Below are 57,671 nucleotides of genomic sequence, written 5' to 3' on the forward strand. Positions count from 1 at the left end.
GATTCTTAGCGATGTCGCAGGCGGACTACTTGGAACTATTGGACTGGACGGCCCGTCAGGCGGCCCCAGGCAAACGTGGCAAGACACCCGCAAGTGTCCCGCCGCTTCTCCAGCGACTCGGTTTGGATCAAGCCTCTTGGTGTGAGTTGGTCAGCGACTTCGGCAAGCTGTTTTGCACCGTTGCTGGTAGCCCCGACAGTGTCGACTCCATGCGGAGTCACGGCACTCATCGACGTTATCATTTGCGTCGCCGGGCACGCGAGCTATTCGCGGTCACGGACTAAGGTCCGGGATCAGCATCTTATTTGCTTCAGCTCATCGGCCCAACAGGCCGATCGTGGATGAGGCATGCACTTTTCTGATCGCAAACGCCGCCAGACCCGGCAAAACCAAAGCCGTCGAGGCTTCGGTGCTGGCGACTCTTGTTGAATCAGGGATGTAGCTCCGTCAAGCTACATGCGGATGAGCTGGCAAAGTGCCGTGTCCCCAGGCACGGCTCCCGTAGCGAAAGTCGTCAAGACTTTCGGTTTTGAAAAGCGGACTTTTCCCCTATCGAAACTCTTGGCGGTTTGTCGATTTAATCAGCCGCAACGCGCCGGCGTCCGGTTCTCAGCCTATAACCGTGTGCTAATGCACTCCGGCTGATTGTTGAAATGCCAGAAACGACTAAATCGACAATCCGTTGGCGTGTTTCGCTACCAACCAAGAGCAATGCGTTGAATCAATACGAAGGCTACTACCATTACCTGCCCGTCAACGACACGGCCATGTCGTGGGGTGTGTATCTGACGGGACTGGGCAGTGGTAACGCGCCGGCTGGCGAAATCTATCCACCGAAAGGCCACCCAGGACTCTACAGTTTTCAATGGTCGCGAGGCCGTGTGCTGCCTGAGTTTCAGATGATTCTCATTAGCCAAGGGCATGGTGTCTTCGAGTCGGAGCCTACTGGCGAAATGTTTGTTGAACCAGGCTCAATCATCACTCTGTTTCCTGGTGTTTGGCATCGCTATCGCCCAGATTCCGACGTCGGCTGGACGGAGAGGTGGATTTCTTTTCATGGGTCGATGACGCACAGGTTGCTGGAATTGCGATTGTTTTTCCCGGAAATGGCCGTTCGGAAAGCGCGGCGTCCAACATCGCTGGCGAGAGCATTTGATCGCGTGCTTCATAGCGTTCGTGAGCATCCGACTCAGAATTCGATCCTGCTCTCTCTGCAAGCGATGGCGCTGATTGGTAGCGTGGTGGAAAGCATTACCGATGCGGATGAACTGCCTGGTGGCCATCGGACGGTCCGCAGAAAAGAGATCGTTGATCCGTTGATCGCGAAAGCCTTGGATCTGATTTGGACGCACAGCCATCAAGCGTTCACGGTACAGCGATTTGCCAATCAGTTGTCGGTCAGTCGGCGAGTGTTGGAACGTCGCTTTCGTGATGAAATCGGACACAGCGTCCTAACAGAGATCACGGCATGTCGACTCAACCGCGCGAAAAGACTACTCCGCGAAACAGACTTGGGTGTTAAGGCGGTGGCCTTCCTCGCAGGTTTTTCGAGTGAAGAGCGAATGCGAGTGACGTTTGTTGAAAACGTACATGTTTCGCCGTCGAGATATCGATCCGACTGGCTGGAGCAACGCAAGCCCAAACTGGGCCGGCCACCGAAGTCTTAGGGACCGTCCACAAATAAGTTGCCGAATCAGCCGGAACGCGTTAGCGTCCGGTTCCCGTGATAACCGTGTGCTAACGCACTTCGGATGATCTTAAATTGGGTAACTTATTTGTGGACGTTCCCTTAGCGGAATTCACAACTGCTTTCTTTGATCGGAGTGTCGGCTGCCGGTAGTTCGACGGCATTGGCGGCGTCACGAGAACCCCACTAAACACGATGACGGGTGCGGCGGATCGTCGCAAAACAAGGGGTGATTTTACTAGGTTTAGTGCGGGCAAACGCTATGATTGTTGGTTTAGCGGTTGACTCTCGACCGCTGCCTCGCCTTTTCCTTCACGGGTTCCTGCCATGATTCAAAGATTCCATCTCGCTGCCATCTTGTTTTTTCTGTGCTGTTGTCTCAACGGTTGCGGTGATTCTAACGGAGTCGTTGCCACTGAAGATGAGATGAAGGCGTACGTGGAAGTCAACGGCGACCAAGCGTTGGATCCGGCTGCCCAGACGGAGATCGCTGAGTAACGATCTCGTGTCACGGGAGTGCCAAGGCACCCCCCTGTCTTTTCTGTTTTTAGTTTAATATTGGAGTAAGAGCTATGCGTCAAACGTCACGAAGCCGAACGGGCTTCACCCTTGTAGAACTGCTGGTGGTCATTGCGATCATCGGTGTGTTGGTAGGGCTACTATTGCCTGCGGTTCAGGCCGCCCGAGAAGCAGCCCGCCGGATGAGCTGCAGTAACAATTTCAAGCAAATTGGCTTGGCAATTCACAACTATCATGCGGCCTACGATCAGTTGCCCGAGCAGGGTACCGGAACGGCGTCGAACACCGGTGGCCACCACACCAACCCGAGAGCCTCAGGCGGCGGCAACAGCTTCAACCGGCTCTCGTTCTTGGTCGGGATAACCCCGTTCATTGAACAACAAGCGTTGTGGGAACAGATCAGTAATCCGTATGTAACCACTACGGGTGTTTATCAGGCGATGGGGCCGTTGCCGAGTTGCTCGGTCGCGAATATGCAAGCCAACCCGTATATTCCATGGATGACCAACATTGCGGCTTACCGCTGCCCGAGTGATCCAGGGCAGGGACTGCCGAGTCTTGGCCGGAGTAATTACGCAGCTTGCATGGGTGATGCCACGCACTCTTGCTCGCGAGAAAATGACGCCTACGAGGATGCCAATGGGAACAGCAATTCGACCCGAGCAAGCTATTCCAATGCGGCCGCACGAGGTGCCTTCGTGTATCGTAAATCATTGAAGTTCCGCGACATCCTTGATGGACTCGCCAATACGATGATGTGCGGCGAGATCATCAGTGATCTGGGTGACAATGACAAACGTTCGCATATCTGGACGCGCGGCGGACGGACGGCCGCGCAGTGGAATACCGGGGGCGTGCTGCGATGCCGTGGCGCGATTGATGCTGCTCGTCCCAATTTCTGGAATCCAGCAGCAACCGGCGTCGGCAATCTTTTCGCTAGTTCCGAAGAGGTTCGCGGTAACAAATGGATGTGCGGGATCGTGCTGTACACCGGTTTCCATTCCATTCTCGCCCCCAACTCCGAATTGTGCATTCATGGCAATCAGCACGAAGAAGCGGTTGTTTCGACGAGCAGTCGGCACCAGGGTGGAACGCACGTGTTGATGGGCGATGGAGCCGTGAAATTTATTACCGATTCGATCGACGCGGGTAACTCCAATTCGGCTCAAGTGACGGTTCACAACTACTTGCCTGCGGGCTCCAAGAGTCCTTTCGGCCTCTGGGGTGAACTGGGCACCCGTGCCGCGAAGGAAGTGCTCAGCGGAGATTTCTAATAACCGTTCACGGGCTTCGCCCGCGAACGGTTATTTTCTGCTGGCAATTCCGAGAATACCCCGCAACTATCGGACGGAATTGCTAGTGTGCAGTAACGGGAGATTTTTTGTAACCGTTCACGGGCTTCGCCCGCGAACGGTTATTGTTTGCTGGTAATGAAGGAGCGTTTTGATACTATCCAGCGATGGACAGCAAAGACCGACACAGCAGAACCTTGGAGCAGAACCTTGGGCGCAGAACCTTGGGGACATAGCACCGCAGAGGCTATTGACTTGGCGCCCTGCAGAGGTAATCATGACGGGGTCGAGTTTGCTGAGTTGGTAGCCACTGAGGTGCGTGATGGCACGGATGAGTCGAGCGGAAGTTTTTGATCCGGGCGAAGTCGCGGTCGGACACGTGTTTAGCCGTACCGTCAGACGGTGCTTTCTCATGGGCGATGATCCTGTCTCTGGGAAGAACTTCGACCATCGCAAACGCTGGATCGAGGAATATTTGCAGCAATTCGCGGCGTATTTCGGGATCGATCTGCTTTGCTATAGTTTGCTTTCAAACCATTTTCATTTGATTCTTAGGTCTCGACCGGACGTCGTTGCGACTTGGAGCGATGAAGAAGTCGCCCGTCGTTGGATGATGCTGTGCCCCAACCATCGCAAGGCGGACGGGTCGCCGATGGAACCGACCCAACCGGAGATCAACTCCATCGCCGGTTGTCCGGTTAAGCGTGAAGAGATTCGCCGTCGTTTGAGTGATCTGAGTTGGTGGATGCGGTTGCTGTGCCAGCGTGTGGCAATGCGAGCCAACCGCGAGGACGAAGAACACGGTCGCTTTTTCCAGGATCGATATAAGGCGACTCGGCTCACCGATGAGGCGTCTGTATTGGCTTGTGCGGCTTATGTGGATCTCAATCCGATTCGGGCAGCGATGTGCGAGCGGATCGAAGACAGCGATTTCACCTCGGCTCAGCGGCGAATCCAAGCCGAGCATGAAGAAGTTCACGAAACGCCACCCGACGAAACGCCACCCGACGAAGCGACACGTCACCAAACGCCACCCGACGAAGCCACGGGCGAGCGATCCGAACCGATCGCGAAATTGCGGCATCGTCGCGATTCGTTTCTGTCGCCTGTTTCGATCGACGAGCTGCTTGATCCGATCGGCCCGTGTTGCAGTGACACGCCGGAGCGTTGCAGTGACAAGGGATTCTTAGCGATGTCGCTGGCGGACTACTTGGAACTATTGGACTGGACGGCCCGTCAGGCTGCCCCAGGCAAACGTGGCAAGACACCCGCAAGTGTCCCGCCCCTTCTCCAGCGACTCGGTTTGGATCAAGCGTCTTGGTGTGAGTTGGTCAGCGACTTCGGCAAGCTGTTTTGCACCGTTGCTGGTAGCCCCGACAGTGTCGACTCCATGCGGAGTCACGGGACTCATCGACGTTATCATTTGCGTCGCCGGGCACGCGAGCTATTCGCGGTCACGGACTAACGTCCGGGATCAGCATCTTATTTACTTCAGCTCATCGGCCCAACAGGCCGATCGTGGATGAGGCATGCGATTTTCTCATCGCAAACGCCGCCAGACCTGGCAAAACCAAAGCCTTCGAGGCTTCGGTGCAGGCGACTGTTGTTGAATCAGGGATGTAGCTCCGTTAAGCTAGATCCGGATGAGCTGGCAAAGTGTCGTGTCCCCAGGCTCTTCGAGAGGTGACACCTTCTATATCGTTTCAGATCCTGAAAAGCTAGGTAGGCAACGGGTTCCTGGACAACCAAATGGTTATTTCACGTGGCTTGAGTTCCAGTATCTGAAGAAGAAAGGCATCCAAGTCATCGAACTTCTGGATTAAGATCGCTATGTCAATGATTGATTTGAGTCTTCCTGGCGGCCGTAGTGTCAGCAGTACGTTCATTTTTGTAAGTGAGACCACTACATTTATTGATCTGCGTGCTGCCACAGAAGAGCTCGCTATCAAATCTTTGGTCGCACGCCTTTATCCCGGTGGACCAATACAAGTAGTCGGTGACCGGTTCGAACCGTACTTCACGCTAATAGGTTTCAATTCCTCTCCATTGGAGGAAGACTTAGGCTACGGTTCGCACCTTGCAGTTCTCTCCTTTGGTTCGGAATTTCCGGTCAATCTTCAACGTGAATTATTACAACTTGAAAGTCGTATCGATTGGGATCGATACGCAAGAGACTTTTATTTCGATTCAGGTCGAAAATAGGTGCTGCCACTCAATCCTCAACTTTAGGAAAAGCCAGGGGAAAGCCAGAGGGACAGAGTACTTTTCCACGAGTTGACTGTGCCGCTCGCAAGAAGAGCATTTTTAGAGAGATTTTCGATCCCGATTGGTCCCCCTATCTTGCTGCATCGCTGCCATGGTTCGTTTGGCCCGCCGTCTAATGATTGTTCCCGACACGGATTTCTCGCCCGTGCTTACCGGATCGATCTGCGCCCTGACGCTCGGAGACCGAACGCAAAACCCGACCCAAGCGGCGGACCATTGGTTCGCCCAGTTGGGCCGATCCGACTATCGGGAAAGCGAGAACAGCGACCAACCCGCCTCATCGGTCGACGCGAACGTGTCGTTGGAGTCGCAGGCTGAGTATCAAGCTGCTACTTCCCATAGCGTGTTCGTGCCGACGGATTCACCCGATCGTTGGAACGAGACTCAACCTCCGGTTGCCAGAATGCCCCGCTCGGTTCGGTTGCTGCCCGCGTTGATTGCCTTGATGCTGTGCATCGCCCTTGGCGTGTGGGGTTGGTGGAGCCAAACACGGCCAGCCGACGCGTTGGTGACGACCGGGGTGCGACAAGTGGAGGCGTCTTCACCTGCGGGGCTTCAGCCCAAACGGATTGAACAGATCGTGGTGGGCGATCATGTTTGGGCGCGTGATCCGGCGACGGGAGAACTTGCCTTGCGGCGGGTCGAAGCGGTTTTTCACCGCAGCAGCGACCACTTGCGGCATCTGACGTTCACCGATGCAACCGGCGGGTCACAAACCCTCTCGACCACCGACGAGCATCCGTTCTTCGTCGTTGACCCGTCCGGCAGCACGCCGGGCATCGAAGTCACCGCTGGTGAACTTGCAATCGGCGACGAAGTGCTCCAACTCGACGGCACCGCATCGATCGTGACTGAAACCCGTCACGAAGTGGTCCCCGGCGGCGTCCCGGTCTACAATTTCCGAGTCGCCGGATTCCACACCTACCACGTCAGCGCCTCCCCAAGAGGCCCGCCGCTGTGGGTGCATAATGCTGGCTGCGAAGGCGATCCTGAAGTCTTCAACATTACGCCACCCGCCCAGGGTAAGGGTCCGATCGTAGGGCTTGGCAAGTCTCGCCACATCGCCGAGCTTGGGGATGTTTCTATTGCAAAGAACCGAGGTTGGACGAAAGACGGGTTGACGAGTTGGGACTCAGACAGCATCGAGGAGTTCGAGGCTGCGTTTCGCGAGACGTTGGCAAATGCAAATGCAATTCACTTCAACCTAAATGGCGTAAGTATTAGGCGAGTATGGCTCGAAGCGGGAGAACTAGCCGGACCACTTTCGGCCAGAAGTAAGGGACTCGTTACGGAGTGGGAGCTTCGCCAGATCATTGACGACCGCAATCTCTTGGAAAAAACTACGTTCTTTATCAACGGCCGTTCTGTACGAGGTAACGACTACGACAATTTTTACGACCTGCTTTTGGAATTGAATAAGTAACATGGCACTGGAAGTTGAACTGATCGACGGCCGTCGTACGGCATACATTCGTGAGGAGTCTGACATTTTTGAAATACAAACGATTCAAGGAATCGAATCGCTCTGGGTTATGTCGGAGTGCCGGGGGTGGCTGCGTGAGCCGTTGAGATTACCTGAGCTGAAGGTTCTTTACGTTTCATCGAGCACTCTTCCAATCATTCAGCTTATCGATTCGGGGTGTATCGCCAGACTCGAATGGATTCTTATAGCCGCTTCTCCTGGATCGCTTACTGGTCTTTCATCGATCGACATACTCAAAAGTCTATCACGCCTTAAAGTAAGGCAACAGCGATTGGAGCAAGATGAGGTTACTTGGATACATCGGCAAACAGATATTAAATTCTTGTCACTTACGGATCTTCCCATTGACGATACCGTGCTTGCGGCGTTGAATTGCAAATCATCGTTGCGTCGTCTCGATGTTTATGGAACGAATGTTCGATTCGAATCGAATGCGATTGAAGCTTGTCGATTCGAGTATGTTCGTTCGTTGGACATCTCAAATACCCATGTTGGCTCAAGTGGTGCATCGCGAATCTGCACTGCTTTTCCGAATATTGAGCGATTGATTGCGACTGGAACTCGACTAACCAGTAGTGACGTTTCCGAGATACGCAGATTGCCAAAGCTTCGCGTTCTCGAAACTGGATACAAAGAGCTTGACTTCGACAATGTTAACGATGCTTTCTGGGATCTTTAGTGACTGACATCCGGTGAGAGGATGTCAACAGACGGTTTTCGTAGCATGCGTCGGCGAACAATGTTGACACAGCACTTTTCCGAGGGTCAACTTTGCCGTACGCACGGAGGATGTGTTTTCATCGATTTCAACTCAGATCTCTGCCTTTTGCTTGCTGCGGTGCTGCGATGGTTCACTTTGCCCGCCGTGTAATGGCTGTTCCAAGCGCGGACGACTCGCCCGTGCTGACCGGCTCGATCTGCGCCCCGACGGTCGGCCACGGAATACAAAACCCGACCCAAGCAGCGGACGATTGGTTCGCCCAGTTGGGTCGATCCGACAGTCGGGAAATCGAGGACAACCAACAACCTGTCTCATCGATCGACGCGAACGTGTCGTTGGAGCCGCAGGCTGAATGTCACGCTGCTACTTCCCATAGCGTGTGCGTGCCAACGGATTCACCCGATCATTGGAACGAGACTCAACAGTCGGTTGCCAAAACGCCCCGCTCGGCTCGGTTCATGCCGGCGTTGATTGCCTTGATGCTTTGCATCGCCTTTGGGGCGTGGGGTTGGTGGAGCCAAACGCCGTCCGCCGACGCGTTGGTGACGACCGAGGTGCGACAAGTGGAGGCGTCGTCGCCTGCGGGGCTTCAGCCCAAACGGATCGAACAGATCGAGGTGGGCGATCATGTTTGGGCGCGTGATCCGGTGACGGGAGAACTTGCCTTGCGGCGGGTCGAAGCGGTTTTTCACCGCAGCAGCGACCACTTGCGGCATCTGACGTTCACCGGCGCTGACGGCGGGGCGCAAGCGCTCTCGACCACCGATGAGCATCCGTTCTTCGTCGTTGACCCGTCCGGCAGCACGCCGGGGATCGAAGTCACCGCTGGTGAACTTGCAATCGGCGACGAGGTGCTCCAACTCGACGGCACCGCATCGGTCGTGACTGAAACGCGCCACGAAGTGGTCCCCGGCGGCGTCCCGGTCTACAATTTCCGCGTCGCCGGATTCCACACCTACCACGTCAGCGCCTCCCCAAGAGGACCGCCGCTGTGGGTGCATAATGCTGGCTGCGAAGGCGATCCTGAAGTCTTCAACATTACGCCATCGGCAACAAAGGCAGAAGTTTTTTATCGAGCGATGTCGAAACGAGAATACGATTCTCTTGTTGAAAACGGCGGACTGACGCTTAAGCAAGGAGGAGTGAACCGCGAATTGTTCGTTACACAGGACTTATCATATGCGCAACGCTTGGCTCACAAGCATCCTTCAAAGTACGAGGTAATTGTTCGCTTCAATGCAGAATCCGGAACAGTGGCTAAGCTACGAGCACACGGCGCAAGTAACAATGTACCCGGTTTTGCCGCGCTCTCGAATGGAAGCAAGAATGTTGTTCATGTAAAACTTGAACGCGGTGTTGAGAACTATGGGCTTCGTGAAGAGACCCTGTCAATTTTCAACAATAGCAATCTTATTTTCGGAGTAGTCGAATGAGCAACATACTGAAAGAGGTTGTTCAGAGTGAGGCGAACAAACTCAATAATTCGGCGTTTATTGAGGAGCAGAAGCAACTCGGCCGAAACCCTTATGGACTTGCGGACTTGGAATCACTTTGGAATAACCAAAGGTTTACTTTTGCAGACATTCTGCATGAGCTGACTGACGCGGCACGCAAACGGTTAATTGGAAGAATTAAAGTAATACTTCTGTTTTTAGTTTCTCGAGATTCTATTCCATCCGATTTCGTGCCGTTACTATGTGAATTGCTGGAATTGCGAGACGGCAATATTGCTAACGAAGACATAATCGAACTGCTTGGAGAGGCTGGTGATAAAAGAGCAATTCCATCGTTAGTAAATGTGGTTTGGGACGATGGGTTCCCAGGGATCGACGAGAACTATTGGGCTGCAAAAAAAGCTATCCAGTCACTTAGTGAGATTGGAGGTGTAGAGGGCAGAACTGCTCTGAGTAATGCAATCGAGCACAACTCCACTGAGATCAAGGAAGAGTGCAGGCAACTACTTCGCATGAGCGGTGATAGAAACGCTTCGCGTGGGATCTGATTCGGGTTTTGGGAACGGGACCTTGGGGAAACGCGACCTTGGGAAATGAATGGTGCCAGCCACCATTGACTGGGCAACGGCCGATGCGTAGGATGACGCGAATCAATGACTCGAACCTTGGAGTTTTCCGATGCCACGCCCGCCGCGAATTGAGCAGTTCTCAGCCGATGAAGTCTGTGTCGTCCACTGTGTGCAGCGATGTATACGTCGGGCCTGGCTGGCGGGGGTCGACCCGGTCTCGGGCGTGGACTACTCGTTCCGAAAGGAATGGATTCGCAGGCGGATGGAAGCGCTTGCGTCTGTGTTCGCTGTGGATGTGCTGTCCTATGCCATTATGAGCAACCATATCCACCAAATCTTGCGCAATCGCCCCGATGTTTGTGCCCACTGGTCCGACGAAGAAGTCGCGATCCGATGGCTGCGTGTCTTTCCAGGCCGGCGGATGGAGGAGCATCTGGCAGAACCCACCGAAAACGATGTGAAAACGCTGGCGCGAGACAAAGAACGCTTGGCGGAAGTCCGCCGGCGGTTGTCCGATGTGTCCTGGTTCATGCGAGCGCTTTCCGAACCGATCGCCCGGATGGCCAATAAACAAGACGAATGCACCGGCCATTTTTGGGAAGGACGCTTCAAGGCACAGCGAATCGTCGATGAAGCCGGGTTACTGGCGTGCAGCATGTACGTTGACCTGAACCCGGTGCGAGCGGCAATCACGGGTGGCCCTGAAGGATGCCAGTTCACCAGTGCTCACGACCGGGCCGAAGGGGAAAAGGGCGCGAAAGTGGATTCAGCCGCGTTCGATTTGAAGCCGATCCCGACGGAGGAGGCGGGGCGAAGGGTTCGCGAGACGCCCGTTGAAAAGCTTCGTGATGAACACAAAGCCAAGCGTCGAAATCCGACCGGGCGGCGAATCTTGCGTGACGCTTGGCTGAGCCCTTTGACGTTGAAACCAAACGTCTTGTCAGCCGACGCGGAGGTTCACGCCGAGGGCGTGCGCAGTAGCGACCGTGGTTTTTTGAACCTGTCGTGGAAGGACTATTGGTCGCTGCTTTGCTGGACCGCTGACCAGGCGATCGAGGTCGCCGAGGCGAAAGTCCCCGAGGCATTGGCAAAGCGATTGTCGCAACTCGGGATTGATGTTTCGATGTGGCGTGATTTGGTTTGGAATTGGCAGCCTTATTTTGGTAAGAGCGTGTGCGTGGGTCGACCGGAGTCGATGAAGCAACACGCCGAGCAGACGGGCCGCCACCATTACCGAGGCCAGGCCTCCGGTGCGGCCTGCTTCGCCTAGCCAGCCGGTCCGATTGCCAGCCATCAAATCGCCTGAGTTTACTGCTGCGCTGATTGCACAATCGGGCCCCCAAAACCGCATCCCGCCGCTTGAATCTTCAGCAAGACACTGCGTGAAAGCGTCCTCGAGGCCCTTCCCAGCCAAAATCGAGCATCCCACGCGGCAGCTAACTCCTCCATGGACCGTGTCTGGCACCATCTTTACGTTACGCTATGGAACGTGGCTGGCACCATCTTGACGCTGGCACCATCCTTATAGCTGTTGGTGTTCGGTGGGGAGGCGTGTGCCGGGCCGGGCTAGATTCTCCTGGAAGAAACTCGCGACGGCGTCAGGTTGGGTTCTTCGGTTTTTGCGAGTGAGTGAGTGATCGCACTGTCGAGACGAAGAAGGACACGAGTTCGATCAACAGAATCGAATGAACCTTAGGCCTGAAACCCGAAAACCAACCTGACTTGTAGCTCGTGAACCTGATTCACCAGACGGGGACAAGCCCGTCGGGGTCTGTTTGTCGTTGGTGGGAGGTTTCAAGGTGTTGGCTTCGTTCTAGCCGGTAACCTGTGGCTCCGATGGGGCAAGCCCATCGGTGGCCCGCCCCCAGTCGGCTCGCCCGACTGGAGCGATGAAGAAGTCGCCCGTCGTTGGATGATGCTGTGCCCGAACCATCGCAAGGCGGACGGTTCGCCGATGAAACCGACCCAGCCGGAGATCAACTCCATCGCCGGTTGTCCGATTAAGCGTGAAGAGATTCGGCGTCGTTTGAGTGATCTGAGTTGGTGGATGCGGTTGCTGTGCCCGCGTGTGGCAATGCGGGCCAACCGCGAGGACGAAGAACACGGTCGCTTTTTCCAAGATCGATACAAGGCGACTTGGTTTGGATCAGCTTCTTATTTGCTTCAGCTCATCGGCCCAACAGGCCGATCGTGGATGAGGCATGTACTTTTCTGATCGCAAACGCCGCCAGACCCGGCAAAACCAAAGCCGTCGAGGCTTCGGTGCAGGCGACTCTTGTTGAATCAGGGATTTAGCTCCGTTAAGCTACAAGCGGATGAGCTGGCAAAGTGTCGTGTCCCCAAGCTCCAGTCTCCTCAATTGAAGCACAGAGTCACAGAGAACACAGAGTCCCCGCGTGGACTTCTCTGTGAACTCTGTGCCTCTGTGATTGAAAAATCGGAGCGTTGCAGGATTGAGCCGGGAAGTAATTCTGAGTGAAGTCTAGCTTATTAAGCCGTCGATCATTCCGGTGCTGTCGGCGAACGATTTTGTAGGCACTCCAAGACGCTCGAGCATCGTCGCGTAGAGGTTTGAAAGCGGCAAGTCCTCACCCTTGGCTTCGTCTTGCCATGGTTCACGTTCACCCAACCACGGACCGCCTTGAAAGTTCAAACCGGCATGATTGAGGTACTGGCCCTGCTGGAATCCCATTTGTCGCCCGCCCGCCAAGATGATCGGGTAGTTCCGAGACAAATGAAACGCACTCGATGCCGAACCAAACAATAGCAAGGTGTTGTCCAACATCGTTCCGGTGCCGGCGGGTTCGGGCGTGGCCTTCAGTTTGCCGATCAAACGTCCGAACTCTTCATTCAGAAAACGGCAATAGATTCCAAAATTCTTCCAACCGTCGGGGTTCTTGGTTTCGTGCGAGAGTTGATGAGCAAGATTGAAACCGACCGCGCGAGCCAAATGATCGCTGCGTCCGACTCCGTTCTCACGCCCGATTTGGTAGGTCGCCACGCGAGTTGAATCGGTCTTGAACGCGAGGAAAATCAAGTCAAACATCGTTTGCAGGTATTCACGCGGCTCGTCGGTGGATAGTTCCAAATTCAACTGATCGCCGTCCACGCTCGGCAGTGGTGCGTCCAACCAACGTTTGGCCTTGGCGACTTTAACTTCAGCTTGGCGAACCGACTCGAGGTACTCCTCGAGACTGCGCTGATCGGCGGTCGACAACGATTGTCGCATGCGATTTGCGTCGTCGAGCATTTCGTCCAGTGCGCTGCGACTGAGTGCCAACCGTCGCGCCGAGTCGACGTCGCTTTTGACAAACAATCGGTCAAAGATTTGTTTGGGGCGATGTTCGGCGGGGATCGGTCGCCCACGATGATCAAAAGAAATCGTGTGCGTGCCCCGTGCCGTTCCGGTTCCGCCGTCGGTTGACATCACCAGCGATGCCAAGCGAGTTTGATCGCCGACATGTTTGGCGTACACCTGGTCTAAGGAGATTGTGTTTTCGTATTCGCGATCGCCTCCACCGGTCAACGCGGCGGTGAGAAATTGGTCCGCATTGTTGTGCCCGTGCACGCTTCGTGATTTTGGATGAGAGAATCCAGACAACACGGTTAGCTCGTTCTTGACCGGTTCGAGCGGTTCCATGCATTTCGAGAACGTGAAATCGCGGCCACTGCCGTGCGGGAACCAAGCCCAATCCTGATAAGCAGGATCCTCCGGCAAGGGCATCGGTACCCCGTCGGGAAAGTAAAAACAGGCGAGGCGTTTCGGGTTCGGTCGAGGTTGTTCACCGCGGGCAAGCGGGCTCACCAAGGAACCGAACAGTGGCACGGCCAATGCCGTGCCGGTACCTCGCAAAAATCGCCGACGATCGATCGTGTTTCGATTCCATGTCATTGTCAGACCCCTTTTCGGATAGGCTCTTGGATTGGTGTTGAACTTACAGAGACCGAAACAGGTCGCTTTGGCAGATGGTTTGAACGACTGTTCGCAACCCGTCGCCTTCTTGTCGAACTTGAGCGGTGATCGCATCGATGTCGGCTTGGTCGGCAAATCTGAGGGAGCGTCCTAACGCATAAGTGGCTAGCTTGGATACCATCGCTCGAACGAACTGATCTTGACGATGCTGCAGCAAAAACCGTTTCAAACCATCCATCCCATCGAGTGTTTGACGATTGAACAATTCGCTCGACGCATCGACCGGTTTGCCTCGGATTTCACTCCGCCACCTCCCTAACGCGTCGTAGTTTTCAAACGCGATACCCCATGGATCGATCTTCACGTGACACGACATGCAAGCGGCATGGTTGCGGTGATCCTCGATTCGTTCCTTCAGTGTCATCTTGGCAATCTCCGGATCGGCCAAGTCGATCTGCGGTACCGCCGGCGGCGGGGGAGGTGGCGGATCCGCCAGGATGCTTTCGAGTAACCAGATCGCGCGCTTGAGTGGGTGCGAGTCGGGCCAGTCCGAGTTCATCGCCAACGTTCCCGCCTGCGTGAGTAGCCCACCACGTCGATAGTCATTGCCGATCGTGACGCGTCGAAAGTGATTTCCTTTCACGTTCGGCCATCCATAGTGACGGGCGAGTCGTTCGTTGATGATGGTGTAGTCGCAATGGACGAAGTCAAGAACACTGGCGTTTGACTTCAGCACTTCGCTAAATAGGCCGACCGGTTCATATAGCATGGCCTCTTTCAACAGTGGATCAAACCCGGGTACGTTTTGCTTGAAATTCTGAAACTCGAGTAATTCCAAGTCCAACCATTGATGGACGAAGTGCTGAGAAAATCGTTCGCTGCGGGGATCGTCGAGCATGCGTTGAACCTGAGCGACCAACGCCTCTGAATCGGCGAGTTGTCCGGATTCGGCCAGGGCCAGCAATTCAGGATCGGGAACGCTGCACCACAGAAAAATCGATAGCCGGTTGGCTAACGCGTGGAGGTTCAATCGCGATTGATCGTCGCGGTTCGATTGGCTATCCGTTGTTTTAGAATCGAAACCAGTTGATGTAGCGGTGAGGTAAAGAAACTGAGGCGACGAGAGCACCGTCGCCAGGACTTCGATCACGGCTTCTTCGAACGTCTCGCACTGCGGTCGCATCGCGGCGAACAGTTTTAATTTCGCGTTGATTTCCTCGTCAGTGACCGGTCGTCGCCAAGCCCGCCTCATGAACTTCGCGATGATCTCACGAGCATAACTTGGCTCGTCATCGGAATCATCGCTTGAAACGAGAATGTTCCGATGCGACTCGGGCGGCCACTGGTCGTAGACCGGTGCCGCGACATGAACGTAGTCGATCTGGATCTCGGACGCTGATACGGAACTGTTGACCAACCGTATGTACTCCGATGGACTCGGTGTCGTGCCCATCAGCGATGTTTTGCGGACCGAATTGCGGGGATAGATCTCGCCGAGCGGGACGTCCCATTGGATCAGTTGAGGTTGGTTGGGGGACGCCGTGACGGGCGTGTCGTCGTCGCTGACCGGCAACAACGCACGGCCTTCGTTACTCGCTTGCCAACCGAATAACAACTGCATGCTAGGGATATCGTCCTCCGTCGTGTTGACTCGCGATGCGCGGACGGTCACTCGCATCGTGCCTTCATCGGGCAATCGATTGCCCAATTCAATGATCAGTCGCGGTCCGCGTCCGTTGGGCAGAATCGCCACGCAGTCGTCGACATCGGGAAACGACGTTGCCTGGTCCGTCGCCGCTTTCTCCGTCGGGGCGAATGCGTATCGAGCCCCCGGATAATCCCATTCCGCTTTAGCGGTTCGATCGGTAGATCGATCGTGGTAGTAGGCCGAGTTACGAGGGCTGGTGAAACTGTTTCGCAGTTTTTCCAATTCGATGGCCAACTTCGTCGGATCGTCTTTCAGCTCCTTTTCGAGCTTGCTAATTTGCTTGTCTTGTTTATCCCACTCGCGTTGAGCGGCGTCTCGGATCGGAATGTTCCAGTGGAGTGTTTCGGGGCGGTCGCCAATGACGATTGCGCGTCGCAATGCCTTGCGAGCGATGCGGTGATAGGTTTCGAATTGCGAAACCGACAGATGCAATAGCTCGGAACTGTTTTGGAAACCATCAGCGGAGTGAGCTTCGGGTGGCAGGTCACCGGCGAAATCCCACGGCAATCCGAGTAAATCTTGCAGCGCATAGTTGTGCTCATATCGTGTCATTCGTCGGAATGAAGAGCGGCCCGCAGTACGTCGACGGACGATCGAGGCGGTGTGCAACTCGGCCGACAACCAATCGACCAACTCTTGACGTTCCTCGTCCGCCAAATCGCCTTCATCCGGTGGCGGCATTTCGCCCTTGGTGATCACCGCGAAGATTTCCGCCCACCAATCGGTATCCTCACCGTTAACCAGATCAGGATTGAGTGTATCGATCCGAATGTTTCCTTCGGTCGTATCAGGGCCATGACAGTCGATGCAGTGACGCTGCAGGAGCGGCTTGACGGTGGTTTCAAACGCCGACAGATCGGCTTGACGGGACTCGGTCACCGACGAACTCAACTGCCCCGCATGGACCTCGTTCGAAGAAGCCTTGAACCTTGATCGTTGCATTCCGGTTGCTTTGAGCTCTGTCAAGCTCGGTAGTTCGGGAGTCGACACGGTTGTCGTCGTCTCACCCCTGAGTTCGCTGGCGAGCGTAGATAGCGTTAAGGTGGTCGCCCAAAGCAACGACAAGAACAATCGATAACGACTGGCTGTTTGTGATCTCATTCACATCGGTGGGGCGCATCGGGTGGGATGACCGGACGTTTCCAGTCAGATGAATGCAGGCGGGATCCAACAGGGGGGAGGTGTTGGGCCCCCAGCCGTGATCGTTGCGATCACATGCCGGTCACCGATTGGACGAGCCCATTATACCACAATGGCACGCAAAAGACAGGAACCCGTCGGTGCTGCACCGAAGGCGTTCGTCGCCGCCAGAGGATGCTTCTTCGGTGATAGTCAGTTTCTCAACTGGTTGTAGTTGTATTCATAATCGTGTTTGCCCAGTCGTACCCGGACGTTACTGGTGGCAGGGGGCGGCTTTCTGCTTCATACAGCTTGACCGTTTCTTCGACGATCTGGCAGAGTTCAGCAAAGACCGATTTTTCATCGTCCCCGTGGCATCCACCGTAAAATAGGCCAGGGCAACTTCCGACGAAGCACTGATCGTCGTCGGACCATTCAACGATCTTTACGTATCTAGCAGCAGCATTCATGATTTGGACTCCTCGATCGCTTTGATAACGGCTCGCTCTTGATATTTCTTCGCATCGTCGCCAGCTTTCCCTGAAATCGTAAGTGGTTTCGCAACTTTCGGATGAACAAAGTTTCGATGGCTACCCTTTCCTCCGCGATCCTCGAAGCCTGCTGCTTCCAAATCAGCAACGAGTTCGCGAATCTTCCTTGGCACAACAAGTTCCTTTCAAAAATCAGGTTCTCTCGCATCTTATCCTCTGCCCGATCGCGATTCCAGTCGCCCTGACGAACGCCGCCACATCGAAGGGAAAACCCGACGAGGCCATCGTCAATCGGCCGACACCGAGTGGCTTAACCACCGGGACACCGGCGGCATGATTCGGCAATTGGCTACCGTTAGAAATCTACTCCACTCTAGTGTATCTGTTGGTTTACTCATCAAAGAGACCTGACCCATTTGGCTGTGGTACTCATCAAAGAGACCTGACCCATTTGGCTGTGGCACATTTGGCTGTGGCATTGGTTTTTCGTAACCCGCTGCGTAAGCGAGGAATGAGTCAATGTCAATTATCCCTCGCTAATGCTTCGGGTTACGATGCAGACAAAATCAACAGCCCGCTAGCTATGTCCTCGCACAAATTGGCCGACGCGTTCGGCCACTTCTTCGGCGAGCAGATAGCGATGATCCATTAGCACGATCTGATCGGCCAACGTGGCCGCGTTGGCCAAACTCAAGGGCTTGTGAACCCGGCGTTGGCTCATCCGATGCGAACTGCGATAGCCTTCGCCTAAGGTGATACCGATGGCTGACATTTGATGTCGCAAGTCGGCGCGTTGAATCGGATCGGATACGGCCATAGCAAGTTTGTAGTACGACGTTCGCAGGTCTGTCCAGTTTTGCTGGACGATTCGCACGCCGATCGATTGCCAATCGAGTTGTATCAATCGCCGCACACTCTCGCGCCGGTGATCATCCATGGTTGCGAGCGTCGGCCACTGCGGAATCAATGCGGCACATTGCAGCGGCGAGAGCCCGAACGTGTCACTGGGCCGCTCGGCATAGGAACGGATTCGAGCCGCGATCCGATCGTCACGGGTCACAACGGCACCACCGCTTCCGCATGTCAACGGTTTGCTGCCGCCAAAACTAAGGGTTGCGACGTCGGAGTAAGTACCAACCGGTCGAAATGCGTCGCCTTCGATCCAACCCGCACCGGGAACCTGGCAGGCATCCTCGATCATCATCCAACCGCGATCCTGGCAGATCTGACGCAGGGATTGGACATCGGCGAGTTGGCCATAAAGGTGCGAGAACAACACCGCCTTGATTCCCGGTCGGTCGAGTTGCCTCAACGATGCCGGGCATATCGTCACGCCATTGCATTCGACATCGACCAACACGGGTGTGGCTTCCAACAATTCGATGCACCGGAGATTTCCGGGGTAGTCATAGGCCGCGACGACGACCTCATCGCCTCGTCCGACGCCGACGCCACGCAACGCCGATTCGACCGCCATCGTGCCGCTGCAACACAATCGCACGTGGCTCACGTCGTATCGGTCTTGGATGATCCGAGTCAGTTCGGCAGCCAGATCGCTGTGATACCGTCCCCACTGGCCCGACCTCCAAGCCTCTTGGATCGACCGCTCGATCGCCGGATCGCAGGGCGGCCAAACCGGCCATCGGGAAGGGTCGGCAGTGATTGGCATCAGCCCTCTAACCGCTCAATCCGCTGCTTTGATTCATGCCGAACATCACGTTCATGTTCTGCACCGCCGCGCCGCTGGCCCCCTTGGTCAGGTTGTCGATCGCACAAACGAGGATCGCTCGTCCGGGGCGGTTAGAGGTTCCTGAAACGCGGACGGTCATTTGCACGTGATTGGTCGTGGCGACGTGCTTGGTCGATGGAAGGTGATCGACGACGTGGATGAACGGTTCACCGAGATAGGTTTGGCGCAGCGTCGCCATCAGTTTTTCGGCGATGGCTTCGGGGGTGGAACCGGCGGCGTCGGTCGGGCGAACATAGATGGTCGATAAGATGCCTCGATCCATCGGCGTTAGATGCGGCGTGAAGAGGACTTCGACTTCGCTGCCGCTGATTCGTTGAATCAGGTCTTGCATTTCCGGGCCGTGGCGGTGCGAGGCGACCGAGTAGGCCGCGATCTGTTCGTTGGCTTCGCAGTACAGCGTGCCAAGTTTTGGCGAACGGCCGGCTCCGCTGACGCCGCTTTTGGAATCGACGATGATATCGGTCGTTTGAATCAATCCGGCCTTCACCAACGGGGCCAACGGCATGATCGCCGACGTCGGATAACAACCGGGATTGGCGACGACGTCGGCCGTCGCGATCTGATCGGCAAAGAATTCCGGCATCCCGTAGACGACGTTGCCGACCCGTTCGGGCCACGGGTGGGTGACACCGTACCAATGTTCGTAAAGTTCGACACTGGAGAGTCGAAAGTCGGCACTAAAGTCGATCACCCGCAATCCGGCGTCGGCCAATTCCTTGACGCTTTGCGCGGACGCGCCGTGCGGCAAACAACACATCGCCACGTCAGCTTGTTTGGCGATCGCATCGGGATCGAACGGTTGCAAAGCGATTTCGCAGCGTCCGGCCAACGACGGATGGATCTCCGACAGCGGTTTGCCTTCGTCGGCGCGGCTCGTCGCGACGGTTAGTTCCGCCTGCGGATGGACGAGCAGCAACCGGGCAACTTCCAGAGCGGTGTACCCGGTCGAACCGATCAAAGCAACGCGAAGTGTGTTGGATTTCATTTCACAAAAACTTAAACTTAAACTTAAACATGAACTTAAACTCAAACATGAGCCGAGAGCAATCACTGTTTGTTAAGCACGTTGGGTGATATTTTTCCGCTTAACTGAATTAGCCGTTTGGGCGCTAGCCCCGGTTAAGTGGGAACCGTGGCTAGCGGCGTGTTGATTTAATCGTAACCCGAAGCGTGAGCGAGGGATTCATCACCATTAAGTCCTTTGTATGTATCCCTCGCTCACGCTTCGGGTTTCGATGAGGACTAAATCAACAGCCCGCAAGCGCCAAATCGACTAACAAACCGAATCACTTCAACAGACATGCTGAATTGAAAACTATTCGACGTACGGCGTCACGCTTCGATTATCGGGAGGCAGAGCCTCCAAGACAGTGCGTTCCCAGGCGGGAGCCTGGGAACGAGTGCCGACCGTTAACCGGGGCTAACGCCCGTCGGCTGATAAACTCTCACAGATTCGGGGTCAATTCGAGCAGGCTGCTAATCAATGGTAACAATTGTTTCTTGCGGCTGACGACGTTATCGAGTTTATAAAGGTTGTCTTCAAGTTGGGGATAATTGATTTCTTCCCAACCTTCCGGCTCGCTACTCATCAATAACAAACTGCCGTTGCTCGAGATGTCCGTAATCAACAGGGCAGAGAACTCCAACTGCAGTTCTTGGCAGAGTCGTTCGAGCGCTTTGGATAGTTCCGTCTTGCGTTGCCAAAACAGGTCGAATCCGATCTCTTCGATTTGAGAGATGGAAAACCGTTTGCCGCCTTCTTCGAACTGCTTGCAATCTTCTCGGACGACCTTATCTGGGGTGCAGGTTCGCAGTGCCGAGCCGACTTGAAAGAAGTCCGTCGCGAACTGTTCGAGATCGACTTTGCAGTAACCTTGCAACCATTGCAAGATATCGCGGTCGACATCGGTCGTCGTCGGCGAGCGTAGGTACAACGTGTCGCTGATGATTCCCGAAGCCATGCACAACGCAATGCCTGGTTCGGGATCGATTTTGGCTTGCCTAAACAAACGTGCGACGAGGGTACAGGTCGAACCGACCGGGTCCATCATGAACCGCATCGGCCCGGTCGATTTTAGCGACCCGCCAAGCCGGTGGTGATCGAGCACTTCGATGATATCGGCCTCGTCGGCACCCTCGACGGCTTGCCCGAGTTCATTGTGATCGACCAGGACTAATTCGGGGCGCGGCGGGTGCACCAGGTCGCTTTTGCTGAGCACGCCGATCAGTTTGTTGTTGTCGGTGACCGGAAAGACAGCCTGGGTGGATCGATAGATCCGTTGCTTGGCCTCGGTCACGGGCATCTTAGCAGGCAAGGATTCGAAGTTCCGTTCGATCGCATCTTCGACGATTTGGGCGGCTTTGATCCGCATCGTCGTCGTTGCCGTGTCTAAGGGACTGGTGATCACGGCGACGCCTCGGTTGCGGGCCAGTTCGATCAGCCCGCTGGATAACTCGAATCCCCCGGTTACGACGAGAGCCCGGACACCCATCTCGAGGGCGGGTAATTGGATCGTTGGACGATCGCCGCTGACGACGAGCAATTGCTCGGGCGGGAATTCTTTCAAGCGATCGGTGAATCCGCCGGCACTCATGGCACCGACGGTGACGATCAAGTTTTCCTGCTCTTCGGCATCGATCTCATACTGAAATTTGCCGCCAAGAACCGAAACGATGCTCTTTAAACTCGATCGAACGCCACGCGACGAGGTGGGGTCGACGTTGCCCACGAAAACCAGTTCGAGCAGGTCCAAAAGCGTGAGCAATCCGAGCAGTCGGTCGTTGTCGTCGAGTACGGGGATCGAACGCAGTCCGTGGGCGTTCATGAGTTGGTAGACGTCATAGAACACGTCGGTGGGCCGAGCGAAAACGACCTCGCGGTTGCAGATGTCCTCGAGCTCAGGACGGACGTCCATGATGATCCGAGGCAACGCGACCTTGGCTTGCCGCAGCGCAAACTCGGTCCGTTCATTGGGGGCACCACAGCACGCGGCGATCGCATCCGGGCGAGTCGTGCGTTTGAGGAAATCGGCATAGGCCAGGGCACTGCAGATCGCATCGGTGTCGGGGTTTCGGTGTCCGAAAACGTGGACGGTCATGTTGTTCGATCAAAGTAAAGAATGAGCAGCCGACGGGCGGCGGGGAAATCCGTTTAGACGATTGCTCGAATCGCTTCGATAATCTTAGTCGGTTCGCTCATCCGTCCGACACCCTGGACACGGCAACTGAGCCATCCTTTTTCGGGGCCGATCATTTGACAACCGTCGTTGATTAAAGTCGTCACGTTTCGTTGCACGCTGGGTTGATGCCACATGGCGTAACTCATCGCCGGAGCGAGCAAAACCGGTGCCGTGTTTTGCAAATACATGGTCCCAAGCAAATCATCGGCCGAACCGTGGGCGAAACTCGACAACACCGAAGCGGTTGCCGGCGCGACGACGAACGCGGCAATGTCGCGAACCAGTTCGATGTGAGCCCCGAGCGGGAAACGCGGATCGAACGACCTCGTCGCGACAGGGCGGCCCGACAGAGCCGCCAAGGTGGACTGGCCGATGAACTCCATCGCCCCGTCGGTCATCACGACTTGAACTTGAAATCCGGCCTGGGCCAGCTTGCTGCACAAATCAGCGGCTTTGTACGCGGCAATTCCGCCGGCAATGCCCAGGACAATCTTGGTGGTCGATGATGACATGAAATCCAGACCGATTGTCTAATTGTCGGATGCTTGTGACACAGGTTGCATCGCATCAATGTCGACTTCGGCGGCGAGTAACATCTTGTAGAGATCGACTTCGTTGTCGATTTCCAGCTTTGTGAAAATGCTAGTGCGATGTTTCGAAGCCGTCTGGACGCTGATGTTGAGCACTTGAGCGATTCCCTTAAGCGGCATGCCGCTAGCAAGCAACCCGATCACTTCGTTCTCACGTGGGCTGACTGTCTTAAGAATTTCCCGAGCTTCCCGTCGAACGCTGTGACGAAATCGATCGCGTTGATTTTTTCGAATCGCTCGTTCGACCGACTCGATGAACTGGATGGAATCGAATCCCTTTTCGATGAAGTCAAAGACGCCTTGCTGGAAGGCCGCTCGACAGTTTTCGGCATCCCCATGACCGGTCACCAAGATGACCGGCATCATCAAATCGCGCCTCGCGATTTCAGCCTGCAGTTCCAAACCACTGATTTGTGGCATTCGCAGATCCGCCACAACACATCCGACCGTTTCGTGATCCAAACGACTCAACAAAACATTGGGGTCATCGAATACTTCCGCATTCAAGCCGGCACGCTGACACCAACGGTACATCAGATCCAATTCCACCTCATGGTCATCGATTAGAAACACGGTCGGTTCCAGATCCTTGTTGTCGGATTCATCGCAAATGCGAGCGAAAGGAACGGTGCTCATGAGACTAACCGATGTGAGAATGGAAGAAGTCGCCTTGAGCTAGAGACGACCGAGAACGACGCAGGCGTTATGACCGCCGAATCCAAAGCTGTTGCTCATCGCAAGATCAACTTGTTGCTCACGAGCGGTCAGGGGAACGTAGTCTAGGTCACATTCAGGATCAGGCGAATCCAAATTAATCGTTGGTGCGATGACACCGGTTTGGATCGTCTTGCACAGGATCACTGCTTCGATCCCGCCGCTCGCACCGAGGGAATGCCCCAAAGCACCCTTCGTGCTACTGATCGAAACCTTCGATGCGTTCTCGCCGAGAACCGCTTTGATCGCGCGGGTTTCGGCTTTGTCACCCAACGGCGTGCTCGTACCGTGTGCATTGATGTAATCGATCGTGTCGGCAGATCGCCCGGAATCGGCGATCGCCAAACGCATCGCTTCGGCCGCCCCGTTCCCATCGGGATCGGGTGCGGTGATGTGGCCGGCATCGCTGGTCGTTCCATAGCCGAGCACCTCGGCGTAGATCCTTGCACCGCGAGCCTGTGCCATTTCCAGTTCTTCGAAAACCAGCAACCCGGCCCCTTCGGCGAGCACGAAACCGTCTCGATCGAGATCAAACGGCCGGCTGGCACGGATCGGATCATCGTTACGGGTCGAAAGCGCTTTCATGTTTTGGAACGCAGCCAAGCCCATCCGAGTGATGGCCGCTTCGCTGCCACCGGTGATCACCAAATCCGTTTCACCGCTGCGGATGCTGCGAACGGCATCGCCCATCGCGTTGGTGGCGCTGGCGCACGCGGTGGCGACGGCGAAGTTGGGGCCTTTGAGGCCATAGCGGATCGAGATGTTGCCACCTGCCGCGTTGACCATCATCTTCGGAACCGTAAAAGGGCTGACCCGGTCGGGGCCCTTGTTAAGCATTCGCTCGATTTGTTCTTCGATCTCGTTCAAGCCGCCGATCCCCGAACCGAGGATCACGCCACATCGTCTCGGGTCAAGCGTCGAAAAGTCGATACCGCTGTCGGAAACCGCTTGGGCTCCGGCATGAACGGCGAATTGGGTGAACCGATCAAGCCGTTTGGCTTCCTTGGGCTCGACATGTTCGGTCACATCGAAATCGGGGATATCGCCACCGAAATGCACTTTGTAGCGGCTGGTGTCCATGATCCGCAGGTCATGAATTCCACTTTCACCGGCCGTTAGTCGTTTCCAAAAAAGCTCCACATCGCATGCCAACGACGTCACGACTCCGATGCCGGTTATCACGACACGTCGAGCCGCTCCTCCGCTAGGAGCCGCTGGTGTGGGGTCAGGAGAAACCGTCATGGGCGAGTCGATCTAAGTTCGCTGCTTGTGCGTGGATAGGAATAGTGAAAACAGTCAACGAGGGATCAAGATGATCCCTCGCTAACGTATTCGAACAATGATGGCTACAACACCGACTAGGCGTCGTCGCCTTTTTCTTTCTCGATGAAGTCAACCGCTTCGCCGACCTTTTGGATTTTTTCAGCGGCATCGTCGGGAATGCTGATGTCGAATTCTTCTTCGAGTTCCATCACCAATTCGACGGTATCGAGCGAGTCCGCCCCGAGGTCGTTAACGAACGAGGTTTCACGGGTAATTTTGTCTTTGTCGACTCCGAGTTGCTCGGAAACAATGTCGACCACGCGTTCTTCAATGGACGCCACGGGCGCTCTCCAGGAATTGGATGTAATGGGAATATCGACGATTCGATCCGTCGACGGGGGAAAGGACTTTCTTCAGTTTGCGACCGGGATGCGGTACCCGTTCTTCTGACGTGGAGAAGATAGGGGAAACGGTTAAAACCCGTCAATATCCCGTTGCGAGCCGATCGCTCGCAATTCCAATGTTTCGTCAGCCGATCATGCCGCCATCGACGACGATGGTTTGGCCGGAGATATAGCTCGCGTCCCCGCTGGCCAGAAACAACACCGCGGCCGCGACGTCTTCGGGCTGACCGACCCGTTTGGCCGGGATTCGTTTTTTCACTTCTTCCATCACGACTTCGCCGAGTTCGGCCGTCATCTCGCTGGCGATGAAACCGGGCGCGACGGCGTTGACGGTTACGCCACGGGAGACCAGTTCCTTGCTCATCGTGCGGGTCATCCCGATCATCCCCGCCTTGCTCGCCGAATAGTTCGCTTGACCGGGGTTGCCGATCAGACCCGAGATGCTGGCCATGTTGATGATCCGGCCGTACTTGTTGCGACGCATCAGGCCGGCGGCGGTGCGACAGCAAACGAAACAACTCGTCAAGTTGGTCGCGATGACGTCATCCCATTCTTCGTCGGACATGCCCCTCATCAACTTATCGCGGGTGATCCCCGCGTTGTTGACGAGGATATCCAGGCGGCCGTGTTTCTTGTTCGTTTCCTCGATCGCTTCGGCGGCCGCCTTGCGGTCGGTGATGTCGCAGGGCAAAGCTTCCCCGGTCCCGCCGGCCGCTTCGATTTCGGCAACCGTTTCGGCTAGTTTTTCCGCATTGCGGGCCACGCAAACGACATGAGCGCCGTTTTGTCCCAGCGCGACCGCGACGGCGCGTCCTAAGCCTTGACTAGCACCCGTGACGATCGCGACCTGACCTTGAAGATCAACAGAAAGAGAGAGTTTCATGAATGCAAAGTAAGAAGGTAAGGATTTCAAAAAAAGTAGGCTGGGTCGAAGCCGCCTCGGCGTAGACCCGGCAAATCACAAGCAGCTAATCGCCAAAAGCCGACCGCCAACCGCTAATCGCCAAACCCGTCGGTGTTCGCTTTTCGGTCGATTCGCTTGATCGTTCCACGCAGGACGCGGCCAGTGCCGGCTTCGAGGAAACCATCGATCCCGTCTTGGATCATCTGGCGAACGGACGCTTCCCAAAGCACCGGATTGACGACCTGTTTGGCGAGCAGTTCGCGAATTTCGTTGGGGTCTTGGTGCGGTTTCGCATCGACGTTGCTGTAAACCGGAATCCGCGTGGGTGTGATCTCGACGTCCGCGAGGGCTTGTGTCAACGCCGCAACGGCGTCTTGCATCAGCGGCGTGTGGAACGCGCCGGCAACGCTCAGCGGGATCACCTTCATCGCCCCGGCGGCGGTCGCATGAGGCTCCAAACGGTTGATCGCCGTCGTGTGACCCGAAACGGCGACGTTACCGGGGCACAGCAGATTGGCAGGCTGCAAGATCTCGCCTTCTTCGCGAGACTTTTCGCAGACCTCGTTGAGCTGGTCTAAGTCCAATCCCAACACGCTGGCCATGGACGACTCGACCGCGTCAGCGCAAGCCTGCATCGCTTCGCCGCGCTTTTGGACCAAACGCAAGCCATCTTCGAACGACATCCCCCCGGCAAAACAAACGGCCGTGTATTCACCAAGGCTCAGCCCTGCAGCGGCGGCGATTTTGTTCGCGTACTCAGGGTTCGTCTCTGAGTAAACCTGCGCGGCCGCCATGCCGACAACGAACAACGCCGGCTGGCTGTGGACGGTCTCGTTGAGCTTTTCGGCAGGGCCGTCGGCGCACAAACCCTTCAAGTCGTAACCTAGGATCTCGCCGGCACGGGCAAACAGGTCATCCGCCGATGGATAGTTTTGGCACAGCGAAATACCCATCCCAGGAGCCTGAGCACCTTGGCCGGGGAACATAATCGCAGGCTTGGAAACGTCGAAAGCCAACTCAGGCTTCTTCTTGCTCGACGACCGTGCGGCCTTGGTAGTAACCGCACTTCGGACAGATTACATGCGTCGGCACGGCGGTGCTGCACTGCGGGCAATAGGCCAATGAACGCTTCTTCAGACGATCGTGGGAGCGACGTTTGCCGGTGCGGCTGTTGGAATGCTTACGTTTAGGGACAGCCATGATGGAGGGGGTCCGGAGGAACTGTGGTGTTGTAGGTGGATTCGGCTGCGGCGTTCACGAAATCAGCGAAACGCTGTTCGCGACGCGCGGCCCGGAAGAATAAACAGACTCCCCCCGGATCGTCAACGTGTCCGGGCAATAAATCACTCCTGTTTCATCGCCCATTTCCATCCGTCGGCCAAGATCGATTGGTACTTGGGGTCGAGCATCGTTTCATTGTGATGCCCGATCGTCGTCCCGAAAACCCGCGTACCCTCGACTTGGTTGGTCCAAATCACCGGCTCGGCCTTGTTCGTTTCGTTCGAGAACGCCGTGGCCAGGACGGTCGCCCCCGGCCAGACTTGATTGATGATGTACAACTCGCCGTTGACCGTTTCCCAGTTTTCGCCACCAAGCGACGCCAAAACCGGGTGGGATTTTCCGGCCGCGGTGGGCTCGACCAACATGCTTTGCTTGGACTTTTCATGGCGAACGCTGGTCACGCCCAGGAAATTCCGCCAAGTATCGGCCGCCGATGAGTTGCGATACGAGTGCATCGAGCAGTGAATGACCATCGCGGGGATCTGGTTTTCGACGTGAGCGGCCACGATCCCTTTGACGAAATCCGGATCGGTGACGCCGCCGAAGCATTCGTTGTGAACGACCAGATCGAATCCTTTGATCCAGTCTTTGGATTGATAGACGTCGGCGTGGACCTCCCTCTCGCCGGCGTACTGGATGATCGTCCAGTCGATCGGGCCGACCGATTTCGAAAGGCCTTCGCTGATGATCTCTTTTTGGTTTTGGTAGTCGTGGCAACAGCCGCCGCAAATCAGTAGCGCCTTCACGGCGGTCGGCTCGCCCGATGCCGCCTCGGTTTTGGAGACGGGCGGGGAAAGTTCCACCTCGGCGGCGTGGGCGGCGGCTAGACACAACCATCCGATCAGGGCGAACGAGACGAAACGCGGGCGGGTCGAGACGGCAAATAGCATGGGGAAGCCATGGAGGTTGGAAAGGGGACTATGATTGTTCATCAAGAGCCACCGACAGATGGCGGCGAACCAAGTATGAACCAAAACATCCCGATATGCGAGCATCGCAAAAGCACCGCGATTAGGCACGTTGTCCCTCATTGATGCCACTGGTGCTTTTCAATATTTACAATGAGGGCTGGTTCAAAACGTGGCACGGCGGTCCCCGCCGTGATTCTCGACGGAGGACCGTCGAGCCACGTTGCTGACACCCTAAAGTCAAATGTGGATGAAACACTAGGTTTCAACCCCTAATCTCCAGGCCTTTCGAAGTGTTCGCTTTATTTCTCCGTATCGCCTTACGTAGCACGGCGATGATCGCTGTGGCGGTGAGCTTGGTTACCACCGCTGGCTTTGCCGAGCCGCCGACATTCATTTCAGATGGCTCTAGCAACGCAGGGGGCTCGAAACCGCCCGTCAACGTCGTCCTGATCGTCTCGGACGACCAAACCTACACCGACTTTGGGTTCATGGGCAACGAGCGAGTCCACACGCCCCACCTGGACGAACTGGCATCGCAATCGGCCCGTTTCACCCATGGCTACGTGCCCTCGAGCGTTTGCCGGCCGTCGCTGGTGACGATCTTGACGGGGCTTTATCCTCACGAGCACGGCGTGTTCTTCAATCACCCGCCGCCTGGATTTGCCAAGCTTTCCAAGTCGCCCGAAATCAGCCGCGAACGATTCGACGCCTATCGCGGCGAAGCGGAATCACTGATCCGGAACGTTCCGACCTTGCCTCGAATCTTAGCGGGGCAAGGTTTTCGCAGCCTGCAAACGGGCAAGTTCTGGGAAGGTCACCACCGCAACGCGGGATTCACCGACGGCATGACGACCGCGACACCCTCGGGAGGCAAGTACGGCGACTTGGTGCTGGCGTCGGGCGATGTGGTTGCCCATGGCAACGGAGATCACGGGCTGGCAATCGGCCGTGAAACCATGCGACCGATCGAAGCGTTTCTTGATGAGGTCGTGTCGGAGTCATCACCGAGCCCGTTTTTGATTTGGTACGCGCCGTTCCTGCCGCATGTGCCACACGATTCGCCGGAGCGGTTTGTGCGGCTGGCAAAGTCGCGGCCGAACGTGAAGCCTCACGAACTGCCGTACTTCGCCGCGATCGCTCAGTTTGACGAAACCATTGGGCAACTTCGGTCCGCGATCGAGAAACGAGGCTTGGCAAAACAAACGTTATTCGTTTTTGTCGTCGACAACGGATGGCAACCCGACGCGGGAAAGTTCCGCCAAACCAAAGGCGAGTGGGACCACACCGACAACAGCAAGCGAGCCCCTTTCGATGCGGGGCTTCGCACGCCGATCCTGTTTCACTTGCCCGGACGAACCGTCCCGGCGACCTACGAAGCGCCGGTCAGCAGTATCGATCTACTGCCCACGATCCTAGCCGCCACGGGAGTCGGCCCGCCGAATCGTTCACTGCCGAATCGTTCACTGCCGGGCGTGAACCTTTGGCCGGTTGCGACCGGCCAAGCCCCCGCCGACGGCGAGCGGGCGGTCTTTGGCGAACTGTATCCCGGCGATGCTCGAGAACTCGGAAAGCCTGAACAGGATATCGCGTATCGGTGGGTCCGCCGTGGACGATACAAGCTGATCGTCCCGCACGCTCACGCCGGCCATCCGCCTTGGGGAGGATACCTGACGCGTCCGGCCCTATTCGACATCTCCAGCGACCCCGGCGAAGCCCGTGACCTGTCCCGGCGGCCCGGATACCAAGCGGTTCGAGATGAACTCAACTCCTTACTCGATCAATGGTGGGCGCCCGGACCATAACTCGGCTGGCAATCACCCCCACCTCGCATACAAGCCCGACGCGCAAGCGCGGGATGAGTCTCGCATACAAGCCCGACGCGCAAGCGAGGGATGAGTCAATGACCCCCACGAGCTCGTCTCGTGGGTGAATAAGGTTTGCAAGCTAGGCACCGACACCCTCCCAACCTTCCGAGTTCAACTTGTGCTCGCCGCTTCCAGCGGCGAGCACAAGTTGAACTCGGAAGGTTGCGCAAATTGCGACTTGTGTCTAGCTTGCCAACCTCGGCTTCCTGCCAGACGAGCCGGCAGGGGAGCAATACATGAGGACTTGTGGGGTGCAAAAAGCGCTGAAGCCTTGGGTTACGATTAAATCATCACGCCGGCAAGCGAGTGGCCCCAATCGCCGTATCCCTCGCTCGCAGGCGTGTTGATTTAGTGCATGTTTGGGCGTCTTCGTTTAACGGCAAGCCGCAGGCGCCTGCGTGTTCAAACTCTGTCGCCTGCGGCTTGCCGTTAAACGATTAAATCAACAGCCCGTCGCGCGTCGGGCTGACATGCATTGCGAGGCCGACCGTTTAGGCAAAAAAAAAGAAAAAACCAAGAAAAATTCTTCGCGAAGAGCGGGAGAATTCTGATCCGCGAGAAAAAAATCCAGAATCCTTGGCATCCTTCCACTTGAGTAAAACGGGGACGGACTGCTATGATCCGCGATTCGCAGTCGCTGGCGTGTCGTCATTGGCACAGCACTTCTTGGCGAACGAGCGAGCCGTGTTGGGTCAACACCGGTTGATGACCGCCCAGGACGACCCGACACCTCCCCCCAATTCATTTACCTCACGCAGTTGCTCTCGGAGTCTTGCCATGCCCCGTTTGATGGGCGTTGACATCCCCAACGACAAACAGATTCAGTACTCACTCACCTATCTTTATGGGCTCGGATTGTTCCGCGCTCGTGAGGTGTGTGAAAAGCTGGGCATCGATCCCGCATCGTCGGCCAACGACATTTCCGACGAGGACGTCGGACGGATCGCGGCGCTGCTCGAGCGGGAGTATCTCGTCGAAGGTCCGCTGCGTCGACAAGTCACTCAAAACATCAGCCGTCTTCGCGAGATCAAAGCCTACCGTGGTATTCGCCACCGGATGAGCCTGCCCGTCCGCGGCCAACGCACCAAAACCAACGCACGCACCCGGAAGGGCCCTCGCAAGACGGTCGCCGGCAAGAAGGGCGTCAAGGATTTGCGTTAATCTCGCGATCCGTTTTACCATCCATCCACATTCACGTTTGTTCGAGACCCCCTGGTGGCAAAGACCAACAAAAAGAAACGCGTCCGTCGCAACGTCAGCAATGGCGTGGCCCACATTCACGCGACCTTCAACAACACGACCGTCACGATCACCGACACCAAAGGCGACACGCTTTGCTGGGCCAGTGCCGGCACGAGTGGATTCAAGGGCAGCCGCAAAAGCACCCCGTTCGCCGGTCAGTGTGCTGCTCAGCAGGCCGCCGAGAAGGCAACCAAGTTCGGCATGAGAGACGTCGAGGTCCGCGTCAAAGGCCCGGGCAGTGGACGTGAAAGTGCGATCACCGCTCTGCAGGCAGCCGGCCTGAATGTCAAATTGATCGAAGAGGTCACCCCGATTCCACACAACGGCTGCCGCCCTCGCAAGAAACGTCGCGTTTAATCGCTGTGTGCTAACGGAGTGTTGATCTGATTAGCCGCACCGCGTTAGCGGCGGTTCCCCAGTCGCAAACCGGGGCTAACGCCCGTCGGCTAATGTGTTTCAGAATCCGAAATAATCAACAAGTCGCTAGCCGCCACCACTGACTGCTTTCCTTCCCGCACATTTACGTTCGCAATCCCAAGGCTCCCAACATGTCGATGCATATCCGCTGGCGTGGTATGGAATTACCCAGCACGCTCGAAGTCGATCGCGACACCCTGACCCAAACCTACGGCAAGTTCTCCGCCGAGCCCTTCGAACGCGGCTTCGGTGCGAGCATTGGCAACAGTATGCGTCGCGTGCTACTGAGCAGCCTGATGGGCAGTGCCGTTACCCAGATCAAGATTCGCGGAGCTCAACACGAGTTCACGTCGATCCCCGGCGTTCTCGAAGACGTCACCGATATCGTCCTGAATGTCAAATCGTTGATCGTTCGCAACCAAAGTGACGCGACGCGTGTCATCACGGTCGAACGCAACACCGCCGGCGTGATCACCGGCGCAGACGTTGAGACCGATTCGGACGTCGAGATCATCAACAAAGATCACGTCATCGCGACGTTGACCGACGACAAGCCTTTCATGATGGAAATGGTCGTCGAGAACGGACGTGGTTACGTCCCGAGCACCGAACACAGCAGCGTCGATCACGAAATCGGAATCATCCCGATCGATGCCGTTTTCAGCCCGATCGTTCGTGTTCGATACGAAGTCGAAGCCACGCGGGTCGGTCAAAAGACCAACTACGATCGTTTGGTTTTGGAGATTTGGACCGACGGAACGATCAACCCCGAAATGGCGTTGACCGAAGCGGCCAAGATCTTCCGCAAACACCTCAACCCGTTTGTCCAGTACCGTGAACTCGGTCCGAGCATTTTCTCGGCTGCTCGCGGTGGTGCCGGATCACCGGAAGCTCAACTCGAAGCCAAGTTGAACATGACTCTTGCTGACCTGCGTTTGTCAGTCCGGGCCAACAACTGCCTCGAAAGCGAAAACATCATGACCGTGCGAGACCTCGTTCAACGAAACGAAGACTCGCTCTTGGAAGTTCGTAACTTCGGCGACACCACGCTCAACGAAGTTCGCGAGAAACTTTCACAGTACGGTCTGCACTTGGGCATGCGAGTTCCGAACCAACCGTTGTTCTAATCGCGTTCGCTCTTCATCCACCTCCAAAACTTTCCACCGCTCATTCATAGTTAACTGTCATGCGTCACCGTCGCAAAGGCCGCGTTCTTGGCCGATCTCCTGCTCACCGCCGTGCGTTACTTCGCAACATGTCGAGCGCCTTGTTCTTGACCGAACGGGACGCCAGCTTGGATGACAACGCGCCCAAGATTCCTGGTCGCATCGTGACGACGCTGGAAAAAGCCAAAGAGATTCGTCCTCTCGTCGAGAAGTGCATCACACTGGCCAAAAAGGGTCTCGTTGCGAAGAATGCCTCCGAGGAGTTCGGCACCGACGCCGAGCGTGGCACCGACGCGTACAAGCAATGGCGTAAGAGCGAGCAATGGCAAAAATGGGCCAACGCTCGGGCACCCTACGTCAACGCTCAACGCCGCGCCGTGCAATTGATGGGCGATCGTGAAGCCGTCGCCGTGCTTTTCGACACCGTGGCACCTCGCTTCATGGACCGCGCCGGTGGTTATACCCGGATCATGCGTTTGGCCAAGCCTCGCTTGGGCGATGCCGGCACACGTGCAATCTTGGAATTGGTCGGCAAGAACGACAAAGCCAAACGCGTTTCATCGAAGCCGTCATTCGATTCGGCACCTGAACCGACTTCCGAAGTCCAACAAGAAGAAACCGCGAACAGCTAAGCGTTCGCTTTGGTTCTAGAAAAGTGCTAACAAAACGCCCGGCAACAACCGGGCGTTTTTTTTGGGGTATGAAGCTGCACTGTGCTCAGTGGATTTCCGCCGGGCTTGCCCTGGGCTGTTCAAAATTTGGTATTGCGACATTTCCGTTCTCCGCAACTTCCTGTCACCTCTCCCAGCGAAGCTGGGGGAGGTCGGATTGAGCGAAGCAAGATCCGGGAGGGGGCATCCCCAGGGCAAACCAAGCCGATTCAATCAAATAACGCCCGTGCCCCCTCCCTCGCGGACTCCTGAACGTCGTCGCTCGACCTCCCCCAAACTGCGTTCGGGAGAGGTGACAGGTGGACAAGAAACTGCTGGGAGATAAAGGAAAAACAACGAGTCAACACCGAATTTTGAACAGCCCTGGCTTGCCCCGGCGGGATCACAGCTGGAAGCTACAACTCAAGGCCCTCAAAAGTCCCCTCCTCCCCGCCCGCGATTCGCCTTCGGCGAATCGCGGGCGGGGAGGAGGGGTAAGCTCATCGCAGGTGGAGTAGCCGCCAATTGTTGCTCCCGTCCGGGGCAAGCCCGGCGGAAGCATCGCGACGATCAGAGGAAGCGCGCTAGCGAAAAACCCAATTTTTGACAATCCAGCGTCAGCCCCGGTTGGCGGTCGGCGAACCGCTGCTAACTCGGTACAGCAAAGCAATTTAATACGCCGTGACGCGTCGGGTCAAGAAATCAAGAAGCTAACTACGGTCTCCGAACGCTTCCTTGGTGGTAGCGACTGCATCTCAGGCGTTTGTTGCTAGAATGATGGGCTCAACGCCTGCTCGCCTGATCCTTCCCGCCTCCCGCCTCTCCTTGGGAATCATTTTGAACCATCCACTTCGAATCCTAGTCACTGCGTTTCTTGCGGTTGCCTGCATGGCGACGATTCCACTCGGACAACACGTAGCAGTTGCAGCGGATGCCAACAAAGACGGAACCTCGCAACCGGATTTCACAAGAGGCGACGCAATCCCGGAAGGCTACGTTCACGATTGGAACTTAGGGCCGACTGGATTGCGAGGCTGGATCCACAGCGACCGTTTGGAGACGAGCGACGCAAGGCAAATCAAGATTACCCAAGTAGAGGCTGGTTCGCCTGCGGATGGCGTCTTGCGGGTGGACGATGTGATTCTTGGTGTCGGTGATAAGCCGTTTGGAAGCGATCCGCGGGTCGCGTTTGGCAAAGCAATCACGGCGGCCGAGACGCCGACACAAGACGGAAAACTCAATCTATTGCGGTGGCGAGCGGGCCAGACCGACGTTGTTACCGTGAAACTACCCGTACTCGGTCACTACAGCGAGACGGCACCGTGGGATTGTCCAAAATCGCAGCAGATTCTCGATCGGGGACTTACGGCCTTGGCCGAGCGAGTTGGCGACCCGTCGTACCGGAGTGTTCCGATTACTCGTTCCCTCAATGCACTCGCGCTGCTTGCCGGTGGCCGTGAGGATATGCTTGCGCAGGTCAAGAAGGAGGCGCAGTGGGCGGCGGACTTCACGACCGACGGGTTCAAGACTTGGCACTACGGTTATGTGATCACGTTCCTCGCCGAGTACGTCATGGCAACGGGCGATGACTCGGTGTTGCCAGGATTGAGGCGATTGGCTTTGGAATCCGCTCGCGGCCAGAGCACCGTTGGTTCTTGGGGCCACCGGTTTGTGGGCAGCGATGGACGTCTTGGCGGTTACGGAATGATGAACTCACCCGGATTACCGCTTACGATTTCGTTGGTCCTTGCACGTCGAGCCGGAGTTGATGATCCCGAGGTTAGCGAAGCGATCCAGAAGAGCTCGCGTCTGCTTCGATTCTATGCGGGCAAAGGCAGTATCCCGTATGGCGATCATCATCCCTGGATTCAAACCCACGATGATAACGGAAAGAATGGCATGGCGGCGGTCCTGTTTCGTTTGCTCGGCGAAGCGGAGACGGCCGAGTATTTTTCCAGGATGAGCGTTGCCTGTCATGGTGCGGAGCGAGATTGCGGTCATACCGGAAATTTCTTCAATATGGTTTGGGCCATGCCAGGCGTGGCTGAGTCCGGCCCATACGCCACTGGTTCCTGGATGAACGAATTTGGCGCGTGGTATTTTGATTTGGCGCGTCGGCGGGACGGGACTTTTCTTCACCAAGGACCGCCGCAGGCACGAAACGACAGCTACCGTGACTGGGATTGCACCGGAGCGTGGCTGCTGGCCTACGCGATTCCCAACGGCAACCTGCACCTAACCGGAAAAGGTGATTCATCGGTTCGAAAGATCGAGCGAGCCGAGGCCGAAAGCCTGCTCGACGACGGCCGTGGATGGTCGAACAATGATCGCGACCGTTTCTACGACTCGCTGGACACAGAACAACTGATGAGCAGGCTCTCGAGTTGGTCGCCGACGGTTCGCGAGCGGGCGGCGATCGCGTTAGGGCGACGCCAGGACAAGGTGAGCGATCGATTGATGGAGTTGCTGGAGTCCGGCGAACTTGATGCAAGGTACGGTGCTTGCCAAGCGATCAAATGGCAACGCGGACGCGCCGCAGCGGCGGTCCCCAAGCTCGTTGCGGCGTTCCAGTCGGATGATCTCTGGCTGCGGATCCTGGCCGCTGATGCACTCGCTGGAATCGGCGAGCCGGCGAAATCGGCTGTTCCCGATATGCTACGACGTCTCGCCAGCAACGACCTGTCCAATGATCCGCGGAACATGCAGCAACGATACCTCTCGTTCGCTCTATTCAATCAACGCGACGGGTTGATCGGTCGATCGCTCGAAGGCATCGATCGGCAGTTGCTGATCCGGGCGGTGCGGGCGGGGCTGACCAACGAAGACGGTCGTGCTCGCAGCAGTTTCAGCTCGGTTTACACGAACCTGAGCTTCCAGGAGATCCAGCCGCTATTGCCCGCCATTCACCAAGCCATCATCGAGCCCGCTCCCAGCGGAATCATGTTTGCCGACGGAATCCAGAACAGCGGCCTCGAACTTCTTTCGAAACACCGTATCGATGAAGGGATTGAACTGCTCGCCGACTACGCCCGCACGCAAAAGCAACACGGAAGTCAAAAGCGAATCATCGTCGTCATGAAGATGTTAGAAAGCTACGGAGCTCACGCCCAACGCGTGATCCCTCAACTCGAGGCGACCGCAAATTACTTCGAACACGAGGAACAAGATTTCCCGAGGAACCTGAGTCGAGATAAGGCACGCATCGTGCGAGAAACGATCCAAAAGATCAAGCTTTCGACCGATCGGCCAGAACTCCGGTCGCTGAACCTCGCCCTTTAGCGGTCGCTTGCAGTTTCATTTCACGGTAGCGAAACTCGCCAAGAGTTTATCCATCACCGCGCTCAGAAAAGATTAAGGTGTCCGGTACCGACGCGGGAAAGAACCATACACTGCACTGGAATAAAACGTTGCCCAACAGGGTGCTGCAAGGTGTCCTTTCTTATTGGCGGACACGAAGTCCGCCGTCGCTTGCCGCACGAAGCCGCCCGGGCGTTGGATTCAAGGGGAGTCACAAGCGATGCGGCGACATACACGAAGTGCGTCGCGACTGTTAACCGCCACAGCCTCCGCAGCCTCCTCCGCAGCCGCTTCCGCATCCGGCGTCGGCACCTGAACTAAAGCTGGCGGTGTCGCCTGAATCGGATCCGAAATCCCAGGCTCCCCCCGTTGATGATGCTTCTCGCTGTCTTGCTCGGATCTCTTCTCCGAAGAGAACATCATGAACCACCATGTCAGCGGAGCGGTGCGTTAGCGATGCAATCGCGGCCGGCCCTAGAAATGCCAGATAAGGAAGCATCTCGTCACTATCGACGTTTTCGGCGGATGTCGAACGGACATGACTAGGCGGGTATTGTGCGCGTAATTGGTCGAGCAGACCTGCTCCCTTGGTCGTCAGGCGACCGTCGAGTCGGAACACCATTGCGAAGAGAACAATCGCCATGACCATCTCCAAGATCAGAAATCCGATCGGTCGATCGGTTGCGATTCCTTGATAGCAGCGAATGCCACCGATCCCCAATACGACAGCGGCGACCGACATCACCGAACTGCGATAGAAGAGGTTCTGATCAGACTGGCGAAGGTATCCGGATGCTTGCAGTTGCAATTCTCCACGAGTCGCGACCGAATTCGTTGCGACCGATAGCCGCTTGACCGATTGCGGCTTACCGGAGGCCCGGACGGTTTGGGTGATCGCCTGAAAGAGCGACCTGGCCAATTCCCCATCGTTGGGTAAAGGTTGGTAGCTTGCATCGTTGGCCAAAACAAAACCATTGCCGTCGCATCGTAAGTTTTCACGCCGAACCAGTTCCAACAAGGCAACTTGCAACAATCGTTTCCTTCCCCCAGCAAGCAGAGCCGTCAAACACCAGTCCATCCGACAGTCCGAGCCGATTTGAGCATTGTTCGAAGCGAGAAACCCGTTACCAACGTGGTACCAGACGAAGCAAAAGATGCAAGCAAGAGCAACGATGAGACCATACACGGCGAGGAACGTGGGTCCATCCAAATTGAACGGAAACATCGTCGCCAAGGGTATCGTCGCCAATCCCGCTAGCGAGTAGCGAGAACCTCCCGGCATTGTCAAAGAAAGATTGGGCTTCGGAATGATCCAGGCTTTGCGACGATCGACTCGCACCGACGCGATGGATTGGGCAAACCGTTCTTGGGTCGCGGGCCAAATCGTTTTGGGCGGTTTGCCGAAGAATCGTTCGTAAGATCGCAGAGTCTTTTCGTATTGATCCTGGAAATGAACCCTCTGTTGCGTTCCGCCTCGGGTCGGACCGTGGTGCAGCGGCGTGGGCAACACTTCGCCACACAAATCGACCCAGTAGTTTTCGGTGTAGACCAGATGCTGGTGCCAAACTTGGTCGACGGCATCGGACGGCGTCACCGAATGCCCAGCGCGAGCGGCGAGATACAAGAAACGCCGATACTCGTCGATACAATGCCGGGCGTGATCGAGCGACCAACCGTTTTCGCGTGCCAGCCGCATCGAAAAGGTAAGCCCACCGGGCGTCCCCGCCTGTTCCCAACTCGCGGATTCTCCGCCGATGGGAAAGTCGCTGAGCGTTTTCCACAGGACGTCATTCTCGGGTTGAGTGATTTCGGATTTGTTGACCAATGCGTTCATTTTCAATTCCTCCGAATCTCTAGGCCCCACGGCGGCCCGACCGGGGCGCGGAATTGGGAAGCGATCCGGGTTCGAAGTTCCATCAAATTCGCCCGGCCGATTGTTTGGTTTGACCGACTACCCCCTCACGGGTAAACTGGTCATACCTGTTTGCCTGCACGAAAGGTGTCGATTCGATGAGCATTGCGAGCATTGCTGAATTCCAAGTCCAGTCCCAATCCTTGGCCGCGCAGGTCGCCGATCACTTGGTGCGATTCATCCGCCAAGGTGCCAGCGACGATCCACAACAACTGCCCGCTGAACGCCAGTTGGCCGAGCAGATGGGAGTTAGTCGGCCGGTGGTTCGCGAAGCCATCAAACGACTCGAAATGCAGGGTCTGTTGGAAGTGCGGCATGGCAAGAGCGTCAAAGTGGTCGACCAGTTGCATCGTCCAGTTAGCGCATCGTTATCGCTGTTGATTCCCGACGTGACCGAACGCTTGCGGCAATTGCAAGAAACCCGGATCGTGATCGAACCCGAATCGGCTCGTTTGGCCGCCGAGCGTGGTAGCGCGCAAAGCATTCAACAGTTGCGGTCGCTGCAGGACTCGCTCGTGGCGGCCGAATCGATCGAAGAGGCGATCGAAATCGATCTGCAATTCCATCACGCTCTGGCCGAAGCGAGTGGCAATTTGATGTTCCGCCTGTTCCTCGACTCACTGGCCGACATCAGCCGCGAGAGTCGCCAGCGTACCATCGGTCGCGTCGGTAAACAGGCGGCGATCGATCATCACGAACAGATCGTCCGCGCGCTCGAACGACGCCGACCTCAGGCAGCCGCCAAAGCGATGCGGCATCACATCAAGATGGCATCGGAAGATCTCGGGCTATGAATCGCGGCATCAGCCTGAAAGTGGTGATTACCGACTTAATCGTCGAGCCGCTCGATATCGAACGCGAAGTGCTCGGCGATATCGCCGAAGTGATTGCGTTGGACGCGATGACGGAATCCGAGTTGGTGGGACGAATCGAAGACGCTGACGCGGTGATGGTTTACCACTATTTTCGTTTCACGCGATCGACGATCGAGCGACTGGAAAACTGCAAGGCTATCGTGCGACCCGGCGTCGGCTACGACGGCATCGATATCCAAGCCGCCGGCGAACATGGAATCCCGGTTTGCAACGTACCCGATTACGGGACCGAGGAAGTGGCCGATTCGGCAATGGCGATGGCCTTATCACTTTCGCGTGGCACGCATTTTCTCAACAGCCGATTGCGTCGCGGTGTGGGCGATTGGAACGTCGAACAAGCCGTCCCGATTCCACGCCTGCGGGGCCGCCAATTCGGGATCATCGGTTGCGGACGGATCGGGACGGCCACGGCACTGCGAGCAAAAGCGTTCGGGTTCGATGTCGCGTTTTACGATCCGTATGTTCCAGACGGAATCGACAAGGCGCTCGGCGTTCGCCGGGAACGATCGTTGTCGGGGCTACTGAGTTCGTCCCACATCGTCAGTCTGCATTGCCCGCTTACCGATGAAACGCGAGGCCTCATCGCCGGTGCAGAGATCGCAAGAATGCCGCAGGGTTCGTTCTTGATCAATACCTCACGGGGAGGCGTAGTGGACTCGCAAGCAGTCGTGGAGGCATTAGCGAATGGGCAATTGGCCGGTGCGGGTATCGATGTGCTCGAACAAGAACCGCCACAACCCAACAACCCGGTCGTCGCGGCGTGGCGCGATCCCGCGCATCCGGCCCACGACCGACTGTTGCTCAATCCTCACACCGCGTACTACTGCGACGAGGGCTGCGTCGAGTTCCGTCACAAAGGCGCATTGGAGACACGTCGCGCGTTGCTCGGCGAGCCGCTTCGCAACCAAGTCAATTCATTGAGCCCTCTGGAATCATGCAACACGGTAAGCGAAATATGAGTCGTTGTCTTTCAATCACGATCGTATGGTTCTTCGCATCGACTCTACCGATATCCGTGTCGGCTGATCCGATCGACTTCAAGACAACGATCGAACCGGTGCTGCGCAAACATTGTTGGGACTGCCACGGACCGGACGAAGCCAACGGCCGGTTTCGCGTCGACCAACTGGCGAGTCTGCTAAACGGCGGGGACTCGGGAGAGAAAGCGATTGTTCCCGGCGATCCAACAAGCAGTTTTCTAATCAAGGCGATCCGCCATCAAGAGTCAGGCTACGAAATGCCGCCCGACAGCGATCCGATTCCGGAGGCCGATATCGCCAACATCGAACAATGGATCACTCAGGGAGCGAAGGTTCCCGAGCACTACGGACCGGCTGAGCAATCGCGAGAGCTGACGCATTGGTCATTCCTGCCGATCAACAAACCGGTTCCACCCGAGTTTGGCGGGATGGATGGGCCCGGCGGGATCGACGGTTTCATTCAGCGGAAGCTCGCCGCGAGCGGACTGTCGATGTCACCCCAAGCTGATCGTCGGGTTTTGATCCGGCGACTGTTCCTGATCATGCACGGCCTCCCGCCATCGCCGCAGCGGGTCGAAGCGTTTCTCGCCGACGAGCGGCCTGACGCTTGGGAACGTTTGGTTGAGGAGGTGCTCGAAAGTCCGCATTACGGCGAGCGGTGGGCGACGCACTGGCTCGATCTGGTTCGTTTCGGTGAAACGCATGGTTTCGAGACCAATCGCGAACGACCCAACGCCTGGCCGTATCGAGATTGGGTGATCGAATCGTTCAATCAAGATAAGCCCTACGACGAGTTCGTTCGCGAACAACTCGCCGGTGACGCGTTGGGTGTCGACGTCGCCACCGGATATCTCGTCGCCGGTCCGTTCGATGCCGTCAAAGGACAAGACCCGAACCTGCGGATCATGCAGCGGATGAACGAACTGGACGACATGATCAACACGACCGGGACGGCGTTCCTGGGTTTGACGACGGGTTGCGCGCGTTGTCACAACCACAAGTTCGATCCGATTTCGCAAACCGATTATTACGCCATGCAAGCCATCTTCGCCGGCGTGCAACATGCCGATCGCAAGTTGCCGCTGCCCCAAGAAACGCAACAAGAGATCGAAGCCCTCGATGCCAAGATCGAACAACTTTCAGACAAGCTGGCAAATTTCTTGAATCCACCCGCCAAGGCGTTGATCGCAACCGATGCCGCGCGAGCGAGTGATCGCCCAGCGGTCCAGCCCAAGAGGAACGTCGAGAGATTGACTCCGGTCCAAGTTCGGTTCGTTCGCTTCACAATCGACGAAACCAACCGTGGCCAACCTTGCATCGACGAACTCGAGATTTTCTGCGGCAAGACCAATGTGGCTTTGGCGACGACCGGCGCGAAGGCGACCTCGTCGGGCGACTTTGTTCATCCACTCCATCGGCTCGAGCACATCAACGACGGGAAGTTTGGCAACGATCGAAGCTGGATCGCCAAGCAAACCCAGAACGCTTGGGTCCAAATCGAACTAGCCGAGACGACCACGATCGATCGCATCGCTTGGGGACGTGATCGCAAGGGGAAGTATGACGATCGATTGCCGATTCGCTATCGAATCGAGGTGGCATCGACTCCGGGACAGTGGCAGTTGGTCGCCAGTTCCGCAGACCGTTTGCCGGCCGGAGAATCGACGGCGGAGGAATATCATTTCGAGGCGTTTGACCAAGCCGAAGCGGACCAAGGACGCAAGTGGCTCGCCGAGCGAAAAGAGCTACAGCAGATCAAGACGGATCTATCGAATTCGAAACAGGTTTACGCCGGAACATTCCAACAACCCGGCCCCACCCATCGTCTGTATCGTGGCGAACCGGCGATGCCTCGCGAACAGGTCGATCCGGGCGCGATCGAAGTCTTCACGTCGCTTGAGTTACCCGGCGATGCACCTGAGCAAAAACGTCGATTGGCGCTCGCGGACTGGATCACCAATGACAACAACCCGCTAACGGCCCGCGTGTTGGTTAATCGACTTTGGCAATTTCATTTTGGCACCGGAATCGTCGACACGCCCAGTGACTTCGGTCGCAACGGTACGCCGCCGTCGCATCCCGAACTGCTCGACTGGCTGGCGTCCGAGTTTATCGAAAGCGGTTGGTCGATCAAGCATGTCCAGCGTTTAATCTTGCAGTCATCGACTTGGCAACAGAGCAACCGCCCCCGAGCGGACGCGATGAGGGTCGACGCAGCATCTCGGATGTTGTGGCGTTTTCCGCCTCGTCGGTTGGAAGCGGAAGGCATTCGCGATTCGATCTTGTCAGCCACCGGAGTGCTCGACCTTGACGCGATGGGCGGCCCCGGGTTTAGCGCTTTCGAAATCGAAGCCGAGAACGTCCGCCACTATCACGCCAAGGAAAAATACGGCCCTGAAGATTGGCGGCGGATGATTTACATGACCAAGGTTCGCCAGGAGCGAGACGTCGTGTTCGGTGCATTCGATTGTCCCGACGCCAGCCAAGCGGTTCCTCGACGGAGCCGTTCGACGACGCCGTTGCAAGCACTCAATCTGCTCAATAGTCGCTTCGTCTTACAACAGGCCGAACTGTTTGCGAGACGACTCGAAAGCGAAGCCGAAACGGCCACGGAACGAGTCCAATTGAGTTGGAGACTATGTTACCAACGCCCCGCCACACTCGAAGAAGTCGCGGACGCCGTCGATTTTATCGAGCAACAAGGATTGATTCAGTTCTGTCGCGCGATGCTGAACACCAACGAATTCGTGTTTGTTCCATGAGGCATAAAACTATCCTCGTTCCCAGGCTCCCGCCTGGGAACGCAATGCAACGCAGGCTCCCGCCTGCCGATCATGCTCGGGAGGCGGGAGCCTCTCAGACAGTGTGTTCCCAGGCGGGATCCCTTTTTATAGGCCGCAATTCCTCATGGATTGCTCCCCTGCCAGCTCGTCTGGCAGGAAGCCGAGGTTGGCAAGCTAGACACAAGCCGCGATTTGCGCAACCTTCCGATTTTCACTTGTGCTCGCCGCTTCAAGCGGCGAGCACAAGTGAAAATCGGAAGGTTGGGAGGGCGTCGGTGTCTAGCTTGCGAACCTAATTCACCCACGAGACGAGCTCGTGGGGGTCAAAAAAGATGTGGCCTATCAAGAGGGCTCCCGCCTGGGAACGCAATGCAACGCAGGCTCCCGCCTGCCGGTCATGCTCGGGAGGCGGGAGCCTCTAAGACAGTGTGTTCCCAGGCGGGAGCCTGGGAACAAGTATTCAAGATCAACCAACCGAATTCACCCAGCAACACCCCATGAACACCCTTCTCAACCGCCGGCGCTTCTTCGGAGACACCGCGATCGGTCTATCAGGAATCGCTCTTGCGAATTTGCTCGCCCAAGAGAAACTGCTTGCCGATGCGTCTCCCATTCGTCCGCAGATCGATCCGTCGCATCCTTTTGCCGCGCGCGCGACGCATCACGCGGCGGCGGCGAAACGGGTGCTCGTGATTTTCTGCGCCGGGGCGTGCAGCCAGATCGACACGTTCGACTACAAGCCCGAACTGATTCGGCGGCACGGCCAACCCATGCCGGGCGGTGATCAACTCGTCACCTTTCAAGGCGAGCAGGGTAACCTCACTCAAAGCCCGTGGAAGTTCAAACCGCGTGGACAGAGCGGGAAGATGGTTTCCGATTTGGTACCACACTTGGCGGAACTGGCCGATGATATGTGCTTCATTCATTCCATGACCGGCAAGACGAACACACACGGTCCGGGTGAGAACTTCATGTCGACCGGCTATACGCTCGACGGTTTTCCATCGATGGGAGCTTGGACGACTTGGGCACTCGGGACCGAAAACGAAAACCTGCCCGCTTATGTCGCGATCTCCGACCCGCGCGGCACGCCTCAATCGAGCGTCAACAACTGGGGCCCCGGTTTCCTACCGGCTGCTTTCCAGGGGACCGCATTCAATGCGCTCAAACCACTTGCCAACCTCGACATTCCGAGCGGCACGACCGAAAAGACCGACCGAGCGACGCGTGATTTTCTCAAACGGATTAATGAACGTCATCTCGAACAGTTTCCTGGCGACAGTGAGTTAGCCGCGCGAATCTCCAGTTACGAATTGGCCGCCCGGATGCAATTGAGTGTGCCGGAGGTGACCGACCTGTCCAGCGAACCGCAAAGCATCTTGCATGAATACGGCGCCGACGATGCAACCAATCCGCTCAAGGCTAGCTTCGCCAAAAACTGCATCCTCGCCCGCCGGTTGATCGAAGAAGGCGTGCGGTTTGTTCAGCTTTTCAACGGAGCGTACCAGACCGGCGGTGAAGGCGTCAGCAATTGGGACGGACACAAGAAGATCGAGGAACAATACAGTGTTCACGGGCCGGTGCTGGACCAACCGTGTGCAGCTTTGCTCAAAGACCTCAAACGCCGGGGGTTACTCGAGGACACACTTGTGGTGTGGACGACCGAGTTCGGCCGCATGCCGACTTTTCAAAAAGGTGCCAGCGGCCGCGATCACAACCCCGAGGGATTCACGACTTGGATGATGGGCGCGGGTGTCAAACCGGGATACAGCTACGGAGCCACGGACGAGTTCGGCTACCAAGCCGTCGAAGACGTCGCCACGGTTTACGACTTCCACGCTACGATCCTGCACTTGCTCGGACTCGATCACGAGCGACTGACCTACTACCACAACGGTTTCGAACGTCGGCTTACCGACGTGCACGGCCACGTCATCCACGATGTGCTGTCGCACGCATAGGTTACGTTAGCCAATAAAACACCTAATCCGCCGCAACACGCTAGCGGGCTTTTGATTTAGTGCACGATTGGGCGTTTTCGTTTAACGGCAAGCCGCAGGCGTCTGCGTTCTCAAGCTCTGTCGCCTGCGGCTTGCCGTTAAACGACTAAATCAACAGACCGCTAGCGTGCGGTTCTGATCAGCCGCAGTGCGCTAGCACGCGGTTACCGCGAAAACCGCACGCTAGCGCGTTGCGGCTGATCACTGATTTCAACAACTTGATTGGACATGAACACACAAGCCAGCCACCCTTTTCCGCGCTCGACCAGCTCGCTGATCGCGGCTGCGTCGCTCCGGACGCTTTTAGTGTGCTGTGTCTTGATCCCGCTGCGAGTAACCTCCTCCCAAGAATCTTCCGCCGCAGCACCCGAGCCAGTCAAGATTGCGATCGAGAACTACTGCGCCGATTGCCACAACGAGCAAATGATGGCGGGCGACCTTGATTTGGTCGCACTCGAGTTCACGCCCGACCATCCGACCAATCGCGAGCGTTGGGTGCGGATCTTTGATCGCGTCGAACAGGGCGAAATGCCGCCCACCGAAGGCGGGTACGATCTTGCCGAAGAAGAACGTCGCGAGTATGTCGCGGCTTTGGGTGAAGTCCTGCGACAAGCGGACCAAGCCGAGGTCGCTGAACACGGTCGCGGGCCGATGCGCCGGCTGACTCGTGACGAGTATCAGGATCAGTTACGTGATCTCTTGCAGCTTCCACAGCTCGATGTTCGCGACAAGCTCCCGCCCGATCGCGAATATCACGGCTTCACCAAAGTAACCAAGATGCTTGACGTCTCCCGCGTTCAGCTCGAAGGTTGGCTCGATGCCGCAGAGGCGGCGTTGGAAGTGGCCGTCGCATCAGGCACGACACCGCTACCGACGCAAACGCATCGCGCCAGCGGAACCGATCTGTTTCCCTCTTTCGACAGCTTCGGTGGACGGGAAGCAATGTTCTTCGCGCGCGACGGAGTGATGGTGCCGATCACGTCGAGCGACCACCAAAAGATGGCGCCTGAGCAACGTCGGGACGAGACGCTTGAGTTGGCGATCTTCCGTTCAGCGACTTGGCCCTACTACGGCTACCCGCGCGGATTCAAAGCGAAACACGACGGCACGTACCGTGTACGGTTCTCCGCCCGTGCCGTGCGTCAGCTCGCGGACTTTCGGCTTGTACCGGCGCACCAGCCTCAGCCCATGAGTTTCCGGGCACGCCAACCGTCTGGCCCAGACGTCTCGGGCGACGTGCGGGAAACGGGCGGCTGGATCGACCTGCTGCCCGAGCCCAATGTCTTCGAGACGAAGATCCGCTTGAAGGCAGGCGAGACGTTCGAGTATAGCCTGCTCGGTTTGCCCGTGCCTTTCATTCGCACCGATGGCGGGTTCTTTTATGACTTCCCGCCGATGCCGCCCGAAGGTCATCGGGGCGCGGCATTTCAGTGGCTCGAAGTCGAAGGACCGCTCGTTTCGGAAACGTGGCCACCGCCATCCCATCACGTGCTCTTTGGCGACCTGCCGATTGGCAAAGCACCGCCGGGTTCGCGTTTCGGTGTGGAAGTAAACAGCAGTGATCCGAAAGCCGATGCGGAGAGACTCTTTCGTTACTTCGCCCGTCGCGCCGCGCGAAAGCCGGTCCCGGAAGAGGCGATCGCGAAGTACCTGAACCTCATCGAAGCGAGGCTCAACGACGACGCGACGTTTGTGGAAGCGATGACGAATGGTTATCAAGCGTTCCTGTGCTCAGGACACGTTGTCTACCTAAATGAACCTTCGCCAAACGATCCTTTCGCGCTCGCTGCGCGGCTTTCGTATTTTCTCAACAACACCGCGCCGGACGAACAACTCCAGGAACACGCCGCTTCCGGACGACTCGGCAACCCCGAAGTGCTGCGTGCGGAAACCGAACGCCTCATCGCGGATGACCGCTTCGATCGTTTTGTGGAAGGGTTCACCGATCAATGGCTCGACCTCAGCAAACTGCGGCGCGACATCCCCGATGGACGGCTCTATCCTGAATTTCGCAAAGACGACTACCTCGTCGATTCGATGCAGCGGGAAACGCAATCGTTCTTCCGCGCGATGATCCGCGAGAACTTGCATGTGACGACACTCGTCGATGCCGACTTCACCTTCGTCAACGATCGCCTGGCGCAGCATTACGATCTTCCGCGCACGCCCGGTTCGGCGATGCGGAAAACGCAATTGCCTGACTGGAGTCCCTACGGTGGTCTTCTCACCCAAGCTTCGATCCTGAAGCTCACCGCCAACGGCACCACAACTTCACCGGTGCTGCGCGGCGTTTGGGTGATGGAAAAGATTCTCGGCGATCCGCCACCCCCGCCACCAAAGTCCGTTCCCGCGATCGAGCCGGATATCCGAGGCGCGGCCACGATTCGTGATATCCTCGCCAAACACACTGAGGTTGAATCCTGCGCCGCTTGCCACACCCACTTCGACCCGGTCGGCTTCGCACTGGAGAATTTCGACGTGATGGGTGCTTGGCGTGATCGTTACCGGGGACTGGAGAAAGGCGACAAGATCACCGGGATCGATCCCGCAGGTCACCCCTACACGTACTTCGTCGGCCCTGCGGTCGATGCCTCAGGCAAGCTGCGCGATGGCCGGACGTTTCATAACGTTCGCGAACTCAAAGCCCATCTCGTTTCCGATCCACGTTCCCTGGCGAGAAATCTAGTCGGGCAATTCACGCTTTATGCGACCGGCGTTCCCGTCCGTTTCTCCGATCGCCCGACTGTCGAGAGTATCCTGGATGCGTGCGAACGCGACGGCTATCGCATCGGCGATTTGATCCACGCGTTTGTAGTGAGTGAACTCTTTGGCGGTAAAGCCAACCCACAATAATCCATCATGAAAATCTCATCGTTCACCAACACCAGCCGCCGCCAGTTCTTGCGTGGTGTCGGCGTCGCGATCGGCTTGCCAACGCTCGCTCAGTTTGCATCGCCTGCCTTTGCCCGCTCAGTCGAGAAGCCGCCGCGAAGGATGCTCTTGATCTCGAACAACCTCGGCGTGTTGCCTTGGCACTTTTTCCCCAAGGAGAGCGGACGGGACTATGCGCTGTCGCCGTACCTCGAAGAGCTACGTGATTATCGAGAGCAGTTCACTGTCTTTAGCGGCCTGTCGCATCCGGCCGTGGTGGGCGGACACTCGACAGAAAACTGTTTCTTGACTGCGGCGAAGGATCCAACGGGAAGCGGTTTCCGCAACACCATTTCACTCGACCAGTTTGCGGTCGAACATCTCGGGCAACCAACGCGATTCACCACGCTCAACCTCGGTGTCAACATCGACAAGGCCAATCGCAGCCTCTCGTGGACGCGGGACGGGGTTCTGCTGCCGACCGAAGACAAACCGTCTGAACTCTTTCGACGCATGTTCGTCCAAGGGAGTCCGGACGAAGTGCGACGCCAACTCAAACGCCTTGAACAACACGGCAGCATTCTCGATACGGTCTCGGAGGACCTGCACAGTTTCCAAAGTCGTCTCGGTCGCGATGACCGTAACCGGCTCGACCAGTATTTCACCTCCGTGCGGGAACTGGAGGAGCGTTTGCATGTTGCCGGAGAATGGGAGCAGAAACCGAAACCAGCGACCGACCGGGACGCGCCGGAGGACATTCTCGACAAGGCGAAGTTCTTTGAGAAATTCGACCTCATGCTTCGAATGGCCCAACTCGCTTTCGAGAGCGATTCGACTCGGATCGTGACCTTGATGGTCGATGGATTTGCCACGCCGGTGTTCGAGATCAGCGAGGAGGAACGGTCCCTCAACGGCTATCATAACCTCAGTCATCACGGGCAAGCCAAAGACAAGATCGCGCAGCTCGAGCGAGTCGATCGCCGCCAGATGCAAGTGCTTCGCGACCTCTTCGGCCGGCTCTCTGAAAAGACCGAGGGTGAATCGAATCTGCTAGACCATACGATGATCCTGTTCGGCAGCAACCTGGGCGACGCCAACGTTCACAATTCGACCAACCTACCCATCCTCCTCGTCGGCGGAGGCTTGAAACACGGCCAGCACTTGGCGTTTGACCGCGACCACAACAAGCCTTTGTCGAACCTCTTCGTCACGTTATTGCAATCCGCAGGTATCGAAGCGGACGCCTTCGCATCGAGCGACGGAAACCTGAATGAGTTGCTAAAATGAAAAACCGACGTAGCCTGACATCGACTCGTTCCCAGGCTCCCGCCTGGGAACGCACTGTCTTGGAGGCTCCCGCCTCCCGATCACTCAACTAAGCAAGCGATAGCCTGCGATGCATTGGGTTCCCATGCGGGAGCCGGGAACCAAATTTGACTCTCGACGATCAATCCATGAACATCCATCTTGTCCTTATTCTCAGCTTCTTTTGTTCCACGTTTGCGTTGTGCGCCCAAGCCGAAACGACGCAGTGGTCCTTTGAGGCGAGCAACTCACCGGCGCTTTCATTGAGAGGCGATGCTAGTCCGGTTGTCGGCGTCCACGGCAACGCCCAATCGCTCAATGGCCGATCGCTGTTTGTCGTGCCGGATTCCACTGGCTACGCGGCGAATGATCCCGGTTTCACTTTGACGCTGTGGGTCAATCCTTACGATCCAGGCAACGAACAACAAATCCTCGCGGGCAAGAACAGCTATTCGCAAAACCAACGCGAGTGGGGCGTGATGATTGACCAGGACGGACGCTTCCGGCTTTACGTCTGGCAGGATGGCTGGAAAACGATCGCGGCGGAAAAGAAACCGCAGCCCGGTCACTGGCATCAAGTCGGCGTGGTGGTCCGCCCGGGCGAAGCTGAGTTATGGCTCGATGGAGAAATGGCCGGCCGCGAGGACTTGTCAAAACCGCTTCCACGCACCGCCGCGAAGCTGACCTTCGGCGGCATCGACGATGCAGGACGCATCCGTCAAACGTTCTTCGGAGCGATCGACGAAGCCCGTTACTTCGATCGTCCGTTGAACTCTCAAGAGATCATAGCCCGCTACCGCCCCCACGACGCCGTCTTGTTGATCCCCGATCCGCCGTCGCGGTTCCCGTTGTGGGATGAAAGAGAAACGCTCGACGTCGCGGCCGACTTAACTGAAGTCGCTGGCGTTGATTTTCACGTCATCAAAAAATGGGATCAACCGAACGACGGTTACACGTTTCTTCATGGCGTCGGTCTGGCTTGGCACCAAGACAAACTCTACGCTTCGTTCGGTCACAACAAAGGGGCGGAGAACACAGTCACCGAAGAAGCTCAATATCGGGTGAGCGATGACGGCGGCGAGACATGGGGGCCTTTGCAAGTGATCGACGCAGGCAATGAACACAACCTCGCGGTCAGTCATGGTGTTTTCCTGTCGCATGAAGGAAAGCTGTGGGCGTTTCATGGTGCTTACCACGGCTTTATGGAAAACATCCACACGCGTGCGTACTCGCTCAACGAAGAAACCAGCCAGTGGACCCCACATGGCGTCGTGATTGACAACGGATTCTGGCCGATGAACCAACCGGTGAAGATGGACGATGGGAATTGGATCATGGCTGGCGGTTCGTTTGGTGCGTATTCCAACAACAAAGTTTTTCCGGCGGCGGTCGCAATCAGTCACGGCGATGACTTGACGCGATGGGATTTTGTGAAAATCGAAACGCCTGAAGAAATTCAGCGGATGTGGGGCGAATCGTCGATCATCGTCGACGGCCCGAACATCACGAACGTAGCACGTTACGGCGGCGACGCTTTCGCGCTGGTGGCGACCAGCCCCGATTACGGTCGCACTTGGACGGAGAGTCAAATCAGTAATCTGCCGATGGCAACCTCCAAGCCGGCTGCGGGAATGCTCAGCACCGGCCAACGTTACGTTGTCTGCACCACCGCTCGCAACAACGGCGGCAAACGCGCACCTCTGACCATCGCCTTATCCCAACCGGGGCAGGTTAAACTGAGCCAAGTTCTCGTCATCCGTCGCAGCGAGCACAATGGTCCGGGCGAATCCTCTGAACGTCTCTCCCTTTCGTATCCGTGCGCGATCGAACACGAAGGGAGACTCTTTGTTGGCTTTTCGAACAACGGCGGACGCAAAGGAAATCTTAACAGCGCCGAACTGGCGATCATTCCGATCAAATCGCTGGGGCCCGCTCAATGACGACGACGTCTCGCTCATCGACACCCCTTAATGAAACTCAGCCACGGATTGGCACTAATGTTCGCCGCTGCCGTCCAAAGATCGAGCGATATCACGTTCCACAGCGACCGGATCACCACACCATGAAACTCGCCGTCACATACTTTACTGCTCTGCTGCTAACGCCCTTGATGGTGCTGCACGCTGCTGATGGATTCCTTGTCGAGCAAGGCCAATCACGTGGGGAAATCGTTGTCGCGGAAACGCCTCCCCGCGCGGTGAAGCTGGCGGCCGTCGAATTGCAGAGTTACCTCGAAAAGATCACCGGGAGTCGGCTTGAAATCGTCACATCGCCGACCGACGCGATGCCGGTGAAAATCTACGTTGGCGAAAGCGAATATGCCCGTCGGGCCGGAGTCAACGCAGAGGATTTGGGAAGAGACGCCTTTCGCCTGGTATCGGGGCCGGACTGGTTGGCGCTGGTAGGACGGGATTGGGATTTCACTCCTGTTGAACCTTGGGCCCGTAGCCACACCGACTGGTTGAACAACAAGCAGGCGGATTGGATGACGTTGGCCGGGCACCCGTGGCAGAACCCGGTCGCCGCGTCGCTCTACAAAAATTACAGCAAGCAGCTTGATATTTGGAACTTCGACCATCGTGGTTCACTCAATGCAGTCTACGCCTTTCTTGGTGACCTCGGCGTCCGCTGGTACATGCCGGGGGAACTGGGCGAGATTGTGCCGAAGTCGAATACGATCGCGCTGCCCGAAGTCAATCGCGTTGTTTCTCCGAAGTTCGAGGTGCGATCGGTCAGCCGCCCGCTGATCAGCTCATCCGAGGTCGACGATGCGCTCTGGTATCTGCGCCTTGGTGCAAACGAGCAATACGGCATCCTGCACCACGGCCAACGCAATCTCACGGAACATCCAGACCAGCGCGCCCGCCATCCGGAATACTACGTGCTGTTGCCCAACGGAAAACGCGATACCGAAAGCAAGAAGGCCAATGCCTGTCTTTCGTCGCCAGGGTTATTCCAGGAAACGGTCGCGTACGCTCGGCTGATGTTTGATCACTACGACATGCCGATCGTTTCGGTCATGCCTCACGATGGGTTCAACCACTGCCAGTGCAACGAATGCAAGGGACAGGCAACGATCGACCGCGGACCCTCGGGGCTGGCCTCGGATTATGTCTGGAAGTTTGTTGTCCGCGTGGCTAACGAACTTGCCAAATCCCACCCGGATCGAAAGGTGTTCTGCGGCGCCTACAGCACTTACCGATTGCCGCCGCTTTCGATCGACAGGCTACCCGACAATGTTTGGGTTCAAATCACGAACGGCCGTCCGATCCGTGAACTTGACAACGAAACCCACAACGACGCGGCCGAATTGCGTCGCAGTTGGCAGGCGAAAACTCGCAACCCTTTGTCGTTGACCCTGAACTACACACCGTTTACCAACCGCGGTGCTTATCGGCCGCAATACTGGCCGCACGTCATTGCCCGCGGATTGCGGGACACCTCCGGAAAGGTCTGGCGAGAAGACGTGTGGCTCTCCAGCGGCATGGGCGGCCTGCATCATCCGGGCATGAGCCATCTGAATCCGTACGTCATCTCCAGGCTGTGGTGGGACGCGGATCAGGACGTCGACGGCTTGCTGGATGAATACTATCACCTCTTCTACGGATCGGCCGCTGCGGAGATGAAGGCCTTCATCGAATACTGCGAAACGAACTACGCTCGGCTCGGCAGCGACGGCGGGGCGGTCGGCGAAGCGATCCGGCTTTTCGATCAGGCAAAAGCGGCGACGGCTCCCGAGTCGGTCTACGGCCGACGCATCGCGTTAGTGGAAGAATTCCTGATCACGCTGCGGAATCGCGCTTCGCAGATGTCTATCCCCCGTCCCGCCGGTCTCCCCCAATTTCGAGTGATCGACATGGGGAAGGACAAGTGGCGAGATGCTCGAGACACGCTGGTCATCGACGGCAAGATCGACGAACCATTCTGGAACGGCTACAGCTTGCGCGGAAATTTGAAGGACAGTGACACCGGCAAGAAGCCTCGGTATCCAACTCATTTCCGCGTCCGCTGGTGGAACGACAACCTCTACTTTGCAATCCATTGCACCGGAGAATTAGGAGTGCCTCCTAACATCGGCGGCAGTCGCGATGGCGATCCCGCCATCTGGAACGGCGAGCACCTTGAGCTGCTGATCGAGACCGACAAGCATTCGTATTACCAGATCGTCGTGAATCCTGATGGATCGATCACTTGTCTCGACCGGGGTGCCGACAAGAAGAACTGGTTCAACTGGTCGGCGCAGGCCGAAGTCGCCACGCACCACGGCGACGACTTTTGGTCCGTGGAACTGAAGCTTCCGGTTGCTTCCTCGGACGAGGATCCACTGCACCAGTTGGTGGGAAACATGCCGTTCAAGTCAAAAACCTCCTCGCTCGACTCGGGCAAAGGAACGAGCCTGCCGTGGTACTTCAATCTTTTCCGAAAACGCGTCGGTTCGGACGATGGCGAAACCACGGCATTCTCACCCATCGGCTCGGAAGCGAAGGCGATTGACGACACGCAGATGTTTGGGGAAATTTTTGTCCAATGAGCCAAATCATGTTCGGAGAGGTTCGCTACGCCACTGGTTACATCTCGTCACCAAGGCGTCGCGATGGCTTTGCCCGGGTCACACCCTTGATCTTCGACAAGATCGACTCAGGTAAACTGTTATGTCCTATTTTCCACTTCACAACGCAATCGTCCAACACGAACGCAAGCTAACCGAATCATGAATCGAATCTCAACCTTTTGTCTGCTTCTCATCTTCGGCACTTTCGTTGCTCGCGGTCAAGCTTCCGAGTCTCCTGCGACCGTGCTTGGCACTCCTGAACGGTTGATCGTCTCGAGTCCGTTTGATCAGGATCATCCTAAGACGCGGAAGAAACCTCTGCTCGATTGGCAAGCGGGGATCGGGGTGTGGTGGATCGCCGATGGGGCGTTGCACGGTGATGAAGTGGCCGAAGACAAACACGCATCGTCGTTGACTTACCATGTCGACGCGACGCATCTGGTGATTCGTGGCGAGTTTCGCCTTGGTAGCGCGACACACATTGCGTTTGGTTGTCGCGACGACATCAAGCCGCATCATCATCTTGCTCGCACCTTTATCAGTCGTGATGGCATTTGGATCACGCACATGAGCGGCATCGCCAAGACGACCAAGTCGATCAAGATTGCTGAACTGAAAACGCCGCTCGATCCCGATGCTTGGTACTCGATCATGATCGAAATCATCGGAGACCAATACCGCGTTCAGGTTGGCGAGCATGTTGTTGCAGCGAAGCACTCACGCTTTGCCGACGGCAAGGGAATTGTCGCCTTGATCACCAAAGGCCAAGGCGCGCAGTTGAAGAACGTCGCACTCTGGCATGCTCAACCGAACAATTGAAACGGTGAAACCATTTCTCAGACGGCGTGATCGCCAACGACGTGTGGAAGTCGCGTGTCGAATGGTGAATGAATGAGTTCCATTTTCGAGGCAAAAACGGATCTTCGAGGAATGCACCATGGAACGAATCCCAAAAACTTCCGCAATTGATTGATTCCCGTCGTCGTATTCGCTAAAAATAGAGGGCTCTCTAAATTTAGAAATTTGATTTAAGGTGGATGAAATGGCGTCATTGACGATTCGCGAGCGGGAAGTGCCTTTGAACGATGATTTGCCCGCTCCGACGGTGGCCAAGACGATGGCTGTGATTGAAGCGATCGGGCGGAAGGCCGAAGGATTGACCCAAGCGGAAGTCGTCAAGGAGACGGGGTGCTCGGCCAATCTCGTTTTGCGTGTACTGACGACGCTGGAGACACTCGGCTACATGAGTCGGCAGGATGAAAGCCGACGTTACGTGCTCACGAGTCGCTTGATGGAGAGCTACCAACCACGAGCTGTCGATAAGAGCCTGACGCAGTGTGCTCACGCCGCCATGCAATGCTTGCGAGATCGATCACGCGAAACGGTGCAGTTGATGATTCGGGTCGGCAGCAAGGGGTTGGTACTCGAACAAGTCTCGGGACTCGAACCGGTTCAGGTGATGGGACGAATCGGAATGCAGGTTCCGCTTTATTCTTGTGCACCGGGCAAGGCGATTCTGGCGGCGTTAGCGGAATCCGAACTGAATCAGTGGTTGGCGACGACCGAACTGAAACCGTTCACCGAGAATACCAAGGCTACCCGATCCGACTTGATGGACGATCTGCAGCGGTCCCGCCGAAGAGGTTACGCGGAAGATTGGGAAGAGGGCATCACCGGAATTCGTTGTGTCGCGGCACCGATTGTGGATGCCTATCATCGTCCCGTGGCAGCGATCACCGTCATGTCGCCGACCATGCGGCTGCCACGAAAGCGAATTCCCGAACTCGGACAGTGGTGTCTCGAAGCAGCCGCCCAGATTCGCAAGGAGCTTTTGTCATGACCCGGTTCATTTGCTCGAGCATTCGATTTTTTGTTCTCATCTTGCTCGCAGGACTTGGTTCGTTAACGAATGCGGCAGAGAAGCCGGAGCGGATCGAGTTTTTCGAAACACGCATTCGCCCCGTGCTCGCTCAGGACTGCTACGAATGTCACAACAGCAAGGGCGACGCCGACGGCGGGCTGGTTCTCGACCATCGAAAAGGTCTTCTCGAGGGGGGCGATCAGGGGCCGGCAATTGTGCCAGGGAATCCGGATCGAAGCCTGCTGATTCAAGCAATTCGACACGATCGCGACGACCTGGAAATGCCCAGCGCCGCACCTAAATTGGACGCCGCCATCATTCAGGATTTCGAGCATTGGGTCCGGATAGGAGCGCCGGACCCGCGTGATCATCCGCCGACCGATGATGAGCTTGCCGCCGATACCGACTGGTCGGCCGTGATGCAGCGGCGCAAGAGTTGGTGGAGCTTTCAGCCGATCAGCGATCACGATCCGCCGGCAATCGATGGCGTCAATCATCCGGTCGATCGCTTGATTCGAAACCGCCTCAACGAAGCCGGACTCAAACCCGCAGCGCAGGCGGAGCCTCAAGTGCTGCTCCGCCGATTGAGCTTTGCGTTGACGGGGCTGCCGCCGACCGAGCAACAAGTTGATCGATTCATGCAACTGCGTGACCCGACCGCTGCGGTCGACCAGCTCATCGATGAACTGCTCGATAGTCCTCACTTTGGTGAACGGTGGGCGCGACATTGGATGGACTGGCTCCGTTACGCCGAATCCCACGGCTCCGAAGGCGATCCGCGAATCGAGAACGCCCATCTTTATCGGGACTACCTGATCCGTGCACTCAATGAGGATGTGCCATACGACCAACTCGTCCGAGAGCACATCGCCGGCGATCTGCTTGCCGAGCCTCGGCTGAACCACGAACTCGCGATCAATGAATCGCTGATCGGCACCGCCCATTGGCGGATGGTGTTCCATGGTTTCGCGCCGACCGATGCGCTTGATGAAAAGGTCCGCTTCACCGACGACCAAATCAACGTCTTCACTAAAGCGTTCCTGGGTTTAACGGTATCTTGCGCTCGCTGTCACAACCACAAGTTTGACGCGATCAGCCAAGCCGATTATTACGCACTGTTTGGTATCCTCGGTTCGACCCGTCCGGGTCGCAAGGCCGTCGATTTGATCAACCAACAAACGACGAATTTGCGTGAACTAACCGAGTTAAAAACGGTGATCCGAAGTGCCGTCGCCGATGTTTGGCTGAACGCGACGGACGACGTGGCAAACCGTCTCGCGCATGACCGCGAGCTAATGAAGAACGCCGGTCAACCGTCTTCGCCATTACATCTCTTGCATGTGATCAAGCGTGACGCACCGGATCGACAAGCCTTCGCCGGCGCGTGGCAAGAACAAGTCCAGCAATGGGATACTTATCAGGAATCGGTCGCGGCCTATCATCAAACCGAATACCCGTTTGAGGCAGATTTCTCGACTTGGTATCGCGAAGGGATCGGCTTAACTGAAACGCGTTCGTCGCCCGGTGAGTTTTCCATCGACCCCGCCGGTGAACGTGCCCTACTGGGCATCTATCCCGGCGGTGTTTACTCGCACCTGATCTCTCAAAAACATTCGGCGCGTTTAACGTCGCCGGACTTTCAGCTTCAGGGCAAGAACACCTTGTGGCTGCGTGTCAC

General features: G+C 56.7%; 44 protein-coding genes and 1 pseudogene (1 of these 45 only partly in view). 29 read left to right on the forward strand and 16 right to left on the reverse strand.

What is annotated here, in order from left to right; genetic code table 11:
- From Pla100_RS17005 to Pla100_RS17055, 12 genes and pseudogenes are all read left to right on the forward strand, one after another.
- Positions 1–284 (forward strand): annotated as a pseudogene (locus Pla100_RS17005) (hypothetical protein); the annotation flags it as partial.
- A 369-nt stretch (positions 285–653) separates the two neighbouring features.
- Positions 654–1,667 carry an AraC family transcriptional regulator gene (locus tag Pla100_RS17010; RefSeq protein WP_231603158.1) on the forward strand — a complete coding sequence of 338 codons (1,014 nt, stop codon included), beginning with the start codon at positions 654–656 and terminating at the stop codon, positions 1,665–1,667.
- A gap of 347 nt (positions 1,668–2,014) precedes the next feature.
- Positions 2,015–2,185, forward strand: coding sequence for a hypothetical protein (locus Pla100_RS30885; RefSeq protein ID WP_197168019.1), 171 nt, complete (start codon positions 2,015–2,017; stop codon positions 2,183–2,185).
- Positions 2,186–2,259: 74 nt separating this feature from the next.
- Positions 2,260–3,480 carry a DUF1559 domain-containing protein gene (locus tag Pla100_RS17015; protein ID WP_146578900.1) on the forward strand — a complete coding sequence of 407 codons (1,221 nt, stop codon included), beginning with the start codon at positions 2,260–2,262 and terminating at the stop codon, positions 3,478–3,480.
- Positions 3,481–3,820: 340 nt separating this feature from the next.
- Positions 3,821–4,963 carry a hypothetical protein gene (locus tag Pla100_RS17020; RefSeq protein ID WP_146578901.1) on the forward strand — a complete coding sequence of 381 codons (1,143 nt, stop codon included), beginning with the start codon at positions 3,821–3,823 and terminating at the stop codon, positions 4,961–4,963.
- Positions 4,964–5,328: 365 nt separating this feature from the next.
- Entirely contained in the window at positions 5,329–5,700 is a 372-nt protein-coding gene (locus Pla100_RS17025; RefSeq protein WP_146578902.1) for a hypothetical protein, read from the forward strand.
- A 124-nt stretch (positions 5,701–5,824) separates the two neighbouring features.
- Positions 5,825–7,186 (forward strand): polymorphic toxin-type HINT domain-containing protein, encoded by a 1,362-nt coding sequence (locus Pla100_RS17030; protein WP_146578903.1) that lies wholly within the window; start codon positions 5,825–5,827, stop codon positions 7,184–7,186.
- 1 nt (position 7,187) lies between these two features.
- Complete coding sequence (locus Pla100_RS17035; RefSeq protein ID WP_146578904.1) at positions 7,188–7,925, forward strand: hypothetical protein; 738 nt, start codon at positions 7,188–7,190, stop codon at positions 7,923–7,925.
- A 191-nt stretch (positions 7,926–8,116) separates the two neighbouring features.
- On the forward strand, positions 8,117–9,400 hold the full coding sequence (locus Pla100_RS17040) for a polymorphic toxin-type HINT domain-containing protein (RefSeq protein ID WP_197168021.1): 1,284 nt from the start codon (positions 8,117–8,119) through the stop codon (positions 9,398–9,400).
- Positions 9,397–9,969, forward strand: a complete 573-nt coding sequence (locus Pla100_RS17045; RefSeq protein WP_146578906.1) for a HEAT repeat domain-containing protein — start codon at positions 9,397–9,399, stop codon at positions 9,967–9,969. Before Pla100_RS17040 ends, Pla100_RS17045 begins: the two co-directional genes overlap by 4 nt.
- Positions 9,970–10,099: 130 nt before the next feature.
- Positions 10,100–11,260, forward strand: coding sequence for a transposase (locus Pla100_RS17050; RefSeq protein ID WP_146578907.1), 1,161 nt, complete (start codon positions 10,100–10,102; stop codon positions 11,258–11,260).
- A 684-nt stretch (positions 11,261–11,944) separates the two neighbouring features.
- On the forward strand, positions 11,945–12,205 hold the full coding sequence (locus Pla100_RS17055) for a hypothetical protein (RefSeq protein WP_231603159.1): 261 nt from the start codon (positions 11,945–11,947) through the stop codon (positions 12,203–12,205).
- Between the two features lie 267 nt (positions 12,206–12,472).
- Here the strand turns inward: Pla100_RS17055 and Pla100_RS17060 are convergent, their stop codons facing one another.
- The 15 genes from Pla100_RS17060 to Pla100_RS17130 form a co-directional block, all read right to left on the reverse strand.
- On the reverse strand, positions 12,473–13,882 hold the full coding sequence (locus Pla100_RS17060; RefSeq protein WP_146578908.1) for a DUF1552 domain-containing protein: 1,410 nt from the start codon (positions 13,880–13,882) through the stop codon (positions 12,473–12,475).
- Between the two features lie 43 nt (positions 13,883–13,925).
- Complete coding sequence (locus Pla100_RS17065; RefSeq protein ID WP_231603160.1) at positions 13,926–16,712, reverse strand: DUF1592 domain-containing protein; 2,787 nt, start codon at positions 16,710–16,712, stop codon at positions 13,926–13,928.
- A gap of 239 nt (positions 16,713–16,951) precedes the next feature.
- The gene (locus Pla100_RS17070) at positions 16,952–17,200 is read right to left on the reverse strand and encodes a hypothetical protein (RefSeq protein WP_146578909.1); all 249 of its coding nucleotides are present in this window, start codon (positions 17,198–17,200) and stop codon (positions 16,952–16,954) included.
- The gene (locus Pla100_RS32450; protein WP_146578910.1) at positions 17,197–17,394 is read right to left on the reverse strand and encodes a type II toxin-antitoxin system HicA family toxin; all 198 of its coding nucleotides are present in this window, start codon (positions 17,392–17,394) and stop codon (positions 17,197–17,199) included. Before Pla100_RS32450 ends, Pla100_RS17070 begins: the two co-directional genes overlap by 4 nt.
- 404 nt (positions 17,395–17,798) lie before the next feature.
- Positions 17,799–18,890: a DegT/DnrJ/EryC1/StrS family aminotransferase gene (locus tag Pla100_RS17080; RefSeq protein WP_146578911.1), complete on the reverse strand. Its 1,092-nt coding sequence runs from the start codon at positions 18,888–18,890 to the stop codon at positions 17,799–17,801.
- Positions 18,891–18,897: 7 nt separating this feature from the next.
- Positions 18,898–19,956, reverse strand: a complete 1,059-nt coding sequence (argC, locus tag Pla100_RS17085) for an N-acetyl-gamma-glutamyl-phosphate reductase (protein WP_146578912.1) — start codon at positions 19,954–19,956, stop codon at positions 18,898–18,900.
- Between the two features lie 460 nt (positions 19,957–20,416).
- Positions 20,417–22,069 carry a putative manganese-dependent inorganic diphosphatase gene (locus tag Pla100_RS17090; protein ID WP_146578913.1) on the reverse strand — a complete coding sequence of 551 codons (1,653 nt, stop codon included), beginning with the start codon at positions 22,067–22,069 and terminating at the stop codon, positions 20,417–20,419.
- Positions 22,070–22,122: 53 nt separating this feature from the next.
- Positions 22,123–22,662 carry a flavoprotein gene (locus Pla100_RS17095; RefSeq protein ID WP_146578914.1) on the reverse strand — a complete coding sequence of 180 codons (540 nt, stop codon included), beginning with the start codon at positions 22,660–22,662 and terminating at the stop codon, positions 22,123–22,125.
- An 18-nt stretch (positions 22,663–22,680) separates the two neighbouring features.
- Entirely contained in the window at positions 22,681–23,376 is a 696-nt protein-coding gene (locus Pla100_RS17100; RefSeq protein ID WP_146578915.1) for a response regulator transcription factor, read from the reverse strand.
- A 39-nt stretch (positions 23,377–23,415) separates the two neighbouring features.
- Entirely contained in the window at positions 23,416–24,696 is a 1,281-nt protein-coding gene (gene fabF, locus Pla100_RS17105; RefSeq protein WP_146578916.1) for a beta-ketoacyl-ACP synthase II, read from the reverse strand.
- A 116-nt stretch (positions 24,697–24,812) separates the two neighbouring features.
- Positions 24,813–25,058, reverse strand: coding sequence for an acyl carrier protein (locus tag Pla100_RS17110; protein WP_146578917.1), 246 nt, complete (start codon positions 25,056–25,058; stop codon positions 24,813–24,815).
- 187 nt (positions 25,059–25,245) lie between these two features.
- On the reverse strand, positions 25,246–26,004 hold the full coding sequence (fabG, locus tag Pla100_RS17115; protein ID WP_146578918.1) for a 3-oxoacyl-[acyl-carrier-protein] reductase: 759 nt from the start codon (positions 26,002–26,004) through the stop codon (positions 25,246–25,248).
- A gap of 113 nt (positions 26,005–26,117) precedes the next feature.
- A complete protein-coding gene (fabD, locus tag Pla100_RS17120; RefSeq protein ID WP_390620620.1) occupies positions 26,118–27,011 on the reverse strand; it encodes an ACP S-malonyltransferase in 894 nt (297 codons plus the stop codon).
- Between the two features lie 31 nt (positions 27,012–27,042).
- Positions 27,043–27,225, reverse strand: coding sequence for a 50S ribosomal protein L32 (rpmF, locus tag Pla100_RS17125; protein WP_146578920.1), 183 nt, complete (start codon positions 27,223–27,225; stop codon positions 27,043–27,045).
- 143 nt (positions 27,226–27,368) lie between these two features.
- Positions 27,369–28,196 (reverse strand): ThuA domain-containing protein, encoded by an 828-nt coding sequence (locus tag Pla100_RS17130; RefSeq protein ID WP_197168022.1) that lies wholly within the window; start codon positions 28,194–28,196, stop codon positions 27,369–27,371.
- 311 nt (positions 28,197–28,507) lie between these two features.
- Here Pla100_RS17130 and Pla100_RS17135 point away from each other — a divergent pair, with 311 nt between their 5' ends.
- The 6 genes from Pla100_RS17135 to Pla100_RS17170 all read left to right on the forward strand — a co-directional run bounded on the left by Pla100_RS17135 (position 28,508) and on the right by Pla100_RS17170 (position 36,836).
- On the forward strand, positions 28,508–30,019 hold the full coding sequence (locus tag Pla100_RS17135) for a sulfatase family protein (protein ID WP_197168023.1): 1,512 nt from the start codon (positions 28,508–28,510) through the stop codon (positions 30,017–30,019).
- Between the two features lie 852 nt (positions 30,020–30,871).
- Positions 30,872–31,243, forward strand: a complete 372-nt coding sequence (rpsM, locus tag Pla100_RS17140) for a 30S ribosomal protein S13 (RefSeq protein ID WP_146579091.1) — start codon at positions 30,872–30,874, stop codon at positions 31,241–31,243.
- Between the two features lie 54 nt (positions 31,244–31,297).
- Complete coding sequence (gene rpsK / locus Pla100_RS17145; RefSeq protein WP_146578923.1) at positions 31,298–31,681, forward strand: 30S ribosomal protein S11; 384 nt, start codon at positions 31,298–31,300, stop codon at positions 31,679–31,681.
- A 191-nt stretch (positions 31,682–31,872) separates the two neighbouring features.
- Positions 31,873–32,868: a DNA-directed RNA polymerase subunit alpha gene (locus tag Pla100_RS17155; protein WP_146578924.1), complete on the forward strand. Its 996-nt coding sequence runs from the start codon at positions 31,873–31,875 to the stop codon at positions 32,866–32,868.
- A gap of 59 nt (positions 32,869–32,927) precedes the next feature.
- Positions 32,928–33,539, forward strand: a complete 612-nt coding sequence (locus Pla100_RS17160) for a bL17 family ribosomal protein (protein WP_146578925.1) — start codon at positions 32,928–32,930, stop codon at positions 33,537–33,539.
- Positions 33,540–34,394: 855 nt separating this feature from the next.
- Entirely contained in the window at positions 34,395–36,836 is a 2,442-nt protein-coding gene (locus tag Pla100_RS17170) for a DUF6288 domain-containing protein (protein ID WP_146578927.1), read from the forward strand.
- Between the two features lie 271 nt (positions 36,837–37,107).
- Here Pla100_RS17170 and Pla100_RS17175 read toward each other — a convergent pair whose 3' ends face one another.
- Positions 37,108–38,688, reverse strand: a complete 1,581-nt coding sequence (locus Pla100_RS17175; RefSeq protein ID WP_146578928.1) for a TIGR04222 domain-containing membrane protein — start codon at positions 38,686–38,688, stop codon at positions 37,108–37,110.
- 176 nt (positions 38,689–38,864) lie between these two features.
- Here Pla100_RS17175 and Pla100_RS17180 point away from each other — a divergent pair, with 176 nt between their 5' ends.
- The 11 genes from Pla100_RS17180 to Pla100_RS17230 all read left to right on the forward strand — a co-directional run.
- Complete coding sequence (locus Pla100_RS17180; RefSeq protein WP_146578929.1) at positions 38,865–39,560, forward strand: FadR/GntR family transcriptional regulator; 696 nt, start codon at positions 38,865–38,867, stop codon at positions 39,558–39,560.
- Positions 39,557–40,600 (forward strand): C-terminal binding protein, encoded by a 1,044-nt coding sequence (locus tag Pla100_RS17185; RefSeq protein WP_146578930.1) that lies wholly within the window; start codon positions 39,557–39,559, stop codon positions 40,598–40,600. Before Pla100_RS17180 ends, Pla100_RS17185 begins: the two co-directional genes overlap by 4 nt.
- On the forward strand, positions 40,597–43,383 hold the full coding sequence (locus Pla100_RS17190) for a PSD1 and planctomycete cytochrome C domain-containing protein (RefSeq protein WP_146578931.1): 2,787 nt from the start codon (positions 40,597–40,599) through the stop codon (positions 43,381–43,383). The genes Pla100_RS17185 and Pla100_RS17190 overlap by 4 nt, the downstream gene beginning before the upstream one ends.
- A 518-nt stretch (positions 43,384–43,901) precedes the next feature.
- Positions 43,902–45,365, forward strand: coding sequence for a DUF1501 domain-containing protein (locus tag Pla100_RS17195; RefSeq protein ID WP_146578932.1), 1,464 nt, complete (start codon positions 43,902–43,904; stop codon positions 45,363–45,365).
- A 267-nt stretch (positions 45,366–45,632) separates the two neighbouring features.
- Positions 45,633–48,257 (forward strand): DUF1592 domain-containing protein, encoded by a 2,625-nt coding sequence (locus Pla100_RS17200; protein ID WP_146578933.1) that lies wholly within the window; start codon positions 45,633–45,635, stop codon positions 48,255–48,257.
- Between the two features lie 6 nt (positions 48,258–48,263).
- Positions 48,264–49,562 (forward strand): DUF1552 domain-containing protein, encoded by a 1,299-nt coding sequence (locus tag Pla100_RS17205; protein WP_146578934.1) that lies wholly within the window; start codon positions 48,264–48,266, stop codon positions 49,560–49,562.
- A 167-nt stretch (positions 49,563–49,729) separates the two neighbouring features.
- Entirely contained in the window at positions 49,730–51,520 is a 1,791-nt protein-coding gene (locus Pla100_RS17210) for a LamG-like jellyroll fold domain-containing protein (protein ID WP_146578935.1), read from the forward strand.
- Between the two features lie 122 nt (positions 51,521–51,642).
- Positions 51,643–54,111, forward strand: coding sequence for a DUF4838 domain-containing protein (locus tag Pla100_RS17215; RefSeq protein ID WP_197168026.1), 2,469 nt, complete (start codon positions 51,643–51,645; stop codon positions 54,109–54,111).
- A 180-nt stretch (positions 54,112–54,291) separates the two neighbouring features.
- Entirely contained in the window at positions 54,292–54,951 is a 660-nt protein-coding gene (locus Pla100_RS17220) for a hypothetical protein (RefSeq protein ID WP_146578937.1), read from the forward strand.
- A gap of 223 nt (positions 54,952–55,174) precedes the next feature.
- On the forward strand, positions 55,175–55,972 hold the full coding sequence (locus tag Pla100_RS17225; RefSeq protein ID WP_146578938.1) for an IclR family transcriptional regulator: 798 nt from the start codon (positions 55,175–55,177) through the stop codon (positions 55,970–55,972).
- Positions 55,969–57,671: the 5' end (the start) of a DUF1553 domain-containing protein gene (locus Pla100_RS17230; RefSeq protein WP_146578939.1), read on the forward strand. The gene runs 2,332 nt beyond the window's last position; the window shows 1,703 of its 4,035 coding nt (coding positions 1–1,703); its start codon is at positions 55,969–55,971; its stop codon lies off the right edge, out of view. Before Pla100_RS17225 ends, Pla100_RS17230 begins: the two co-directional genes overlap by 4 nt.

Source organism: Neorhodopirellula pilleata (assembly GCF_007859915.1).
Taxonomy (GTDB): Bacteria; Planctomycetota; Planctomycetia; order Pirellulales; family Pirellulaceae; genus Rhodopirellula; species Rhodopirellula pilleata.

Bases quoted from the DNA above. Each gene is read 5' to 3' on its own strand.
- Pla100_RS17010 (WP_231603158.1), top strand. From the start codon at position 654: ATGCCAGAAACGACTAAATCGACAATCCGTTGGCGTGTTTCGCTACCA.
- Pla100_RS30885 (WP_197168019.1), top strand. From the start codon at position 2,015: ATGATTCAAAGATTCCATCTCGCTGCCATCTTGTTTTTTCTGTGCTGT.
- Pla100_RS17015 (WP_146578900.1), top strand. From the start codon at position 2,260: ATGCGTCAAACGTCACGAAGCCGAACGGGCTTCACCCTTGTAGAACTG.
- Pla100_RS17020 (WP_146578901.1), top strand. From the start codon at position 3,821: ATGGCACGGATGAGTCGAGCGGAAGTTTTTGATCCGGGCGAAGTCGCG.
- Pla100_RS17025 (WP_146578902.1), top strand. From the start codon at position 5,329: ATGTCAATGATTGATTTGAGTCTTCCTGGCGGCCGTAGTGTCAGCAGT.
- Pla100_RS17035 (WP_146578904.1), top strand. From the start codon at position 7,188: ATGGCACTGGAAGTTGAACTGATCGACGGCCGTCGTACGGCATACATT.
- Pla100_RS17040 (WP_197168021.1), top strand. From the start codon at position 8,117: ATGGCTGTTCCAAGCGCGGACGACTCGCCCGTGCTGACCGGCTCGATC.
- Pla100_RS17045 (WP_146578906.1), top strand. From the start codon at position 9,397: ATGAGCAACATACTGAAAGAGGTTGTTCAGAGTGAGGCGAACAAACTC.
- Pla100_RS17050 (WP_146578907.1), top strand. From the start codon at position 10,100: ATGCCACGCCCGCCGCGAATTGAGCAGTTCTCAGCCGATGAAGTCTGT.
- Pla100_RS17055 (WP_231603159.1), top strand. From the start codon at position 11,945: ATGAAACCGACCCAGCCGGAGATCAACTCCATCGCCGGTTGTCCGATT.
- Pla100_RS17060 (WP_146578908.1), bottom strand. From the start codon at position 13,882: ATGACATGGAATCGAAACACGATCGATCGTCGGCGATTTTTGCGAGGT.
- Pla100_RS17065 (WP_231603160.1), bottom strand. From the start codon at position 16,712: ATGAGATCACAAACAGCCAGTCGTTATCGATTGTTCTTGTCGTTGCTT.
- Pla100_RS17070 (WP_146578909.1), bottom strand. From the start codon at position 17,200: ATGAATGCTGCTGCTAGATACGTAAAGATCGTTGAATGGTCCGACGAC.
- Pla100_RS17080 (WP_146578911.1), bottom strand. From the start codon at position 18,890: ATGCCAATCACTGCCGACCCTTCCCGATGGCCGGTTTGGCCGCCCTGC.
- argC (WP_146578912.1), bottom strand. From the start codon at position 19,956: ATGAAATCCAACACACTTCGCGTTGCTTTGATCGGTTCGACCGGGTAC.
- Pla100_RS17090 (WP_146578913.1), bottom strand. From the start codon at position 22,069: ATGACCGTCCACGTTTTCGGACACCGAAACCCCGACACCGATGCGATC.
- Pla100_RS17095 (WP_146578914.1), bottom strand. From the start codon at position 22,662: ATGTCATCATCGACCACCAAGATTGTCCTGGGCATTGCCGGCGGAATT.
- Pla100_RS17100 (WP_146578915.1), bottom strand. From the start codon at position 23,376: ATGAGCACCGTTCCTTTCGCTCGCATTTGCGATGAATCCGACAACAAG.
- fabF (WP_146578916.1), bottom strand. From the start codon at position 24,696: ATGACGGTTTCTCCTGACCCCACACCAGCGGCTCCTAGCGGAGGAGCG.
- fabG (WP_146578918.1), bottom strand. From the start codon at position 26,004: ATGAAACTCTCTCTTTCTGTTGATCTTCAAGGTCAGGTCGCGATCGTC.
- fabD (WP_390620620.1), bottom strand. From the start codon at position 27,011: ATGTTCCCCGGCCAAGGTGCTCAGGCTCCTGGGATGGGTATTTCGCTG.
- rpmF (WP_146578920.1), bottom strand. From the start codon at position 27,225: ATGGCTGTCCCTAAACGTAAGCATTCCAACAGCCGCACCGGCAAACGT.
- Pla100_RS17130 (WP_197168022.1), bottom strand. From the start codon at position 28,196: ATGCTATTTGCCGTCTCGACCCGCCCGCGTTTCGTCTCGTTCGCCCTG.
- rpsM (WP_146579091.1), top strand. From the start codon at position 30,872: ATGGGCGTTGACATCCCCAACGACAAACAGATTCAGTACTCACTCACC.
- Pla100_RS17155 (WP_146578924.1), top strand. From the start codon at position 31,873: ATGTCGATGCATATCCGCTGGCGTGGTATGGAATTACCCAGCACGCTC.
- Pla100_RS17160 (WP_146578925.1), top strand. From the start codon at position 32,928: ATGCGTCACCGTCGCAAAGGCCGCGTTCTTGGCCGATCTCCTGCTCAC.
- Pla100_RS17175 (WP_146578928.1), bottom strand. From the start codon at position 38,688: ATGAACGCATTGGTCAACAAATCCGAAATCACTCAACCCGAGAATGAC.
- Pla100_RS17180 (WP_146578929.1), top strand. From the start codon at position 38,865: ATGAGCATTGCGAGCATTGCTGAATTCCAAGTCCAGTCCCAATCCTTG.
- Pla100_RS17185 (WP_146578930.1), top strand. From the start codon at position 39,557: ATGAATCGCGGCATCAGCCTGAAAGTGGTGATTACCGACTTAATCGTC.
- Pla100_RS17190 (WP_146578931.1), top strand. From the start codon at position 40,597: ATGAGTCGTTGTCTTTCAATCACGATCGTATGGTTCTTCGCATCGACT.
- Pla100_RS17195 (WP_146578932.1), top strand. From the start codon at position 43,902: ATGAACACCCTTCTCAACCGCCGGCGCTTCTTCGGAGACACCGCGATC.
- Pla100_RS17200 (WP_146578933.1), top strand. From the start codon at position 45,633: ATGAACACACAAGCCAGCCACCCTTTTCCGCGCTCGACCAGCTCGCTG.
- Pla100_RS17205 (WP_146578934.1), top strand. From the start codon at position 48,264: ATGAAAATCTCATCGTTCACCAACACCAGCCGCCGCCAGTTCTTGCGT.
- Pla100_RS17210 (WP_146578935.1), top strand. From the start codon at position 49,730: ATGAACATCCATCTTGTCCTTATTCTCAGCTTCTTTTGTTCCACGTTT.
- Pla100_RS17215 (WP_197168026.1), top strand. From the start codon at position 51,643: ATGAAACTCGCCGTCACATACTTTACTGCTCTGCTGCTAACGCCCTTG.
- Pla100_RS17220 (WP_146578937.1), top strand. From the start codon at position 54,292: ATGAATCGAATCTCAACCTTTTGTCTGCTTCTCATCTTCGGCACTTTC.
- Pla100_RS17225 (WP_146578938.1), top strand. From the start codon at position 55,175: ATGGCGTCATTGACGATTCGCGAGCGGGAAGTGCCTTTGAACGATGAT.